Source organism: Zhongshania aquatica, assembly GCF_027257955.1.
Lineage (GTDB): Bacteria > Pseudomonadota > Gammaproteobacteria > Pseudomonadales > Spongiibacteraceae > Spongiibacter > Spongiibacter aquatica.
The window spans coordinates 1-57,671 of sequence record NZ_JANZNQ010000010.1; the positions used below are offsets into that span (position 1 = coordinate 1).

Annotated in this window: 55 protein-coding genes (1 of these 55 running past the window's edge); 32 read left to right on the plus strand and 23 right to left on the minus strand. The window is 47.7% G+C overall.

Annotation, left to right across the window (positions count from 1 at the left end; translation table 11 throughout):
- The first annotated feature begins 55 nt into the window (after positions 1-55).
- Both O9X78_RS11380 and O9X78_RS11385 read left to right on the plus strand, forming a co-directional pair.
- The gene (locus O9X78_RS11380; protein WP_269619809.1) at positions 56-307 is read left to right on the plus strand and encodes a YfiR family protein; all 252 of its coding nucleotides are present in this window, start codon (positions 56-58) and stop codon (positions 305-307) included.
- 20 nt (positions 308-327) lie between these two features.
- Positions 328-1,884 (plus strand): ATP-binding protein, encoded by a 1,557-nt coding sequence (locus tag O9X78_RS11385; protein WP_269619810.1) that lies wholly within the window; start codon positions 328-330, stop codon positions 1,882-1,884.
- Between the two features lie 13 nt (positions 1,885-1,897).
- Here O9X78_RS11385 and O9X78_RS11390 read toward each other — a convergent pair whose 3' ends face one another.
- The 3 genes from O9X78_RS11390 to O9X78_RS11400 form a co-directional block, all read right to left on the minus strand.
- Positions 1,898-4,675, minus strand: a complete 2,778-nt coding sequence (locus tag O9X78_RS11390) for a GGDEF domain-containing phosphodiesterase (RefSeq protein ID WP_269619811.1) — start codon at positions 4,673-4,675, stop codon at positions 1,898-1,900.
- Between the two features lie 62 nt (positions 4,676-4,737).
- The gene (locus O9X78_RS11395; protein ID WP_269619812.1) at positions 4,738-5,898 is read right to left on the minus strand and encodes a hypothetical protein; all 1,161 of its coding nucleotides are present in this window, start codon (positions 5,896-5,898) and stop codon (positions 4,738-4,740) included.
- On the minus strand, positions 5,895-6,425 hold the full coding sequence (locus tag O9X78_RS11400) for a type 2 periplasmic-binding domain-containing protein (RefSeq protein WP_269619813.1): 531 nt from the start codon (positions 6,423-6,425) through the stop codon (positions 5,895-5,897). Before O9X78_RS11400 ends, O9X78_RS11395 begins: the two co-directional genes overlap by 4 nt.
- 408 nt (positions 6,426-6,833) lie before the next feature.
- Between O9X78_RS11400 and O9X78_RS11405 the strand changes: the two genes are divergently transcribed.
- On the plus strand, positions 6,834-8,000 hold the full coding sequence (locus O9X78_RS11405) for an FAD-dependent oxidoreductase (RefSeq protein ID WP_269619814.1): 1,167 nt from the start codon (positions 6,834-6,836) through the stop codon (positions 7,998-8,000).
- A gap of 246 nt (positions 8,001-8,246) precedes the next feature.
- Here the strand turns inward: O9X78_RS11405 and O9X78_RS11410 are convergent, their stop codons facing one another.
- Positions 8,247-9,137, minus strand: coding sequence for a TIGR01777 family oxidoreductase (locus tag O9X78_RS11410; protein ID WP_269619815.1), 891 nt, complete (start codon positions 9,135-9,137; stop codon positions 8,247-8,249).
- Positions 9,138-9,164: 27 nt separating this feature from the next.
- Positions 9,165-10,034, minus strand: a complete 870-nt coding sequence (locus tag O9X78_RS11415) for a MerR family transcriptional regulator (RefSeq protein ID WP_269619816.1) — start codon at positions 10,032-10,034, stop codon at positions 9,165-9,167.
- A 123-nt stretch (positions 10,035-10,157) separates the two neighbouring features.
- Here O9X78_RS11415 and O9X78_RS11420 point away from each other — a divergent pair, with 123 nt between their 5' ends.
- Positions 10,158-11,168: an NAD(P)/FAD-dependent oxidoreductase gene (locus O9X78_RS11420; RefSeq protein WP_269619817.1), complete on the plus strand. Its 1,011-nt coding sequence runs from the start codon at positions 10,158-10,160 to the stop codon at positions 11,166-11,168.
- 115 nt (positions 11,169-11,283) lie between these two features.
- On the opposite strand, the gene O9X78_RS11425 is transcribed toward O9X78_RS11420, so the two are convergent.
- Positions 11,284-11,823, minus strand: coding sequence for a PepSY-associated TM helix domain-containing protein (locus O9X78_RS11425; protein WP_269619818.1), 540 nt, complete (start codon positions 11,821-11,823; stop codon positions 11,284-11,286).
- Between the two features lie 86 nt (positions 11,824-11,909).
- Positions 11,910-12,938: a transporter family protein gene (locus tag O9X78_RS11430; protein WP_269619819.1), complete on the minus strand. Its 1,029-nt coding sequence runs from the start codon at positions 12,936-12,938 to the stop codon at positions 11,910-11,912.
- Positions 12,939-13,094: 156 nt separating this feature from the next.
- Here O9X78_RS11430 and O9X78_RS11435 point away from each other — a divergent pair, with 156 nt between their 5' ends.
- Together O9X78_RS11435 and O9X78_RS11440 are read left to right on the plus strand one after the other, a co-directional pair.
- Positions 13,095-14,369, plus strand: a complete 1,275-nt coding sequence (locus tag O9X78_RS11435; RefSeq protein WP_269619820.1) for an ATP-binding protein — start codon at positions 13,095-13,097, stop codon at positions 14,367-14,369.
- On the plus strand, positions 14,366-14,908 hold the full coding sequence (locus O9X78_RS11440) for a response regulator transcription factor (protein ID WP_269619821.1): 543 nt from the start codon (positions 14,366-14,368) through the stop codon (positions 14,906-14,908). Before O9X78_RS11435 ends, O9X78_RS11440 begins: the two co-directional genes overlap by 4 nt.
- Before the next feature lie 77 nt (positions 14,909-14,985).
- On the opposite strand, the gene O9X78_RS11445 is transcribed toward O9X78_RS11440, so the two are convergent.
- Both O9X78_RS11445 and O9X78_RS11450 read right to left on the minus strand, forming a co-directional pair.
- Complete coding sequence (locus O9X78_RS11445; protein WP_269619822.1) at positions 14,986-17,934, minus strand: choice-of-anchor I family protein; 2,949 nt, start codon at positions 17,932-17,934, stop codon at positions 14,986-14,988.
- A 144-nt stretch (positions 17,935-18,078) separates the two neighbouring features.
- Positions 18,079-19,302: an argininosuccinate synthase gene (locus O9X78_RS11450; RefSeq protein WP_269619823.1), complete on the minus strand. Its 1,224-nt coding sequence runs from the start codon at positions 19,300-19,302 to the stop codon at positions 18,079-18,081.
- 216 nt (positions 19,303-19,518) lie between these two features.
- Here O9X78_RS11450 and O9X78_RS11455 point away from each other — a divergent pair, with 216 nt between their 5' ends.
- The 8 genes from O9X78_RS11455 to O9X78_RS11490 all read left to right on the plus strand — a co-directional run bounded on the left by O9X78_RS11455 (position 19,519) and on the right by O9X78_RS11490 (position 26,316).
- Positions 19,519-20,601: an ABC transporter ATP-binding protein gene (locus tag O9X78_RS11455; RefSeq protein ID WP_269619824.1), complete on the plus strand. Its 1,083-nt coding sequence runs from the start codon at positions 19,519-19,521 to the stop codon at positions 20,599-20,601.
- A gap of 3 nt (positions 20,602-20,604) precedes the next feature.
- Positions 20,605-21,531, plus strand: a complete 927-nt coding sequence (locus O9X78_RS11460; RefSeq protein ID WP_269619825.1) for an ABC transporter permease — start codon at positions 20,605-20,607, stop codon at positions 21,529-21,531.
- Positions 21,518-22,300, plus strand: a complete 783-nt coding sequence (locus O9X78_RS11465; RefSeq protein WP_269619826.1) for an ABC transporter permease — start codon at positions 21,518-21,520, stop codon at positions 22,298-22,300. The genes O9X78_RS11460 and O9X78_RS11465 overlap by 14 nt, the downstream gene beginning before the upstream one ends.
- Before the next feature lie 42 nt (positions 22,301-22,342).
- On the plus strand, positions 22,343-23,401 hold the full coding sequence (locus O9X78_RS11470) for a polyamine ABC transporter substrate-binding protein (RefSeq protein ID WP_269619827.1): 1,059 nt from the start codon (positions 22,343-22,345) through the stop codon (positions 23,399-23,401).
- Positions 23,402-23,523: 122 nt separating this feature from the next.
- Positions 23,524-23,799, plus strand: a complete 276-nt coding sequence (locus O9X78_RS11475; RefSeq protein WP_269619828.1) for a ComEA family DNA-binding protein — start codon at positions 23,524-23,526, stop codon at positions 23,797-23,799.
- 148 nt (positions 23,800-23,947) lie between these two features.
- Entirely contained in the window at positions 23,948-24,982 is a 1,035-nt protein-coding gene (pyrC, locus tag O9X78_RS11480) for a dihydroorotase (protein WP_269619829.1), read from the plus strand.
- A gap of 7 nt (positions 24,983-24,989) precedes the next feature.
- Positions 24,990-25,622 (plus strand): ribonuclease T, encoded by a 633-nt coding sequence (rnt, locus tag O9X78_RS11485; protein ID WP_269619830.1) that lies wholly within the window; start codon positions 24,990-24,992, stop codon positions 25,620-25,622.
- A gap of 112 nt (positions 25,623-25,734) precedes the next feature.
- Positions 25,735-26,316: a superoxide dismutase gene (locus O9X78_RS11490; protein ID WP_269619831.1), complete on the plus strand. Its 582-nt coding sequence runs from the start codon at positions 25,735-25,737 to the stop codon at positions 26,314-26,316.
- Between the two features lie 157 nt (positions 26,317-26,473).
- Here the strand turns inward: O9X78_RS11490 and O9X78_RS11495 are convergent, their stop codons facing one another.
- Positions 26,474-27,076, minus strand: a complete 603-nt coding sequence (locus O9X78_RS11495; RefSeq protein ID WP_269619832.1) for a peroxiredoxin — start codon at positions 27,074-27,076, stop codon at positions 26,474-26,476.
- 243 nt (positions 27,077-27,319) lie between these two features.
- Between O9X78_RS11495 and O9X78_RS11500 the strand changes: the two genes are divergently transcribed.
- Together O9X78_RS11500 and bfr are read left to right on the plus strand one after the other, a co-directional pair.
- Positions 27,320-27,517 (plus strand): bacterioferritin-associated ferredoxin, encoded by a 198-nt coding sequence (locus tag O9X78_RS11500; protein ID WP_269619833.1) that lies wholly within the window; start codon positions 27,320-27,322, stop codon positions 27,515-27,517.
- A gap of 128 nt (positions 27,518-27,645) precedes the next feature.
- On the plus strand, positions 27,646-28,125 hold the full coding sequence (bfr, locus tag O9X78_RS11505; protein ID WP_269619834.1) for a bacterioferritin: 480 nt from the start codon (positions 27,646-27,648) through the stop codon (positions 28,123-28,125).
- A 36-nt stretch (positions 28,126-28,161) separates the two neighbouring features.
- On the opposite strand, the gene O9X78_RS11510 is transcribed toward bfr, so the two are convergent.
- The 4 genes from O9X78_RS11510 to pomA form a co-directional block, all read right to left on the minus strand.
- Positions 28,162-28,500 (minus strand): HopJ type III effector protein, encoded by a 339-nt coding sequence (locus O9X78_RS11510; protein ID WP_269619835.1) that lies wholly within the window; start codon positions 28,498-28,500, stop codon positions 28,162-28,164.
- 143 nt (positions 28,501-28,643) lie between these two features.
- Positions 28,644-29,213: a hypothetical protein gene (locus O9X78_RS11515; protein WP_269619836.1), complete on the minus strand. Its 570-nt coding sequence runs from the start codon at positions 29,211-29,213 to the stop codon at positions 28,644-28,646.
- A 105-nt stretch (positions 29,214-29,318) separates the two neighbouring features.
- A complete protein-coding gene (locus O9X78_RS11520; protein WP_269619837.1) occupies positions 29,319-30,161 on the minus strand; it encodes a flagellar motor protein MotB in 843 nt (280 codons plus the stop codon).
- Positions 30,162-30,932 carry a flagellar motor protein PomA gene (gene pomA, locus O9X78_RS11525; protein ID WP_269619838.1) on the minus strand — a complete coding sequence of 257 codons (771 nt, stop codon included), beginning with the start codon at positions 30,930-30,932 and terminating at the stop codon, positions 30,162-30,164.
- Positions 30,933-31,184: 252 nt separating this feature from the next.
- Here pomA and O9X78_RS11530 point away from each other — a divergent pair, with 252 nt between their 5' ends.
- Positions 31,185-32,090 (plus strand): alpha/beta fold hydrolase, encoded by a 906-nt coding sequence (locus O9X78_RS11530; protein WP_269619839.1) that lies wholly within the window; start codon positions 31,185-31,187, stop codon positions 32,088-32,090.
- 83 nt (positions 32,091-32,173) lie between these two features.
- Entirely contained in the window at positions 32,174-33,607 is a 1,434-nt protein-coding gene (locus O9X78_RS11535) for a transglutaminase-like domain-containing protein (protein WP_269619840.1), read from the plus strand.
- Between the two features lie 54 nt (positions 33,608-33,661).
- Here the strand turns inward: O9X78_RS11535 and O9X78_RS11540 are convergent, their stop codons facing one another.
- Complete coding sequence (locus O9X78_RS11540; RefSeq protein ID WP_269619841.1) at positions 33,662-33,868, minus strand: hypothetical protein; 207 nt, start codon at positions 33,866-33,868, stop codon at positions 33,662-33,664.
- Positions 33,869-34,207: 339 nt separating this feature from the next.
- On the opposite strand from O9X78_RS11540, the gene O9X78_RS11545 reads away from it, so the two are divergent.
- Positions 34,208-34,588: a nuclear transport factor 2 family protein gene (locus O9X78_RS11545; RefSeq protein ID WP_269619842.1), complete on the plus strand. Its 381-nt coding sequence runs from the start codon at positions 34,208-34,210 to the stop codon at positions 34,586-34,588.
- Between the two features lie 93 nt (positions 34,589-34,681).
- On the opposite strand, the gene O9X78_RS11550 is transcribed toward O9X78_RS11545, so the two are convergent.
- On the minus strand, positions 34,682-35,593 hold the full coding sequence (locus O9X78_RS11550) for a LysR substrate-binding domain-containing protein (RefSeq protein WP_269619843.1): 912 nt from the start codon (positions 35,591-35,593) through the stop codon (positions 34,682-34,684).
- Between the two features lie 86 nt (positions 35,594-35,679).
- On the opposite strand from O9X78_RS11550, the gene O9X78_RS11555 reads away from it, so the two are divergent.
- On the plus strand, positions 35,680-36,804 hold the full coding sequence (locus O9X78_RS11555; protein WP_269619844.1) for an S-(hydroxymethyl)glutathione dehydrogenase/class III alcohol dehydrogenase: 1,125 nt from the start codon (positions 35,680-35,682) through the stop codon (positions 36,802-36,804).
- Between the two features lie 48 nt (positions 36,805-36,852).
- Positions 36,853-37,692, plus strand: coding sequence for an S-formylglutathione hydrolase (fghA, locus tag O9X78_RS11560; RefSeq protein ID WP_269619845.1), 840 nt, complete (start codon positions 36,853-36,855; stop codon positions 37,690-37,692).
- A gap of 56 nt (positions 37,693-37,748) precedes the next feature.
- Here the strand turns inward: fghA and O9X78_RS11565 are convergent, their stop codons facing one another.
- On the minus strand, positions 37,749-38,840 hold the full coding sequence (locus O9X78_RS11565) for an SMP-30/gluconolactonase/LRE family protein (protein WP_269619846.1): 1,092 nt from the start codon (positions 38,838-38,840) through the stop codon (positions 37,749-37,751).
- A gap of 163 nt (positions 38,841-39,003) precedes the next feature.
- Here O9X78_RS11565 and O9X78_RS11570 point away from each other — a divergent pair, with 163 nt between their 5' ends.
- The 3 genes from O9X78_RS11570 to O9X78_RS11580 all read left to right on the plus strand — a co-directional run bounded on the left by O9X78_RS11570 (position 39,004) and on the right by O9X78_RS11580 (position 43,576).
- Entirely contained in the window at positions 39,004-40,029 is a 1,026-nt protein-coding gene (locus O9X78_RS11570; protein WP_269619847.1) for an AraC family transcriptional regulator, read from the plus strand.
- 191 nt (positions 40,030-40,220) lie between these two features.
- Entirely contained in the window at positions 40,221-42,656 is a 2,436-nt protein-coding gene (locus O9X78_RS11575) for a TonB-dependent receptor (protein ID WP_269619848.1), read from the plus strand.
- A gap of 209 nt (positions 42,657-42,865) precedes the next feature.
- The gene (locus O9X78_RS11580; RefSeq protein WP_269619849.1) at positions 42,866-43,576 is read left to right on the plus strand and encodes a cyclic di-GMP-binding domain-containing protein, MshE-related; all 711 of its coding nucleotides are present in this window, start codon (positions 42,866-42,868) and stop codon (positions 43,574-43,576) included.
- 47 nt (positions 43,577-43,623) lie between these two features.
- Here the strand turns inward: O9X78_RS11580 and O9X78_RS11585 are convergent, their stop codons facing one another.
- The 4 genes from O9X78_RS11585 to O9X78_RS11600 all read right to left on the minus strand — a co-directional run bounded on the left by O9X78_RS11585 (position 43,624) and on the right by O9X78_RS11600 (position 47,943).
- Entirely contained in the window at positions 43,624-44,481 is an 858-nt protein-coding gene (locus O9X78_RS11585) for a PA4780 family RIO1-like protein kinase (RefSeq protein ID WP_269619850.1), read from the minus strand.
- 421 nt (positions 44,482-44,902) lie between these two features.
- Positions 44,903-45,283: a bactofilin family protein gene (locus O9X78_RS11590; RefSeq protein WP_269619851.1), complete on the minus strand. Its 381-nt coding sequence runs from the start codon at positions 45,281-45,283 to the stop codon at positions 44,903-44,905.
- Positions 45,241-46,191 (minus strand): M23 family metallopeptidase, encoded by a 951-nt coding sequence (locus O9X78_RS11595; RefSeq protein WP_269619852.1) that lies wholly within the window; start codon positions 46,189-46,191, stop codon positions 45,241-45,243. The genes O9X78_RS11590 and O9X78_RS11595 overlap by 43 nt, the downstream gene beginning before the upstream one ends.
- 399 nt (positions 46,192-46,590) lie before the next feature.
- A complete protein-coding gene (locus tag O9X78_RS11600; protein ID WP_269619853.1) occupies positions 46,591-47,943 on the minus strand; it encodes a hypothetical protein in 1,353 nt (450 codons plus the stop codon).
- A gap of 335 nt (positions 47,944-48,278) precedes the next feature.
- On the opposite strand from O9X78_RS11600, the gene O9X78_RS11605 reads away from it, so the two are divergent.
- From O9X78_RS11605 to O9X78_RS11640, 8 genes are all read left to right on the plus strand, one after another.
- On the plus strand, positions 48,279-48,734 hold the full coding sequence (locus O9X78_RS11605; protein ID WP_269619854.1) for an acyl-CoA thioesterase: 456 nt from the start codon (positions 48,279-48,281) through the stop codon (positions 48,732-48,734).
- Positions 48,735-48,808: 74 nt separating this feature from the next.
- Positions 48,809-49,189, plus strand: coding sequence for a PH domain-containing protein (locus O9X78_RS11610; protein WP_269619855.1), 381 nt, complete (start codon positions 48,809-48,811; stop codon positions 49,187-49,189).
- A gap of 12 nt (positions 49,190-49,201) precedes the next feature.
- A complete protein-coding gene (locus O9X78_RS11615; protein WP_269619856.1) occupies positions 49,202-49,513 on the plus strand; it encodes a hypothetical protein in 312 nt (103 codons plus the stop codon).
- Positions 49,514-49,554: 41 nt separating this feature from the next.
- Positions 49,555-49,887 (plus strand): DUF3301 domain-containing protein, encoded by a 333-nt coding sequence (locus O9X78_RS11620; RefSeq protein WP_269619857.1) that lies wholly within the window; start codon positions 49,555-49,557, stop codon positions 49,885-49,887.
- A 65-nt stretch (positions 49,888-49,952) separates the two neighbouring features.
- On the plus strand, positions 49,953-51,746 hold the full coding sequence (locus O9X78_RS11625; RefSeq protein ID WP_269619858.1) for an ABCB family ABC transporter ATP-binding protein/permease: 1,794 nt from the start codon (positions 49,953-49,955) through the stop codon (positions 51,744-51,746).
- 92 nt (positions 51,747-51,838) lie between these two features.
- Positions 51,839-53,311, plus strand: coding sequence for a WS/DGAT/MGAT family O-acyltransferase (locus O9X78_RS11630; RefSeq protein ID WP_269619859.1), 1,473 nt, complete (start codon positions 51,839-51,841; stop codon positions 53,309-53,311).
- A gap of 86 nt (positions 53,312-53,397) precedes the next feature.
- Complete coding sequence (locus O9X78_RS11635; protein WP_269619860.1) at positions 53,398-54,867, plus strand: AAA family ATPase; 1,470 nt, start codon at positions 53,398-53,400, stop codon at positions 54,865-54,867.
- A 75-nt stretch (positions 54,868-54,942) separates the two neighbouring features.
- Positions 54,943-55,803 (plus strand): putative RNA methyltransferase, encoded by an 861-nt coding sequence (locus O9X78_RS11640; RefSeq protein ID WP_269619861.1) that lies wholly within the window; start codon positions 54,943-54,945, stop codon positions 55,801-55,803.
- A 151-nt stretch (positions 55,804-55,954) separates the two neighbouring features.
- Here the strand turns inward: O9X78_RS11640 and O9X78_RS11645 are convergent, their stop codons facing one another.
- Positions 55,955-57,100, minus strand: a complete 1,146-nt coding sequence (locus O9X78_RS11645; protein ID WP_269619862.1) for an acyl-CoA dehydrogenase family protein — start codon at positions 57,098-57,100, stop codon at positions 55,955-55,957.
- A gap of 83 nt (positions 57,101-57,183) precedes the next feature.
- Positions 57,184-57,671 carry the 3' end of an acetyl-CoA C-acetyltransferase gene (locus O9X78_RS11650; RefSeq protein ID WP_269619863.1) on the minus strand. It continues 745 nt past the right edge of the window, so the window shows 488 of its 1,233 coding nt (coding positions 746-1,233); its start codon lies beyond the right edge, outside the window; it ends in the stop codon at positions 57,184-57,186.

Genomic DNA, 57,671 nt, shown 5'->3' on the forward strand with positions numbered 1-57,671 from the left:
CTCAGCTTGCTTAAGAATGGCCATAATCTGGCTATCTGAATAACGGGGTACTTTCATGCAGAATCTCCTTCAAACTATTATGAGAAAATTCTACTTATCGCTCCAGCTATTTATCGGGGTGATTACCCTATCAGATCGCGCAATTCTAACTGTGAGCGACAATGACAACTTTATTAAGCTCGGTGGTATGATTCAACTTCTTATCGACAACGGAAAAATTCGATTTGACATTAATCGATCTGCAACCGACCGCGCCGATCTTAAAGTAAGCTCTAAACTACTGGGTTTGGCACGCAATGTTAACTAGCACTCTTTCGACTAGTACTCATGCTTCGACTTACTAACATTCCAATACGACTAAAGGTCTTGGTAGCAATTGTTGGAACAACCTCGATATGCCTGCTTATCACCGCCCTAGTATTCGTAGTTTATAACTGGTTTAGTGTTCGCGAAACCTTGAACGACAATCTCTCTGCCGTTGCCGAGGTATTCTCACTGAATACTACAGCCGCACTCAGCTTTAATGATGCCACTGCTGCAAGTGAAATGCTGTCATCACTGCAAGCCAAGCACGAAGTTCTTCAGGCGTGCTTATACAAACATGACGGCACCGGCCAGCATTTATTTTCTCGCTATGCCCGTGACAATGGCAGCGCGTTGCGATGCCCAGACACCCCGCCAAGCAAGAACACATATTCCTACAACTACCTCGAAGTGGTTAATCCAGTAATATTAGGCAATGAACGCATCGGCAGCATCTATATAGCGCGCGGATTAAGTGATCTATGGGCATCTACTCGCGTAGAAAGTACGGTTGTAGGCATAATGGTTTTAGCCAGCATCGCCATGGCATCAATTCTTTCTTTATTCTTGCAACGCTTTCTGTCTAATCCAATAGTGGCATTACTAGGCACCATTAAAAAAGTATCTACCGCAGGCGACTATTCACATCGCGCGACACCAACAGGCAACGACGAAATTGGCGAGCTAATTGTTAACTTCAATAATATGCTAAGCCAAATTGAAAGCAAGGATATTGCACTTGAGGCGGCGCGCGCAGAACTGGAATTACGCATAGAGCAATCCAATAAGGTGAATTTTGAGCTAGAACGTGCACTGAAACGCTTAAAAGAAACCCAAGAACAACTAGTAAATAATGAAAAAATGGCATCTTTAGGCGGATTAGTCGCGGGGGTCGCTCACGAGATAAACACCCCCGTGGGCATTGGCGTTACTGCGGCTAGCACGTTAAGGGAGGATACTAAATCAGCATTTAAACTATATGATGAAGGTGAATTAACCAACTCTTCGCTAAGGCGCTATTTTGGAATCTGCATGCAAGCTACAGAAATCATACTGGGAAACCTCCAAAGAGCCGCTGATTTAATACATAGCTTTAAGCAGGTCGCAGTGGATCAAAGTAGCAGCGAATATCGAGTATATGAATTAAAAAAATATATAGACGAAACGTTCTTGAGCCTCAAACCTAAGCTCCGCAGCACAAATCTTAATGTAGAGATTAATTGCGACCCTAGCTTAACAATTAATTCAGTACCCGGCGCAATGTCACAAATTATTACCAACTTAGTCATGAATTCAGTCCATCACGCTTATGAGGAAGGGCAAAAGGGCTGTTTACGTATCGTAGTTGAAAGCCTGCCGGAGAATATCCTTATTCACTATAGCGACGACGGAAAAGGTATGCCGCCTGAGGTGGTAGCCAAAGTATTTGACCCCTTTTTCACCACTCGCCGAGGCGCCGGCGGCAGTGGTTTAGGTATGCATATTGTTTATAATTTAGTCACCCAACAACTAAAAGGCACGGTAAAAATTCGCAGCATATTAGGACAAGGAAGCTCGGTTCACATCGTCATTCCAACGTAAATACCGAGCCATATCAAAAATCACTTACTTTAAGAGACAAATCCAAGGCACTAATCGGCATTGGTCTACAAACATAGTAGCCCTGTACATACTCAACACCGATATCGCGCACGATCTCAAATGCAGCTCTATTTTCAACGCCCTCAACAATGACTTTCTTACCTAAGTTATGACACATTTCCACCATAGACTTAACAAGTACCTGATCACTTTCACGCTCATGTATAAAGCGAATAAAAGACTGATCGATCTTAATATAATCTACCGGCAATTCCCGCACGTACTCAAAGGATGTGAATCCAATTCCAAAATCGTCTAATGCTACCTTTGCGCCGACATTCTTAAAGTTATTAAGCAATCTGCGCGCGCTGCCCAAGTCTTCTAACGCATCCGTTTCAACTACTTCAAAAATTATACGAGCTGGATTAGCGTCAGTTCTATCAATCATATCAGCAAGACGTGTTTCAAAATCTGACTGCTCTAAAGTAGACGCCGTTATATTAATGCTTAAGCCAATATGTATTCCTGACTCCTCCCACATTTTCTGCTGTTTCAGCGCCTTTTCCATAACCGTAAAATCAAGCTTTGGCATTAAGCCTGATTCTGCGGCGATACCAAGAAAATGCACTGGCGAAATAAATTGCCCCTCGTCATCTAACATTCGCACAAGGCATTCACAATGGCTGATACTATTGGTACTCAAATCAAGAATTGGTTGATAAAAAATCACTAAGCGATTAGCAGTCAATGCTGATTGCAACTGCTCTCTCATATGATATTTTTCTTGTCTCGAAACACGGCCAGAATCTTCAGAATCTGTAGCGTAATACACACTACCCCTAGCTTTACTCTTCACTTTACTCATCATAGATGTGGTATTAGAGATCAACTCGTCGATACCACTTAACTCATTATCGTAACGGTCAACCACAACAGAAATAGACACTTCATATTGAACATCGTCTTTAGAGAATACGTAGCGTACTAATTTTTCTAGACCAAAATCTTTAACACGTTGTTTTAAACTTAACTGATGACGAATCAAAGCGCAAAACTCACCCGAACCGGTACGAGCAAGTAAGCAACCATCGGGTAGCAATCTTACAAAGTTCGCGGCAATTTCATTTAACAAGCGATCACCTGAATCGAATCCAAAGCGATCATTAAAAATAGCGAATTCATCGATATCAAACATAACCAGTTCGATGAGCTCAGTGTCTCGATACTGCACTATCACCTCGCTGGCGAGCTCGGTGAAACTGCTGCGATTAAGCAGACCTGTAATCCGGTCATGCTGCCCTAACCAATAGAGGCTTTCCGCCGCCTCCATACGCTCTGTCACATCTATTCCCATAGAGAGTATATGCGCTTCGTCGTTAACATATAGACACGTGTGCGTCCAAAGAAAATATAATTTTTGACCGTCTTCGGTAAAAAAGGGCATTTGTCCTTGGTATTTTTTCCCGATCTTATCAGTTATATGTAACAACGACGCAGACAGGGACTTACTCTGATTCTCGTTTCTTACCCAATTATTAATATTTGCGTTCGTGGGCGACTTAGTGGCGAGTCCAGTTAGCTCTCTACCTAATTTGTTAATATTACGAACTTCACCAACACGATCATGGATAATGACAACGAGAGGCGACGCATCGAGTATTAGCTCATTAAACAATTTGGCTTCAGTGATGGCGCTAATCTTTGCTTTAAGCTCATGTCGATGTTCATCAACACTCGCATTCATTATCTCTAAGGATTGAACAACCTCACCGAGTGTATATTGAAGAGTATCTATCTCATCAATATACTTTTTATCAGAGACATCATTTTTGAGAAGCTTCTTCGCCTCTGTCAGCCTACCGCTTGGCAGCATCGGTAAAATTTTTGCCAGTTTCATTAACCGATCAAGCGATGGCTTTAAAATAAAGCTGATAAGAAGAAGAATCAGCGCCAACGTAATCAAGGTCGACAAGAAAATATCTTTTACAGTTTGTAACAGTAAGGCTCTAACATGACGCTGATCCTGGATAACTGCAGCATAGGAAATAACACCATCATTTTGACTCAACGGAAAAAATCGAGCACTGTAATAGCCGCCTGCGGTGATACCGAAGAAATCATGACTGCCTCGTGAACTATATTTATTCGCCCTCAATATGTTAGCGAGGATGTTACCCGATTTAGCCCCGTTACTAGCTGCATATATCCGCTCAACCGTCAGATTCTGACTTGATTGATTTATTTCAAACAAGGCTATATCAACATCAGTAATTTCATAAAAGTCTTGAATGAGCAGCGTCGCCGAGCGATTAATATTAATAATTAACTCACGACCATCGTCAGTAATAATAGGAACAAACACGCTTTGAAAGCACTGAAGCACACAATTCAGCACCGCAACAGGCCGCTCAAGCTGATTAAGCAATCCGAGCGCATTGGCAACTTGCACTTTACTAGGCCCGAGACTAGATCCGTCCTGCGCGGCACTTGCTAAAACAAGCCCATTTCTATCTAAGTAATAAATTGAATCTATACCTGAAATCAGCGAAGGTGCCACCACGCCACCACTACTGATTTCGTCTTCACTCGGGATAGAACGCTGATCAGCTAAGCGAAAAAGCTCCTTACTAGACCGATCATTTAAGCCTCGAAATGTGTCCTCTAACCTACTTAAATTTTCTTTAATCCTTTCCTGCTGCAAACTGACCGTTTTTACAAAGCTTAAATAACCACGCCCCCCCATCACCATGGTCACTGCTAAAAATAAAACAACGCTTAACTTACGCTGCAAGCCAAGATTGACGACTGGCCCATAGGAATCAGGCGCTACATTATTTTCTTCATTCGACGCTTTCAGAATCTGTACCCTAACATAACGGCGAATATTTCTGTGCGCTGGCTAAGTGGCACATTATCGATATTATCAACACCAGGTATTCCAGATACGCCTCTAATACCATAGGCATTTACATCTAGTATCCAATTAGGCTTAGGTGCCCAGCGCACACCAACAACAATGTGCTCACTGTCTGTTTCATTTCGATGATCTCGATCAGTAACAATATATTCATAACGACTGGTCAGCGTAATATCCGGCTTCAGTCTGTATTGTGCTTGTAAATAGGCCGATTCAAGTTCCTGATTTTGCGAACCCTGCGCCGTCCTAAAATCAGTAGTTATGAAACTGTACTCTGTTGTAAACGTCCAAGAAGGCAAATTTTTCTGCGCAGAAACAACGTAACCAACGGTATCTAGCGTCACGTCCGCCATGTTTGCGAAACTAGGATGCAAATCAAGATGAATGTTGAACATTGAGAATCCAAACTTACTATCCCCGCCATTTCTAGAATGCTGTAGTTGCGCAAAGACCGGATTTTTAAGCTCGCCCTTATGAATAATAGAGGCTTCTGGTCCGAAGAGATTCCTTAGAATACCTGCAGAGAGACTCTTACTTCGCCCTAAAGTGAAATTGAAGGTAGTAGAGTTTTCATCAGCATCCCAATAACTGTAGAGCTGCGCGCCGTCACTAGCAAAGAGCAACTCACGGAAACCATTCCCCTCAAAATAAACCGCTTGTGGCATTAAAATTGTCTGCCTAGTGAACAACACATCTCGGGTATCATTATAGAAACCGAAAGCGTTTCGAACGCGACCCAACCTAAATCCTAAGCCAGACATTTCATTTTCTAATGATTTAATATCCGCGAATAAAAAATCGACTTTCAAATCACCATTATCGGTACTTCCAGCATCACGACTTAGTAATTGCCCAGAAATATTTAATGTTGAAGTCACTCTCCAGCTCGCGTTAACACCAGCCTCAGTATATTCCGTACTACCACGCAAACTATTGCCATAAAAATTATTGCCATCACTGAGTAGATACGCTTGAGACAAAAATCCATGGACACGTACACTGTCGTCTGTATTGCCAAGGCTAACACTGGCACTACTTAGGGCGAGCAAACCAAACAGTAGACGACGTAAAATTGATTTATAAGCATAATCCATCATTTATTACTCGTAGCGGGTTCGGAAAGCGAGCTTTTCGGCTGGGGATTTTTAGAATTTAGAGGAGTTGCTACTGCATCGGCGGTCACGTAACCAATGGCACCGGGCGTTGCGCTTACAATGGCCAATAAATCCTTCTCTGTGTTTACAATGGTCGGCGGTATACCGGTGCCGCTAAATAGTAATCGATCCCATTGTTCGCGAAGTACATAGGGATAAACTTTAAGGACTGATTTACAAAAAAGTTGATGAATTACGTTATTGTCTGGAAGAACAAACACTTTAATTGGTAATTTACTCTCCCAACTCTTTTTACGAACGGCGAATATCGCCCGTAAGCTACCTAAATCTAACTCACTTTTTTTAACGTCCGAATTTGTGATGACGACAATGCCATTGTCATTGAGTGTCGTAATGAGTACATCTGCGTGGGTGGAATAGCAAAATAAAATTGGCAGGAACAAAGCTAGGATGCTGGCTTTCAATGCATTTAGAGGTTTGACATATTTTGAGATAGTAGGGTTACTCAACACCTTTTTTCTCGCAGAGTAGCTAATTCTGTCATTTCCATATGAATACCCTGATAACTGTCAAGACGAGGCGTTACTAAACCAAATAAATATTTACCTTACTAAATATTATGAAAATAGATAAGAGACTACTTACACACCCAGATGAGACCCTTCAGAATAGACACACTTTTCTTATAAAATCATGAATCGTAATTTCCCAGATATAAAGCTGGTTTTCACCTATCGCGACGCTGCGTTATTCTCACAACTGACTAAGAGTATAATAGAACATCTCGACTATTTAGCTAGGAAATCTACTTATAAATTTTAAACTCTATATGCCTGTACGTTTATCTTCGAAAGCTCAAGGCCTATGCAATAAACCACCAAATAGGTTTACACTTGTTTAGTATCAACAACTCAACAATGTATAGACCAAATAATAAGGCGGCAGTAATCAATACTCAACAATACGTCATCTTAGTCGGTGGCGGTCACGCACATGTACAAGTAATCAAGCAGTGGGGCTTACACCCCATCGCTGGCGTTACGCTGACCCTAATTTCACCACAATCCCAAACACCCTATTCCGGTATGCTCCCGGGCCTTGTCGCAGGTCACTACACGGCAAATAACGCGCATATTGATTTGTTGGCACTCTGCCAGTTTGCAGGCGTGATATTCATCCAGGACGAAGTTGCCGGGATCAATATAACCAGTAAGGAATTACATCTACGTGGAACCGATCATCCTATTCGATTCGATGTTTTATCTATTAACAGTGGTATCACTCCTAACTTAGTCATTCCCGGGGCAGCGCAATTTGTCACACCGGTTAAACCTATCAGCGAGTTTTATCCAAGATGGCAGGAGACACTCAAGGTTCTCAGCACTTCAATCACCCCACAATCGATCGCCGTAGTCGGCGGCGGAGCGGCTGGGGTAGAGTTAATTCTGGCAATGCGGCACGCCATATCTCAGTGCACCAAGATCGACATCCCGGTCACACTTCAGCTAGTCTATCGCGGTGACGAGCCTCTCATGGATTTTCCAGCTCGCATTAAGAAACTGATCAATACCGCACTCGTAGAAGCGGGCATTCAGCTCTACAAGAATCGTGATGTTTATGAATTAAGCCTCAACACAATTCACTGCAAACAAAATCCAGACATTCACAGCGACCATATTTTTTGGTGCACCAATGCAAAGGCACCAGAATGGCCGCAGGAATCGGGTCTAGATATAGATAAAAATGGCTTTATTAGTGTGAAGGATACGCTTCAGTCAAGCAGCCATGACTTCATATTCGCTGCGGGTGATGTTGCGCAACAATACAATCATCCACGGCCACATGCCGGCGTCTTCGCTGTAAGACAGGGACCAATTCTTTTTACGAACCTACAGAGGAAATTAAAGGGGCAGTCATTAATAGAGCACCGCCCACAGAAGCACTTTCTAAGCATTCTTGCTATCGGCGGAAAAAGGGCAATCGCTTATCGGCGTTTTTGGCCCGCCCTACAGGGTAAGTGGGTATGGCACTGGAAGAACTCTATCGACAAGCGATTTATGATGATGTTTGTTGATTTAGATTAGGCGCACCAGAAAAAGCCGTTATTTTTTAACTTTAAAGCCAGCCAATTTCATACTCGCTATTTTATCAGAGTCGGTCTTTCCCCCTAGTCGCCAAAGCTTTCCCTCACAAATAGCAATATTCCTGCAGTTCTGCAAACATCCTCTACACGGTAATCTCGCTCTCATAGTTCCCATATTCGCTCCCATAACTGCGCTAAAATTTTGTAATTTCTTGACGACACAAACCAGACGGTTACATCTACGTAATTAATTAAGTAAATCGATCAAGGCGGACTTTAATTTACTAAATTCAAAACTAAACCCTCTGTTCGATAACGTCTGAGGTATTACTTTCTGGCTATCTAATAACAAACTAGATGACTCACCGAGCAAAGCCTGTAAAACAAACCTTGGCACAGGAAAAATAGCTATACGACGTAGTGATTTCGCAAGCGCCTGTGTAAACTCCCTATTTTTCTCGGCAGTTGGGGCTACCAAATTTACTGGACCGGAAATGGTTTTCTCCCTTAACAGGAAGCGCATCGCACTAATATGATCACGATAGTGAATCCACGCCATATATTGCTGGCCACTACCTATACGGCCACCAAGACACAGTTTAAATGGCAATAGCATTTTGGCTAGCGCGCCACCTTGCTTAGCTAAAACAATACCGGTCCTCAATAACACTACCCGCGTATAGGGCTCAGCTTGGCGCGCAATACTTTCCCACCGCATACACAGGCGTGTTGGGAAATCTCGTTCCGACACCGACGATTTTTCTGTTAGGGATTCATCTCCGCGGTCGCCATATACACCAATTGCCGAGCCGCTTAAAAACACCGACGGTGGCATGGCACTTTTGGCAAACAAATCTACTAGTTGCTGAGTTATCTCCCAACGACTCTGACAGATAATATTTTTTTGCTCATCACTCCATCGCTTATCAATAATCGGCTCCCCCGCGAGGTTGATTACCGCATCAAATTCATCAAGATGCGCAAGCGCCGACAAGGACTCAATGCATGTAACTGAGGAGGGCAATGTCGGTTTTGATTTCGCAATCGACCTAGTGAGCACAGTGAACCGGCAATCCTCGGCACTTTCAATAAACGCCAAACCGATTAAGCCTGTGCCGCCTGTTATCAATATATTCATCACACATCTCGGTTAATAGACAAAGAACTACCGCTGTTTAAGCATACTCTTAAAGCAGCTCTCCAAATTGGCGAACACACGACGATCGTCGCTTAAATTGGCGAGAACCGCAGCCGTGCCGCAGACAAAAAGCCGCGTATTTTCTAACAGCGCACCGTCGATCAAACCATTCTCTTTATTCTTCCAAATACCGTCCTCATAGAAAACGACATGGGATTCACTAAACTTATTCGCGAGCTCAACCGCTGCCGCAACGCTATACCGCTGACTAAATAGATAGGTCGAAAAATCGGCGTCAGTCAATTCCAAGGCGGTTAATGCCAAACGCCACAGAGGCGCATACTGACCTGCAATTAACGTCACCGAAAATGGGTCTTTTTTTGAAGCAGCCTTGGTATTCGTTCGGCCTAGGGCATATCGAATGATCTCATTCTCTACAAAGCCAGATGCTGCTCCATGGTCATCTCGCAAGACCAGTGCAGATAAAAGCGGCTCGATCAAACGATCTCGACAAATAGGTACCGGATAATTTGCAAATGTTTCTTGAATTATATGGGCAAGCTTAGAAACTGAGAACGCATCTATAGCTAAAAGCACGTCGGTTAATAAGCCCTGCCAACTCTCCGTCTCATCAAACTGTGACGATGATGAAGCCCCGTCATTGAGCAAACGCCTAACCTTACCGAGGGGAACTCCTCTGGCGACGAATCCTAGAATATTACCAACCGTGACAACATCATCGTCGGAATATAGTCGGTGCCCTTTTGGTGTTCTCTGCGGTTTTAATAAGCCATACCGACGTTCCCACGCCCTAAGCGTGACCGTGTGAACCTGAGTGCGCGCGCTCAATTCACGAATAGGAAACCGTATATTTGCCTTTGACTCATCATTTTTCATTACCGTATTTTCACCACACCCTACTGTCTATTTCGCTCGACAATACTTATACAAAAAGTAGATCTGTACAAGAAAATTCATATACATTATGATTTTTTGTACAAGTATTTAAATGAGCAAAGCATGATACCTACCACGAGAGATATTGCCATCATTGGCGCAGGTACAGCAGGCTGCTTCACTGCCCGCACACTCACCGACGCCGGTTTTAATTGCTGCCTGATCGAAAAAAGTCGAGGCCTCGGTGGGCGCTGTAGCCGCAGAAGAGTTGATGATGATTACGGTATCGATTTGGGCGCACCAGAATTATCGGTAGGTCATATCACCAATCCAGCCCTTCGCGAGCAAGTTAGTAAGTGGTTGAACGACGGACTGCTATCCAAGTGGATTCGGCGAACAGCTACATTTGCTAATCCCGCAAAGACTGAGCCAGTCGAGTCATTCTGCGCCGTTCCATCAATGAACGCATGGCACAAAGACGTCGCCAAAGATATTGCTTGCTTCACAGGACAACGAGCGCACACATTAAAGAGGCTGGGCCACCATTGGCACATATTCGACGAAAACAGACAACTAATCTGCAAAGCCAGCAAACTTGTTGTCGCGACGCCAGCAGAACAAGCATTCACCTTACTAGCTGGGATTAATGACCTAGGCTTTAATCCGTCTAGATTCGGCAACAACTTGCCCCAGTATGTCTGTGCCTTAGCATTTCCAGAATCGCTCCAGCTAGGGGCAGATATGTTCCGCGGCGAGCACGACGCACTGGATACCGCAGTCCGGGAAGACAGCAAACCCAGTCGCATACGCCTTAGTGAACAACACGAAGTGTGGGTGCTCCAAAGCACCCACACATGGGCACAACAACAGGCACACCGAGAACATCAACATGCAGGAATCGACTTAGCAATCGAATTTTGCGAGCATTTTAATATTAGCGCACCGCCAAGAATTCTAACGTCGCACTACTGGCGATTAGCCAGACATAAAGTATCCAATGTAAAAGCATCATCTTTTTTATGGAACGACGTATTGCAAATAGGGTGCTGTGGAGATTGGCTAGACGGCGGTGACATTCAAGGTGCTATCACTAGCAGCCTAGGCTTGGCTAAAAAAATAATCATGCAAAACTGATCACTGAACTACTCATTCGAACCACCCCGCCTTAGTGAAGAAAAGGCAAACTGATCAACATTGAAAAGTACCTCACGCCACCACCGGGGTTTACGACACGTTTTTTGCAATACAATTAGAAAAGCATAAACGACAAGAACACTAACAACCCTGCACCACTGATGAACAGGGTTTTGCGTCTATACATCGGCGACATCCAGCCAAGATATAAGCCACTCAGCATAATCAGCACCAAGCCCAGGGCAAATATTTTTTCTAACACCACATACAATTTTGGGCCGTGCCCCTTATGAAGCTCCATCAGGGTGGCTTGTAAGTTGGGGTCTACCTCTTCGACATCTACGCCTGATTCGGTTTGTCTCAATGTGTAATTAAGGCGGCTTGAAGGGCGTGTATAAAAATTATCACCGCGTACTTTAACCTCTTCAACTCGGGTGTCGATATTCAATGACGTCAATAACGAAGACACATCCGCAGACAAATTCGGGCTTTTGGCATCTAGGCGCGCACCATCAATATGACCGACCACCGTTCGCGAAGTCTCCCCCTCATAATCAAGCAAATACAAACCGCCAGACACTGCCATGATCATAACAAAAGGAGAAAAAAAGGCGGCTAGATAAAGATGGATAGAGACGAATAACTTGCGCGACATAAGAAACTCTCTTTGAAATAAACAGGAACTGAATTATCACCGCTTACGCTGCGAGATGCATTAGTTTCAACTATCTAAATTCAGACTCAAAATGCGTACTGCCAGCCGAGATTCAAGCTTGATTTTGTTTCCATTTGCGGGCCATCCAGCTCTTGGTAAAACGGCACGCTATACTCAAGCGCAAGCCGCTGACCCTTGAGGCTGCCAGCAATAAACAGGTAATTTGCGCCGATGGCGATATCACTGCGCTCACCGCCTTGCGCCTTGGGATCTGCGGTCGGCACCATCATCGGATTCAATTCAGAGTTAAAACCATCGATATTATCCCAGCTGCTGTGTTGAATTCGCAGCGAGCTACTAAAAGATTGCGACCAGCTGCGAGCCACCCAAGCACTGAGTTCATATCTATCGCCGAGGGTGTATTCATTGTCGTTTTCAGAAATACGATGCGTTGCCAGGAATTGCGCGCCCCAATTGAATAGCGTGGAATAGCCTTGATAGGTAATACCGGGCAACAAATCGTAAGTACCAGAACCTAACTGCATTGAATAGGGCAGCTTAGCATTCGCCATTGCCGGGGTGTCATCGCGCTCGTCGATAGACCCTGTTGGCAAACTTACGCCGAGATTCAGATGCACACGGTGACGCTGGTCAGCAGAACGGTAAATATTTAGCAACGCGCTAGCTTTTACATCACCGAGACCATCGGATTCGGTGCTAAAGTTAGCCCCCATTCGCGTCACGTGCGACATCTCTTTTTTGATTAGCGGAAGCATCAGCATGACGGTCACGTCATCATTTGGCGCATACATAGCCCCAAACATATGCATATCCATGGTCATCTTGCGCGGCGCTACCATATAGGCGCCAGGACTCATCATCGTGCCAGTAATATCACTCGCCGAGCGCGATTGCGTACCATCTAGATTTCCGTCCATCTCCATCCGCATATAACGGTAGGACAACATCCACTCGCCTCTTTTGTGAGTGTGATCACCCATGACACCAATTGGCGCGTGGGATATTGCCCCCGATGCCGGTACAGAACTCACTGATTCATGGGCCAACAGGGGCGACGATGCCAGTAGTGCAGCCAAAAAATACGTCTTACGCATGTGGGCGCCATCCTTTGAAATAAATTGGGCCGGAAGTATAACAAGCGATGACTCAAAACAGGATGCGACAATGTGTCGCACGGCAAACTCGTCGCAGCAGTCACTAGACGCGTATACTTGTCATTTTACTACCAATAAACGCCAACCATGATCAACATGGCACTACCGTCTTCTAGATTGAACCCCAACACCGCGAATTTACGCGGCCTATGTATTATTAGAAGCTTGGTCATTGCAGGCCAATTTGCCGCCGTCTTGTACGCCGAAGCTCAGCTTGGCTGGCTGCTCCCCTATGTGATGTTAAAACTCCTACTCGGCGCTATTACGGTATTTGCACTATTTAGTTGGTGGCGCAGCTTTCGCACCTGGCCGGTCACCGACATCGAATTATTTATCCACCTCTGCATCGATATACTTGGCTTTAGCGCCGTATTGTATTTTTCTGGCGGTGCCAACAACCCCTTTATTTCCTACTTACTGGTACCACTCAGTATCGCTGCTGCAACGCTACCCTGGACCTATGCGTGGACATCAAGTGCCCTCGCCTGCGCCGCCTATAGCTTATTATTATTTTTCTACATTCCGCTGGATGCCGTCGCTCCCATGCACCACCAACACGGTATGTCACCTAACACCCATATCGTTGGCATGTGGGCGAGCTTTCTAGTGAGCGCCTTACTCATTAGCTACTTCGTCTTTAAAATGGCCCACCGCTTGCGACAACGGGAAAACGAGTTGGCGCGCAGCCGAGAACACCGGCTTCAAGATGAACAAATGCTGGCCGTTGCGACCCTAGCGGCAGGAACCGCCCATGAATTTGGCACTCCGCTGTCAACTATGAAGGTCATTCTCGAAGACTTGGCAGAGCAAAGTCACGGGGATGATGCCGATGATATTCGCTTGCTAGAGCAGCAACTTGATCATTGCAAAGGCATATTGAGTAAATTAGTGAGTACCGCTCGCGATCTTAGCGAGGGTGAATTTATTTCTGTGAATGCGGGACAATTTTTAGCAGAACTAACGGAGCGCTGGCAGGTATTGCGTCCTGGCTGCGAACTTCGAACCACCATTGATAGTGATACCAACAAAATACTGCTGCATCTTGACGGTACGGTTAGTCAGGCGATCTTAAACTTGCTTAACAATGCCGCCGATGTCAGCCCTAACGATATTGATCTGGCATTAAGTCAAGCCGACGGCGACCTAATCTTTGCTATTAGCGATCGTGGGCCGGGCCTGAATCCACAGCAGGTCGCTATGTTAAGTAAGGCCTTTGTCAGTACAAAAGGTAAAGGTCGCGGCTTGGGCTTATTCCTAAGTCATGCCACCGCGAATCGCTACGGTGGATCCTTACGTTGGCAGCAACGCAAGGACGGCGGCAGCCGTGTAGAATTGCGATTACCGCTGAATAAAGTGCGGGGGCAAGGATGAAGCAAAGCAAAGAAAAGTTCTTACTGGTTGACGATGACGTCACGTTCAGCACAACACTGTGCCGGTCGCTCGAACGGAGAGGCTATAGCGTGACAATTGCCCACAGCGTGGATGATGCACTGCTGCGTTGCAATGAGTTTACTCCCGATAAAGCAGTGATCGACTTAAAGCTAGACACCCGCTCCGGGCTAAGCCTTATTCCAGTGCTGCGCGAGCGTTTTCCCAAGTTGCGGATGATCGTACTGACCGGCTACTCCAGCATAGCCACCACTGTCGATGCCATAAAATTGGGAGCGGACAATTACCTACAAAAACCCGCTGGCACGCGGGAAATTCTCACCGCATTCGAGGACAATGCGCCCAACCCCGAGCCCGCCAGTATCAGCCTCAGCCCTCCCTCACTGGATCGTATAGAGTGGGAACATATTCAACGCGTACTGACTGAAAATGACGGCAACATTTCTGAAACGGCCCGGCAACTCGGCATGCATAGACGCACTCTGCAAAGGAAATTACAAAAGCGACCGGTGAAGACCTAAATCATCGAATAAATTTATTTGACGCGAAAAAAAACCGCCTTGGTGACAAGGCGGTTTACTAATTCAAAATAATAAATTTATTCACTTACGCCTGGGTCAATTTGAAGAACCTGAACATTACCCGTCGAGGCATTGGCAACGGCAATATAGCCATTGTCATCAATGAAAAACGCCGTGATACCATCAGCGCCAATATCCCCAACATCAGCAGACGGATTAAGACTGAAATTGCGATTGTTCACATACTGAATAAATTGCACACCCAGCGGCGAGGTAATATCGTAAACAGCTATACCTCCGGTGCGCTGCAAACTAATAAACGCGTATATGCGGCTTGAACTCGACAGCAAGGTAATACCCTTGGGCTTAGCACCGCTCTCGTCGCTACCTTGGTCGCGATCATTAAATCCACTATTCACTAAGGTTTTCGTAAAGTTAGCCAAATCAGAACCGGAGTCGTACATCAGCTCGCCCTGCTCACTCCATATAGAAAATGAACGCGCGCCAAAGGCAGAGATCTGGTCAATGTCACCGTCATTATCAGTATCACCAGACTTGGTACTGACAAACAGGCGACCCAGTTGACTACTGTCTTGCGCAGCAAGGGCGCTGGGGTTAGAAGAATCAACATCTGGGTTGCCAAACACCCCCAGATCTTGCGCTCGTACAGCCTCGGTAAAGACAGAATTTTCGCGAGCCTTACCTTCATTTGCCGTTACAAAATAATTTTTATTAGCAAATCGATACGATGCAATACCGTCTGGTTGATAGAGCCCATAGACACCATCCCAGTTGCGAATATTGATAGCATTGTCATCGTTAACATCTAGCTCATTGCCCGCAACACCAAAGTCCTTGCTGCCCAAGGCAACAATGCGATCAATACTAAGACCATCTAGATCAATAACCGCTACCGCATTATTTTCTTGCAGGGTGACAAAGGCCTTATTGTTATCCAATGATACCGTTATGTGTTCTGGCTCTAAATCTTGCGCAACCGTCGGATTATTCGCGCCAAATATACGCACGCCAGTAGGTAGTTCCGTACCGCGACTAGAGCCAACATTAAAGTCTGCAAACCCAATAGTCGTAACGGTAGCGCTATCAACACCATCGCCTATATCAATAACCGTCACAGAGCCAACCGGGTCAGACGCGTAGTCATCGCTAGGGACACCCTCATTCGCGACCAAGATCCGGCTCGATAGCAAATCAAACACCGCCATTTTAGGCGCTGCACCAACACTGAAGGTATCCACTAAACTGAGATCAGCCAGTGAATACAGCGCAACAATGCCATCCGCCTGCGGATTAACATTATTAATGGCTACCGCGGCATATTCACCACCAACGGCAACCCACTTCGGCGCACCAATAGTAATACCTGCATCTGTCGCTGCAGCGGCTAGGTTTAACTGACTATTGCTTGTCGGCGGCGCGAGGGGAGTAGAAATATCCCAGACATCCACCGCATTTGTTTCGTTATTAACTACAAACATTTGACCGTTGGTGCTGTCCGCCGCGACGGACGTAGCTGCGTTTGCGCCAAAACTCGTGCTAGCCAATTTATAAGACGCTGACGTGGTGGCATTGTTATAGGTCAACGACACCGCAACGGGTGCTGACGACTGCACAACAAAGGCGCCAATGGGTAGCACGGCGGCAATACTGGCGTCGCCATAAATGCCGTACTGGTTATCGTTTAGCAGCACGGCAAAATTAGAATCTAATAGCGCCATACCTTCTATGTTTTCAGGCAGTGGATCAATGGTACTGGGCAGCGGCATGGTCAGTGAATCAAAACCAAGCTGTTTAACCACAAACTTGGTATCCGAAAAGATGTCCTGCTGCTCCGCGCTGGGCACAGTGCCAACGGCGCCTGCGCCGGTGTTAAGAATATTGGTCGCATCCGCAAGATTGATTCGGAAATATTTGCTGACATTTCTAGCTTGTTCAACTACCACCAAATAGTCTTCAGCCAGCGCAACGGCCTCATTAATGGTGACTACATTCTGTGGCAGGAAATCGCCGTTACTATCTAGGTCGCCCTTGTTTGTTGACTTAATAGCAAAGTTTGACGGAGGGTCCAGTCGATAAAGATATTCACCCACCATGGCACTGGGTGTACCGTCGCTGTTGAGTGCAACTTTACCAATCCGCACAACCCGCGACGTGTCAGCGGTATCAGCGTCTGGATTTGCAAGAGGACCTTGCATAATAAAATATAAAAACGCGTTGTCGGGCGTTAGGGCTAAAGCCTCTATACCACGACCAGTCTTACGCCGTGAAAAAATAGCCGGTAAAATGGCGTCACTGACGGTGTAATTAGCCCCACCAACCTCATTGATTGTGCCGCTGGGAACTTGACGTTGCAAAATCCGACCGTCGGTATCAACAAGAACAAGACTGGGACTATTCTCTTCCGCAAGCCAATACTTACCATTGTCGAGCACCACCAATGCCTCGGGATCAATCCCGTTTGCCGTTGGCTGCAACTCAACTCCATCCGGCCCAAATGCTTTATCACTAGCTCGGTTAGGAAGGCCATTGACCTCAACACCATTACTGCCGCCCGTTAAGGGGAGAACACTAACTTGCTCTAGCTTTAATGCGGCGCCAATACCGCTAAGCTGCCATTTAACGATCTTGGGCGTGTAGCTTGGTATCGCGAAAATCGAACCACTACTTGCACCACAGAAATTAGCCACACCAATAGCGGCCTGACTGTCTGCACAGTCAATCGTGGGGCCGCGATCACTAATGGTGTAAAACACGTCATTCGACCCAGAGAACGGTCGAAATGCGCCACTGCCAAAAGACTCAGTGAGATTCAATGTCGAACCGCCAGCGAATGAGACCGTCGCCAAGCTCTCGTTAATCGTAAACTGACGAGAGTTAGGCTCGGTGCCAGTAGCTCTTGGGCCACTTCTGCCGTCGCCGCTACAGGCTGAAACCATCGCCACACCTAAAACAAGTGACAGCACTTTTAGGCTACGTGCGTAAATCTGCGGTTCAAAAAAAGTCATCAATAGCGTCCCATTTTGCAAATACAGCCAGCGCAAAAGGTGCACCGGAGCTTAAGCATAGTGGCCAGATAGTCCGGCCGTTATTGTTTCTTTATCGGCTAAAGCAAAAAAGGGGCTGAATCACCCCTTGGTACTAAAAAGCAATTACGACAGCTGAGAACGTCCCTTGTTTGCCGCGATCCGCAGGCGCAGGGCATTTAGCTTAATAAAGCCTTCTGCGTCTTTTTGGTTATATGCACCGGCGTCGTCTTCAAAGGTAGCAATCGCTTCATCAAACAAAGAGTTATCCGATTTACGACCCACTACGACCACATTCCCCTTATAGAGTTTCAAACGAACTACACCGTTGACGAATTCTTGCGACTCGTCAATTGCCGCCTGCAGCATACGACGTTCAGGGCTGAACCAATAACCGTTATAGATCAATTTTGCGTAACGCGGCATTAACTCATCTTTCAAATGCGCAGCTTCGCGATCTAAGGTGATTGATTCTATGGCGCGATGCGCGCGCAGCATGATGGTGCCACCTGGCGTTTCATAACAGCCACGTGACTTCATACCCACGTAGCGGTTTTCAACTAGATCTAAACGGCCAATACCATTGTCGCCACCCACTTTATTCAAGGCTTCGAGCATAGTCGCTGGACTAAGTGATTCACCGTTTAGCGTTACCGGATCACCATTTTGGTAGCCAATTTCGATATACGTCGGTGTATCTGGCGCCGCTTCAGGACTCACACTCCAGCGCCACATATCCTCTTCTGGCTCCCAATATGGGTCTTCCAAATTACCGCCTTCGTAGGAGATGTGCAGCAAGTTAGCATCCATGGAATAAGGCGATTTTTTCTTCTTGCCAGCGAAATCCACTGGAATATTGCGCTCCGCACAATAGGCCATCAAGGTCTCACGAGACGTTAAGTTCCACTCACGCCATGGTGCAATAACCTTTATACCGGGTTTAAGTGAATAGGCACCCAGCTCAAACCGAACCTGATCGTTACCTTTACCGGTCGCACCATGTGAAATCGCATCAGCACCGGTCTCATTAGCAATCTCGATTAGACGTTTGGCGATCAACGGGCGAGCAATCGACGTGCCCAATAAGTATTCGCCCTCGTATATGGCATTGGCGCGAAACATGGGGTAAACAAAATCACGTACATATTCTTCGCGAAGATCATCGATATAAATTTCTTGAACACCCAGCGCTTTCGCTTTCGCGCGAGCAGGTTCGACTTCTTCACCCTGACCTATATCGGCGGTAAACGTGACCACCTCGCACTTATAGGTATCCTGTAGCCACCTGACAATAACTGAGGTATCGAGGCCACCTGAATAAGCCAACACAACCTTGTTGATATCCGACATTACACACTCCGCTAGATCCCTACAAAACGCCATGTTTGCAGGATGAAAAAAAGACCGCCATTTTACCGGTCTTTACGCCGCCGCGCCATGCCGCATTGAAACACGACAAATATACCTAAAATCAATTGAAATACGGTGCATTAAAGCTATTGACGTGGGGGCCGGCAGCGGAAAAAATAGCGGCAATCGCAAATCGCCACGGAAGCCACCCAAGCAGTGTTAGAAATCATTGATGTTTCGCGCAGGTTTGGCGACTTCGTCGCTTTAGACAAAGTAAGTTTGCACATTCAAGCGGGCGAATTTTTTACCTTACTTGGCCCATCCGGCTGCGGTAAAACGACGCTACTTCGGCTTATTGCCGGATTTGACCATGTGGACGAGGGCGAAATTTTACTCGACGGCAAATCCCTGACAGCTCTGACACCAGAGCAACGTCCAGTGCACACTGTTTTCCAAAACTACGCCTTGTTTCCGCATATGACCGTGGCAGAAAATATCGCCTTTCCGCTGCGCATGGCCAAAACTGCCAAACCTGTCATCGATCTAATGGTGCGCGAGATCCTCGAAGACGTGCGCCTCCCCGACAAAGCAAACCATTACCCAAATGAGCTATCCGGTGGCCAAAAGCAGCGTATCGCCATCGCTCGGGCTTTGGTAAACAGGCCCAGACTGCTACTTTTAGATGAGCCACTGTCAGCCCTAGACGCGAAATTGCGCGAGCAAATGCAAATTGAGTTGATCAATCTGCAAAAGGAAGTTGGCATTACATTCGTCTACGTTACCCATGACCAAGGTGAAGCGCTGGCACTATCTCACCGGATCGCGGTGATGAATAAAGGAGAAATTAGCCAAATAGACGAGCCATCAGTGCTCTACAGCTGTCCCGACAACCGTTTTGTCGCGGACTTTATTGGCCAATGTAACTTACTCGACGCCACAGTCATCAGCGTCGGCGGTCGACATTTACGGATCGCCATTAACGGCCTTGGCGAACTAGACGTTTGCCCAAACCCTGAAATCGATTTCGCTGAAGGCGACTCCTGCGCACTTACCCTACGCCCGGAAAAAATTCGCCTGGCGGCCACATTGACCAAAGAAGATGACGAAGTCCTTTTTAGCGGTAAAGTGCATGACATGCTGTATTTAGGCGACGTCACGGTTTACATCATCGAACTTGCCAGCGGCGTTTTAATTGAGGCCATGCTCGCCAATGACGCACCCGGTCGCACACGCTTATTTGATACCGATGATGCAGTACAAATTGCATGGCGCACCGACGCCGGCCACTTGGTGCCGTAGCCAGTGAGCGCACTTAGCAAGAAAGCCCTTATCCGCGCTGAACGACTGAGCAGCCTGCTGCTATCACTCCCGCCCGGACTTTATCTTCTGCTGTTTTTTGCCGTCCCGAGCTTGATGATGCTGTTCGCCTCATTTCGCTACTCAGGTGAGTATGGTGGTTTAGCGCCGTGGTATTACATTGAGGATGGCGGCTTTACACTCGACCTAACCCTGGAGAACTGGCGGCGGCTATTCGAAACAGAGATTTACTTAAGCCTGCTAATTAAATCACTGACGTACGCACTACTAACCACCTTGATATGCGTACTGATGGCTTACCCACTTGCGCTGATGATTGCCCGGAGCAGCAAGCGCTATCGAGATTTATTGCTGCTATTGGTGATACTCCCTTTCTGGAGTAATTTCCTAGTACGGATTTACGCTTGGATGATCATATTCAGCCCTCAGGGCGCACTTACTGCAGCGTTGAACGTCGTTACCAGCGCCCTCGGGCTAGAACCGATTTCACTGATGTTCAGCAGCACAGCTGTCATTACCTGCCTTGTTTACGTGCACTTGCCCTTTATGATTTTGCCCTTGTATGCAAACCTTGAGAAGCACGATAACCGCTTACTTGACGCCGCCCAAGACCTCGGCGCCAATCGTTTCCAGTGCTTTTGGCTGATCACTTGGCCGCTATCCTTGCCCGGCATTTACGCCGGCGCGGTCTTAGTATTTATTCCCTCTCTGGGCATTTTCGCCATCCCCGACCTACTCGGCGGGACCAATGGCATCATGATTGGTAATGTAATCAAACAACAATTTGTCGAATCCCGCGATTGGCCGTTTGGCAGTGTGCTGTCATTAGTACTAACAGCAATAACACTGCTTTTAGTTCTTCTTGCCGCCAAACTTGGCCGCCCAGCAGGAGAAGACAATGGTAAAAAATAGCGCTTACCCCAGCAAGGCATTGATCAGCGCTGGCACATTAGTCTATTTATTTTTATACCTACCGTTGGTTGTGGTTGTGCTCTTTTCCTTTAACGATTCAAAGCTCAATGCCGAATGGGTAGGCTTTACGTGGAAGTGGTATGAAAAACTCTTCCAAAATGGCGAAATTCTTCACGCAGCGGCAAACTCGCTAATAATTGCCACCATTAGCGCCTTACTTGCCACCGTACTCGGCACCCTAGCCGGACTCGCTATCCACCGTTTCCGGCAAAAGTGGCTGTCTGCTCTGGTACTTGGCCCCATTGCAATGCCAGATATTTTGATCGGCGTTAGCCTGCTCCTTATGTTTATTCTTTTTAACGTCACTCTTGGCATGACATCAATTATTCTTGCCCATGTTAGTTTTTGTATCGGCTTTGTTGCCTTGGCGGTTCAGTCCAGACTTTCCGGCATGGATCAAAGCTTGGTGGAAGCCGCCCGCGACTTAGGGGCGTTACCAACGCAAGCCTTTCGCCTCGTCACTCTGCCGCTTTTAAAGCCCGGCATTATTGCTGGCGGCATGATGGCATTTACACTTTCTATTGACGATTTTGTAATTACGTTTTTTACTGCAGGCGTCGGCAGCTCGACGTTGCCACTGGAGATTTATTCCATGGTAAAAATTGCTGTTACGCCTGAAGTGAACGCGGTGTCGACCCTGCTTATGCTGGTCACATTAATTATCATCACCGCGCTGTCCCGAATCTCACCCATGGTGTTGAGACAATAAGCCGCTATAACCTTTACCCAACCCTTTACAAAGGATGCTACCGTGAAAAAGATACTGTGCTGTTTTGTGCTGTGCGTTTCGCAAATTGCTATGGCTGAGAAAGCATTACATTTATTCAACTGGAACGACTATATTGCCGAAGATACCGTCACGCGTTTTGAAGAACAATGTGGCTGTAAAGTAGTACAGGATTACTTCTCTGCCACCGAAGAAATGATGGCAAAACTACTCGCCGGTGCCGGCGACTACGATGTGGTGATACCAACTCAAAACGCAGTGGAGGCCTTAATCAAGCAAGACTTCTTACTACCACTAGACAAGAGCAAGCTAAGCAATCTGGGTAACACCGCGAAAGGCTTTTTAGACAAAGCTTACGATCCGGGTAATGTGTATTCACTGCCTTACGCCTTTACCACAACTTTAGTTGGTTACAACGAAGAAAAAATAGCAGAGTTGGGCATAAATCCAAGCGACTGGTCTATTATTTTCGATCCAACGGTATTGGCAAAGATCAAAGGCAAAGTCACCGTTATGGATGATTCAGAGGAGCTGTTCGGCGCTGCACTGAAATACCTCGGCTACTCCATAAACGATAACGATGAAAAACACCTAAAAGAAGCTCAGGCGGTCATCCTGAAAGCCAAACCTTACTGGGCAGCCTTCAATTCATCTAGCTATATCAAGGAACTCACCGTTGGTAATATATGGGTCGCACACGGCTACTCCAGCGATATGTTCCAAGCCCGCGCAGATGCAGCAGAAGCCGGTCGCGACTTTAGCGTCAACTTTGTACTACCTAAGCAAGGTGCCGTTTTGGCGTTAGACAATATGGTCATTCCGAAAAAAGCGCGCGATCCTGAGCTAGCCCTGCAATTCATCAACTTTATGATGGCGCCAGAAAATGCCGCCGAGCTGACCAATGTCGTTGGCACAGGCAATCCAAACGCGGCTGCAACACCCTTTATTGAACCTGAGATTTTGAAAATCTCCGCCATTTTCCCCAATGACGAGGTTCAAAAGAGCTTAGAAACCGTTAGTGCGCGCAACGCTAAACAACGCCGCCTAATTAACAAACTATGGACAGAAATCAAAGTTCGCTAAACAAGTAGGAAAGCCTACTTTGCATAATTGTTGACATGCTCTATGCTTGGAATGGGCGCACCAGAAGGTGCGCCCAGCTTAAAACTGCTTTTACACTCTTCATCTTGAAAAGGATTTTTACGATGAAATACTTTCTATTAGCACTGCTTTTATCCCTCCCCTTTATCAATGCTAGCTTCGCACTGGACGTCAACACCGCCACCGCCGAAGAACTGCAAACCTTAAAAGGGGTTGGCCCCAAACGCGCAGAAGCCATTATTCGCTACCGCGAAGAAAACGGCCCCATCGATTCCGCCGAAAAACTCATGAGCGTACCGGGCGTTGGTGCCAGTATCATTACCTCAAATAGCGAAGAATTAACATTTAGCGCCAGTAAAACGGCAAGCTCACCCAAGTAATCTTGCTAGACCGGTATAAACACCTGCCGCGCCATCGTGACAGGTGTTTATGCCCCCCTCAAATTCCTGTAGCATTCTCCGCCAGACATCACGCCTCCGAAACCGGCTCAAATAGGCCGCTCAGCGGACGCTAGCATTAAGGCGAAACATGCAAACCCTAGAAATAACCCGCCCCGACGACTGGCATATTCATTTACGAGACGGGGAGGTATTAACTCATACCGTCGCAGACGCCAGCCGCTATTTTGGCCGCGTCATTGTCATGCCCAACCTAACTCCGCCCGTGCGCAATCTCGCTGAAGCGAAAGATTACAAACAGCGCATTGAAGACGCGCTACCAATCGCAGGCCACAAGCTGCAGCCCTTAATGGTGCTGTATCTTACTGACAATACCCAGCCCGAAGATATTGCGGCAGCGGCAGCATCCGACGTAGTTTACGCAGCAAAACTCTATCCCGCCGGCGCAACCACTAATTCAGATTCAGGCGTCACAAGTATTAAAAAGCTCTACCCCGTGCTCGAAAGTATGGAAAAGCACGGCTTGCCGCTACTTGTTCACGGTGAGGTCACCGACTCTGATATTGATATTTTTGATCGCGAGGCCCGATTCATCGACCGCTACTTGCGTCAAATAAGTAAACAATTCCCGGCACTAAAGTTAGTGCTCGAACATATCACCACCTCAGATGCTGCGCAGTTTGTCACTGAGTCATCTGACAATATTGCAGCAACGATTACCGCGCATCACTTACTGTACAATCGCAATCACATGCTGGCAGGTGGTATTCGCCCACATTATTACTGCCTTCCGATCCTCAAGCGAAACACCCACCAGCAAGCACTTATCACCGCCGCAACATCGGGCAGCCCAAAGTTTTTCTTAGGCACCGACTCCGCGCCCCACGCGCGCCACCGCAAGGAAACCAGCTGCGGCTGTGCTGGCTGCTATACCGCGTACGCCGCCATTGAATTATATGCGGAAGCGTTTGAAACAGCAGGAAAGCTGGAGAAACTAGAGGCCTTTGCCAGCTTCTACGGCCCCGACTTTTATGGCCTGTCCAGAAACAAGGACACCATTATTTTACAGAAGAACAGCTGGACCGCACCGGAGCAACTTCCGCTTGGCCCAGACACAATTTACCCTCTGCGTGGCGGTGAGCAAGTACACTGGCAGGTAGCCTGAGACAACTATGGACTTAAGCGATGAAAAATCGATGATCGCACAACGCTTCCGAGGCTTCCTACCCGTCGTTATTGACGTTGAAACCGGTGGTTTTAACTGTCAGACAGACGCGGTACTGGAAATCGCAGCCACGTTTTTGCGCATGGATGACTCCGGCCAGCTAGAACCCGACGACACAATTAGTTACAACGTCGAACCCTTCGAGGGCGCAAATTTAGAACCCGCTGCTCTTGAATTTACAGGCATCGATCCCCATAACCCACTACGACAGGCACAAAAAGAAGTGACTGTTATGGGCGAGTTGATGAAGCGAATTCGCCAGCAAGTGAAGGCTAATGGGTGCACCCGAGCGGTGCTGGTGGGACATAATGCGCACTTTGATCTCGGCTTTGTTTTGGCCGCCATCGAGCGCAGCAACATTAAACGCAATCCTTTCCACCCCTTTTCGGTAATGGATACAGCCAGCCTTTCTGGGCTCGCCTATGGCCACACCGTGTTAGCTAGAGCTTGCCAATTAGCTGATATCGACTTCGACAACAGTGAGGCCCACAGCGCCGCTTACGATGCCTTTAAAACGGCCGAGTTGTTCTGCGAGATCGTCAATCGCTGGCAACAGCTAGGAGGCTGGCGTTGGCCCTGATTTTGCTGCGTTAATTCACGACGAACCGTGAAGATGTAAGCGAAACATCATACAAATCAGGTACAACACTGAACAACTTTACAACACAAAACCATACTCAGGAGAGAATCACATGGCTTTTGAACTACCCGCACTACCCTATGCAAAAGACGCGCTAGAACCACACATTTCTGCCGAAACACTCGATTTCCATCACGGCAAACACCACAACGCTTACGTGACCAAGCTCAACGAATTGGTACCTGGCAGCGAATTTGAAGGTAAATCACTCGAAGAAATAATCAAAACTTCTAGCGGTGTATTGTTCAATCAAGCAGCCCAAGTATGGAACCACACGTTCTACTGGAATAGCCTGAGCCCAAATGGCGGCGGCGCACCAAGTGGTGACTTGGCAGCAGCAATTGATAAAGCCTTTGGTTCTTTTGAAGAATTCAAAACTGCGTTTAATGGCAAAGCCGTTGGCAACTTCGGTTCTGGCTGGACATGGTTGGTTAAAAACACCGATGGTAGCCTAGAAATCGTCAACACCGACGACGCCGACACCCCAATCGCACGCGACGGTCAAACGCCGTTGTTTACTGCAGATGTTTGGGAACACGCGTATTACATCGACTACCGCAATGCTCGCCCAAAATACTTAGAAGGTTTTTGGAACCTAGTTAACTGGGAATTTGCAGCGGCAAACTTTGCATAATTTAGCAATTCGCTAAAATGTCGTTTAAAACCCCGCTGATGCGGGGTTTTTTTATGGATGCCGAAAACAATAACGCTAATGAAAAAACCTTTAAGTCAGCCATAAAAAAACCCGCGCCACCTTTCAGCAAGCGCGGGCCTTTTAGGATTGCTCTAACTTATAGCTTGTCAGAGTTCTCAGCTAGGTATGCAGCAACACCGTCTGGTGATGCGTTCATGCCTTTGTCGCCTTTATTCCAGCCAGCTGGGCAAACTTCGCCATGCTCTTCGTGGAACTGAAGTGCTTCAACCAAACGCACTAACTCATCAACGTTGCGGCCAAGTGGCAGATCGTTAACTAACTGCGAACGTACCAAACCTTCTTTATCAATTAAGAAAGCACCGCGGAAAGCAACGCCGCCTTCTGCTTCTACGTCGTAGGCACGGCAAATATCGTGACGAACGTCGGCAGCCATAGTGTAAGTAACAGGACCAATGCCGCCATCTTTAATAGCCGTGTTGCGCCACGCGTTGTGAGTGAATTGTGAGTCGATAGACACACTGATCACCTCAACACCCAGCTCACGGAATTTATCCATGCGGTGATCTAATGCGATCAGCTCTGAGGGGCAAACGAATGTGAAATCAAGCGGGTAGAAAAACAGCAATGCATACTTGCCTTTAGCCGCTTCGCTCAAAGTAAAGCTATCAACAATTTCGCCAGTACCCAGTACTGCCGCGCATGTGAAGTCTGGAGCTGGCTTGCCTACGAGAACGCCCATGTAATACACCTCTGATTAATGGTTAAAATAAGTTAAGTGAACGACAAAAAATGCCGTAAAAACATGATTCAGGACAGCAATCATACACGCCGTCCCCGCCCAATCCCATTGAATTTTATTATCGCCATCATAGCTACGCACTATTAAAGCAACATCGGAAAAATCACAAAACCCAATTGACACGCATTCTCATTTGCATTATCGTTGCCATTCAATTTCACACACACTGAGATTCAAAATAGCATGTACGTTTGTCTCTGCAAGGGTATCACCGATACGCATATCCGCGACGCGGTAGATGCTGGCGCTGGCAGCTTCCGCGAAGTCCGTCGTGCTCTTGAATTAGCCAGCCAATGCGGCAAGTGTGGCTCACTAGCTCGTGAAATTTACGATAGCTATCTCAATAGCTACGATGAAAACCTGTGTTATGCGGCGGCGTAACGCAACTGATAACGATTAGCTTTCTATTTATCTTAAACCTTGAAAATCAATCACTTACCTTGACTTTCCGTTAGTGGCGTGTGCACACTTAGGCTTCGCAAACTGCTAATCGCAAAAGGACAGCAAGCATGAAAGGTGACAGCAAGGTTATTGCCTACCTCAATAAAGCCCTCGGTAATGAACTCGTAGCGATTAACCAATACTTTCTCCATTCCCGCATGTTTAAAGACTGGGGCTTAAAGGAGTTGGCGGACTACGAGTATCACGAATCTATCGACGAGATGAAGCACGCCGATAAACTCATCGAACGCATTCTATTTTTGGAAGGCCTACCGAATCTGCAAGATCTCGGCAAATTACTCATCGGCGAGAACACCAAAGAGATGCTGGAATGTGACCTCAGTCTAGAGTTAAAGGCCGTTCCCGATCTTAAAGACGGCATCAAGTACTGCGAGTCGGTCAGCGACTACGTTAGCCGCGAACTACTGGAAGACATTCTAGAGTCAGAAGAAGAGCATATCGACTGGTTAGAAACCCAGCTTAGCCTTATAGACAAAGTGGGTATTCAGAATTACCAACAGTCGATGATGGGCAGCATAGGCAGTTAACGCTATCACTAGCGCCCCTTTACTGGGGCGCAGCACCTATTTGGGCTGTAAAGGCTCGCCCTCGAAATTTATTCCAGACCACCCCATGCGGATAAAATTGCGGATATTCGCGTGATCGCTACCCGTCGGGTTTTCTAATACATCCTTCGTATAAAAATCACCAAAGGCGTTTAAGGTCGCCTGCTCATTCAGCTGATGCAGTTGCCCGAAAGCAAAAATCTTACACGAACCATTATTACTGCCAGCGGCATTCCGCTGATCACCATTAGCGAATGCTGTGGGGGTAAAATCATACTCTGCATCAATCACTGCCATGACCTCTGCAAATGGCTGCGGCGCTTGCCTGAGTTTTTCAATGAGATCTGTCGTTGTCATAAGGCATCCTATTCATACCGATCTAAAAATCAGGCGACATTATAACGACAATCGCATCCTGCAATCTCCTCCCGTAGCGGACACAAATATCCGCACAAAAAAATACCGGAACATGTCCGGTATCATTAAGTATCGCAGTCGAATTAATGTCTTTCGCTGATTTTAACCCGTGTATTCCAATAGCTTTCATTATGCTTCTGGCGATCATTCAACTTGCCGCGATCTTGGCCTTGGTGATTGTTATTCCCTCGATCACGGTCATCACGCGCATATCGGTCTGAATGGCTGTCGTGCTTGCCGCCGTATGAATAATCTCTGCCCTTGTCATGCTTGTCTTTGTAGTACTTACCGTTTCCATAATTGTTGTGGCCGCGATTACCGTTGTAATAGCCAGTATGAACATTGGTATAAACTTGCTGATTACTATATCCACTGCGGTAATAGCTATTATGGTGACCAGAATCACGGTAACTCACCTGGTGACCGCAATGCCTGTCGTGTACGTGATGTTTACTGTAACGCCGATCGTCCTTGTAAGAGTCATGCGCTGCGTACAATACCGCAGCCCCTATTAATACCGCCGCCGCAGTCTCTACACCGTCAGCGTGTGCTTGTTTTGGTGTCACCGCAACAGCGATAATCAGCAGCACGGTTAACATTAAATTACGGATCAACGCGGGGCTTTCAAACTGTAGTGCTTTCGTATTTGTCATGATCGCTTCTCCTTAGTGTGCCTGTAATTTAGCAGGAGTTAACTGAATGCCAGCTTAAGCGATTCAACTAATTCACCACCACTACCTCGCGAGTAGTCACGCTCACTATTTTTCGACCCCCATTGTGGCACCAAATTCCCCAACGACATTTCCCATCACCGGCTCTTGGGTTGAACCCCTAAGCATGAAAATCTCTACTCTGCGGTTTCTGGCTCGACCTTCTGGACTACTGTTGTCATCTATTGGTCGAGTATCAGCATAGCCCGCCACACGGAATCTATTTGGCGACTGCCCGCTGCTTTCAACAATACTACGAATTACCGTTGCAGCTCGGGCAGACGAAAGATCCCAATTCGAATAGAACCTATCTGTGTGAATCGGAATATTGTCCGTATGTCCGGCAACAACTATTTGCCCAGAAATATCATTCAATACATTACCAAACTTAACGATAACCGCATCAAAACCAGGCGCTAGTTCGGCCTTACCGGAGGGGAATGAGCCTCTTTCTCTAATCCGAATAATAATGACTTGATTGCCATCATTCTCAACTTCAACCAAACCCTCGTCTATTTCCAGAGCAAGATGCGCTTTCACTTTCTCAAGGTCGTCCAGCATATCCTCGTCCGCTTCAACCGACACGAAATCGGTCATTTCTCGCACAGCTTCCTGACGCACCTCATTTTCAGCAGTGGGTCTTACCGTACCGGGTGTAAATTCACGCGCGATCATACTCGTACCTATTGGCGGTTTAAATGCAGGCACCTCGCGCTGCACACCAAAGGCGTCTTTCATCGAACCTGATAGTTCTTTAAATTTTTGTTTGTCCATTTCCGAGAACGAAAAAAGTAGTACGAAGAAAGCCAGTAATAGCGACATTAAATCGGCAAAGGTCAAAACCCAGGCGGGGGCACCAGCATCGGCTTTTTTAACGGGTGCATCTTCCACTTATGCCTCCTCGGCCTTTTGCTCTTGGTCGCGTTTATTATCAGGCAAATAAGTAGTGAGTAATGATTCAAGCACCCGCGGGTTAATGCCTTCTTGAATACCATCGACCGCCTCAAGAATAAGATGTCGATTACGGCGTTCTTCCGCTGTGCGGTAAGCCAGCTTTTCGGCTATCGGTAGGGCAATAACGTTGGCCAATACCGCGCCGTATAGAGTTGTCAGTAGCGCAACAGCCATCGCCGGACCAATGGCTTTCGGATCAGACATATTCGACATCATTTGCACCAAGCCAACCAAAGTACCGATCATTCCCATCGCCGGCGCCGATTCGCCAAAGCCCTTGAACACGGCCTCACCCATTTCATGGCGCTCAATGGCCAAATTAATCTCTTTGTTCAAAACTTTGCGCACGAATTCCGGGTCGTGGCCGTCGATAGCCATCTGCACGCCTTTATTTAAAAACTCATTACTAATTTCCAGAGACTCAAGGCCAAGTAAGCCCTCTTTACGGGCAACACCAGCCATTTCCATGCACTGAGTGATCAATGCTTGAGAGCTAGTAGTTTTATGCACAAATGCACGCGAGGCGACCTTAAAGGCGCCCAATGTCTGATCTAGTGGAAACTTCACCAAGTTCGCGAGCAAGCCGCCACCGACGACAATCAACAGGCTCGGCGCGTCAATGAAGCCACTGGCACTGCCTCCAATTAAAATAGCCACGACTATTACGCCAAGCGCGCCCAACATGCCTAATAGAGTTGCGATATCCAAAGCGTTCTCCAATACGTTGCTTACCTACACGGGTATAATGGTCCTGAAATTCATTAAACACCGTTGACTATTCCCCTCATCCGTAACCCTGTTAACGGCCGCTGTCGCAGTCTCTGTATAAGAGAATACCCTGATAGCGCTAAGAAAATTCGCCGGTCCATGCCATCATAAATACACGCCTCAACTAGATGCACACACTGATTTTTCACGTGCTATGCTTCCGCCAAACAACAACGGCTTTAGACTTACACCATGTTTACAACGCAACAGCAGGACTTCGGTCGCGGCACAGCGACTTGGATACAAAACGACGCTGAAGGAGACACCCTTCACTTTGCAGCCGCCAATGGCTTCCCTGTTGGCAGTTATGACTTTTTTCTCAACCATTTCAAGCATGAATTCAATGTTGTGGGACTGGAAAACAGGGGCGCTTGGGACGACAAACCACCGCAACGCAGATTTTCATGGCACCACCACGCAGACGACCTCATTGCCTTTCTCGACTACCGCAGAAAGACATATCACTGCCGGCCGGTAATCGCGATGGGGCACTCCATTGGCGGCACGGTAAGCGCGCTCGCTGCGGCAAAGCGACCGGATTTATTTAAAGCGTTAATCATGTTTGACCCCGCCACCACTCCGGGCCGACTCTTTTCGACAATTACTGCAATTGCGCCCGCTGCTTCCTTTACACTTTTGGCAAAAACAAACTTAGTAAAACGAACTCGCGGAAGAACGCCGCTCTGGGAAAGCAGAGAAGCTTTTATCAACTATCATCGTAAAAAGGCTACCTATCGGAATTTTTCTGAAGTCGCCTTTGATAATTACGCCCAGGCTGGCCTCGTTGCCCAAAGTAACGGTCAATTCAGTTTGCGGTACAGCCGCGAGTGGGAGGCCCATAATTTCCAGCACACCTTTTCACCATGGCAGGCGTTGCGCAGTATAGAAATTCCAACACTCGTATTACGTGCGGAACACTCCTACTTGCATAAGAAAGCAGATTTTAAGCGTAATATGAGGCGGATGCCTCCGCTCATTAGCCACGGCGTGATACGGGGCGCAGGCCACATGGCCCTGCAAGAAGATTGCGAGCAGGTCGTTCAGATTAGCTATGACTGGCTACGCAAAAATGGACTACTTAGCGCGAGCCCCTCATGAACACGGCAGGTATACGTAATATAGCTAAACAAAACCCGCAAACAAGAGCTCGGTCCATCTTCCGAGCGAGGCTTTTAATACTAATGACTATTGCGGCCTTCACACTATACGGCTGCACAAATAATTCAGCCTTGAGCACGCAAAACACAAACAATGTGATCAAAGAGCAGTGGCAAACCCTTAGCTTTGGTGATCACAAAATGGGGTATCGTCACCTTCTCAGCGAACGTCAAGGTACCATCATCAACACTCGCGATACGCTGTCGCTTACCTTGAGCCAACCCGGCTCACATGACAGAGAAATCAAGACAACGTTGGCGTACCGAGAGTCACTCTCAGGTGAACCCATTGCCCTCTCTAAAACCGTAGTATCAGACGCCACCAACCACCACATGAGCGCAGCTATTAACGGGAAAACTTTGAGATTAAGCATCAAAAAAGGCGCTCCTGTAGAGAACTACACTATTCCACAGCCCTTTTATTTACCGGAAGGCTTACGCCTAGCACTACTGAAACAGCAGGGCACAGTTAAAGAACTTAACTACTACAGCTGGAATTTCAGTTCGCGGAGTTTCGATAAAATTCATTTAGCCATTAGCGCATATAGCAGTCCAGATAACCTTGACTATGCGTGGCATATTCAACGCAGCACGTCCGCTGATGGCAGCGAGAAATACAGTGATATTTTTGCCGATAAGGATTTTTACTATTTAAGCGAGCAAAGCCACTCAAATGGTGAAGAGGTGCTTATCTCTAGCTGCGACCAAACTTGCGCCCTTGCAAGCTTTGTACCGAACACCCATGTGTATCGGCAACTCATACAATCGCCCTACAAAATCACCGACAGCGCCCTGCGCGGCAAAATTCGCTATCAGTTGAGCGGTAATTTCTCGCTAACCTTGCCCGACACGTTTGAGCAGCGCACTAGCGCCTCCTCCAATGGCGTTGAAGTCGTCATCTGCCAAAACTGTGGCAGTGAAGCGCCACCCAGTGAGACCGACTTGAAAGAAGCACTAGCATCGACCTATTGGCTGCCCGCACAAAACCCAATATTCAAAAATGAAGTTGCTAAAATTCTACCTGACATGGACAGCAGCGTTCGCGGACGCATGCAGCGGTTAACGCGATTTGTAACTAGGCACATGAGCGATGAACCCAGTTATTCTGGCTACGCCACCGCCTTAGAAGCCTACAATAGCAAGCAGGGAGACTGCACCGAGCACGCTTTACTACTGGCGACATTAGCCAGAGCTTCGCAAATTCCCACTAGGGTGGTATTCGGCCTCGCTTACAGCAATGAGCGCTTTCTAGGACGCAAATATGTGTTTGTGCCGCACGCTTGGGTACAAGCGTGGACAGGGGAAAGATGGGAAAGTTATGACAGCGGCTTGGGTGATTTCACCGCCGGATACATCGCACTGGGGCTGAGCAACGGCGATCAGAGCGATATATTAAAAATTAACGAGCAACTTCAAAAGATAAAAATCACATCTGCAATACAAATCAGGAGCCGCTAAACGCGTCAGCGGCTCCTGAAAGAAACAGTAAAACAAACCTGTTTAAATATCGATTTACTCGTAAGCAACCGGCATTTCTTGCAGCACTTCATCGCTAGCAACGTCGATATCAGCAACGTCCACTGCACCGCCGCGAACAGCACCAACAACGGTAACTTCTTCAATCAACTGAACGGCGTCGTCCGCCAATACACTCACCGGTGCAGCAAGAACCGCAACCGCCGCAAACAACATGACACGCACAACACTATTTACACTCATATCTACTCCGTCGCCCTTAGGCAGCTAATCTAAAATGCGGCAACCTTCGCACACTGCACAGGGGCCTTTAACGGAATAATTATCGTGGTTATTTGTTACATTCGTATTAATGTATTATGACAAAACACAAAATAGTTAAAAAAATGGGGACTTTAATCACACGCCTCGGCACCAAACCGCGGTTTAGTTTACCAAACTACCCATTTTGCAGAGCAAAAATCCACAACATGGCGTAGCGCCACTTTAAACAAGCGACCCGGCACCCCTTCTAACCATAACGGAAATGCGGCACAAAACTCTGCTATGCTTGCATAATAATAATCTAACAGAGAAGCCTAAATGAGCAATCAACTCGCCGACTGGCACCACATCATCACCGCGCGCGATTTAAACAAACTCGATGCCATTCTCGCCGACAATGCCACATTTCATTCCCCCGTGGTGCACACGCCACAAGTCGGCAAAGACATCACCAAAATGTACCTCAGTGCCGCATTCCACGTTCTTCTCAATGACAGCTTTCACTACGTGCGTGAGGTCGCCGATGACAAAAATGCGGTTTTAGAATTTATGGTCGAAGTTGACGGTGTGCAGGTCAATGGAGTGGACATGATCCGCTGGGATCACGACGGCAAAATTGCCGACTTTAAGGTAATGCTTCGTCCATACAAGGCAATCAACTTAATTAAAGACAAGATGCGTGCGATTCTTGAGGCTTGATAACACACGGCCTAAATAGTGCATCCATCCACATCAACAAGCAGATAAATATATTTAGAGAATCACAGCGGAAGTGGACCGCTCACAACAAGGTCAAGTTCCGCCCATGCCCTCAGCCAAATAGGCGACCAAACTTTTTATTTTTGGCGACAGTTGTCGATTGAAAGGGTAAAGAACCCAAATACCTTCCTCAGGTTCGCAGTAAGAGTCTAGCGCCGTCAATAGACGCCCCTGCGCAATATGCTCTTGAACATAGTAATCTGGCACCTGAATCAGCCCTAACCCCTTTAATGCCGCATCAACTAGGGCATACGCGCTATTGCACTGAATCCGACCCGACACTTTAATACTTCGCGCCTTCCCATTTTCCGAGAAACGCCAATAACCAGCGCCCCCCACTAAGCAGTCGTGCTGATCCAACTCCGACACTGTGTGGGGCAGACCAAAGCGGCCAATATAGTCCGGTGCGGCACAAACGTATCGCCGACGTACCGATAATTTTCGCGCGATCATACTGGAGTCTTGCAGATGACCTAAGCGAATTGCCAGATCGTAACCATCAGCCAAGATGTCCACCAACTGATTTGACAATAGACATTCAATCTCTAACTGGGGATGCAAGACCATGAAATCATTGATCAGCGGCATAATCCGCTCTTCGCCAAAGGTAATTGGCGCAGTCAGCTTTATCTTGCCCTGAGGGGTGGCCTGAAGATCGGATACTGCCCTCTCTGCATCGCCAAGCCCCTCCAGGGCATGACTACAGTGACGAAAGTAGACGGCGCCCGCTTCGGTTAGCGAAACCTTGCGGGTTGTGCGGTAGAGAAGCTTTACCTTAAGTCGCGCCTCTAGCGCCGAAACTTGTCTGCTAATCTGCGCAACAGAAAGACGAAGTCGCTTCGCCGCCGCCGTAAAACTTGCAGTTTCTGCTACCGCAACAAACTCACTAACCCCGTCCCATTCCGCCATTATTACCAGCTCGTAAAAGTCTTTTACAGATACCACACATTATTCTCATTGAAGAAACAATTACAATAGCCACAACACACACAAATATCGCCAAACACCCATACATTTAGTGGAGCGACACCATGTCAGACCAGTTTATTAAATCCAAAGCCGCGGTTGCCTGGGGTCCAGGCCAGCCACTAAAAATAGAAGAAGTTGACGTCATGCTGCCAAAAGCAGGCGAGGTACTTGTCCGTATCGTGGCGAGTGGTGTCTGTCACACCGACGCCTTTACTTTATCTGGCGATGATCCAGAGGGTATTTTCCCCGCGATTCTTGGCCACGAGGGCGGGGGCATTGTTGAACAGATAGGCGAAGGCGTCACCAGTGTTTCAGTGGGCGACCATGTCATTCCGCTTTACACCCCTGAATGTGGCGAATGTAAATTCTGCCTATCTGGCAAAACCAACCTCTGTCAAAAAATCCGCGAAACCCAAGGCAAAGGCCTGATGCCCGATGGCACCACGCGATTTTATAAAGATGGCCAGCCTATTTTTCACTATATGGGCTGCTCTACTTTTTCCGAATATACGGTTCTACCCGAGATCTCACTCGCTAAGGTTAATCCGAGCGCGCCCCTAGAAGAAGTCTGCCTGCTTGGCTGCGGCGTCACTACCGGCATGGGCGCCGTAATGAATACTGCCAAAGTAAAAGAAGGTGATACCGTCGCCATATTTGGCTTAGGCGGCATAGGTCTGTCAGCGGTTATCGGCGCAGTCATGGCCAAGGCCAGCCGTATTATCGCCATAGACATAAATGAATCTAAATTTGAATTGGCGAAAAAATTAGGCGCCACCGACTGTGTTAATCCTAAACATTTCGACAAACCCATACAGGAAGTCATCGTAGCGATGACCGATGGCGGCGTAGATTTTTCCTTTGAATGTATCGGCAACGTCAACACCATGCGCTCGGCTTTAGAATGCTGCCACAAGGGCTGGGGCGAGTCTGTCATTATTGGTGTTGCAGGTGCAGGGCAAGAGATTTCGACCCGCCCTTTTCAGTTAGTAACTGGTAGGGTGTGGCGCGGCACCGCCTTTGGTGGCGTACGAGGTCGCTCAGAGTTACCTAATTACGTGGAACGCTATTTAGCGGGGGAATTCAAACTCAGCGACTTCATCACCCACACCATGCCGCTAGAGGAAATAAACGACGCCTTTGACCTGATGCATGAAGGTAAAAGTATTCGCTCTGTTATCCACTACTAAAACCACCAGAACCAGAGGACATTGCCCCATAGGGCAATGTAAGACCTTATGAGCATAGAAAACATCAGCAGCAACAAATGCTTTGGCGGCTGGCACAAGCAATACACACACCGCTCCACGGTACTGAATTGCGACATGCGTTTTGCGATTTATTTACCGCCGCAGGCCTCAGCTGGTGAAACTGTACCGGCCTTATATTGGCTCTCGGGCCTAACCTGTAGCGATGAAAATGTCATGCAAAAAAGCGGCGTGCAGCGCATCGCCGCTGAACTCGGCATCGCCATCATCGCACCTGACACCAGCCCCAGAGGCGAAGATGTTGCAGATAGCGACTCATATGACTTAGGTAAGGGAGCTGGATTTTACGTCAACGCTACACAGGCGCCATGGAATCGTCATTACCAAATGTACGATTATATTGTGGACGAACTGCCTGCTCTAATTGAAGCGAGTTTTCCAGTTTCCGGTATGCGCTCAATTTCAGGTCACTCTATGGGCGGCCACGGCGCCCTGACAATTGCACTTAAAAACCCGCTGCGCTACCAATCTGTATCCGCATTCAGCCCCATCAGCAATCCGATAAATTGTCCTTGGGGTCAAAAAGCCTTTACAGCGTATTTGGGCGAGGACAAAACCCAGTGGCTAGAACACGATGCCAGTGAACTCATCCGCAGCACAAAGCAATTTGTACCCGCCCGAGTGGAGCAAGGCAACGCAGATCAGTTTTTAGAGGAGCAATTGAAACCTGAAACCCTCACTGCCGCCGCCCACGCCAGTGGCTACCCACTTGAACTACATAGTCACGACGGCTATGACCATAGCTACTATTTCATCGCCAGCTTCATTGAGGAGCACCTGCGCTTTCACGCAGTACATCTTAAACGTTAAGCTTGATAAAGTTTGAGTTTGGAATGTGCCGGCACAAGGCCGGCACTATTAGAATGTCAATGAACTACTGCAGCAGGTAAAACAGCGACCGACGGCATTGCCAAGCTCCCCAGCCATAAATAACCATCGTACTCATTGACGCTTGTAATCGTATGATAAACACCACTTGTAGACTGTAAGTTAGACGTCACTGCGCCATCTAAGCCAAGACCAATAACAAAACCTAATTTACTAGCCGGAACCAGCCATTCAGCAGGCAAACCTCCGAGCAACTTACGAACAAAAGGGTAAGACGCGAGGGCGTCAATCTCCTTGCTACGCAACGCAGGCATGGCGAGCCAAAATGTATCACTGCCGTTAAAGCTAATGTTGTCTGGCATGCCCGGCAAGCCGTCAACGAAGACATCGGTACGTCCCGCTTTTGGGCCCTTAAGCCACAAACGCGTTACCCGCGACGCACCCGTTTCATTGACCAACACCCAGCTATCATCTGGCCCAATCGCCACGCCGTTAGCAAAGTACAAGCCACTTACATGCACTTGAACCTGTCCGCTGGACGGTGTAAAGCTCAATAGACGACCTGTCGCGGAGCCCTCTATTAAATCGTAGATATATTCATGTAAACCAAATCGGCTCGAAACATCGCTGAACCAAATAGTGCCATCGCCCGCGATATCAACGTCATCAATAAAACGAAGCGACGGGTGAGCCGCATAATCAACTAAGGTTGAAATCTCACCACTCGATGACACTGACAACAAACCTTTAAAGGCATCGGCAACAATTAAATTTCCCTGGCCATCAAACTGCATTCCCAAAGGCCGGCCACCGGTATTAACAAACTCCTGGATACTAGCCTCAACGAAACGTCCATGACTTACCTTAAAACGCACAATGCGACCATCAATATAGCCGGTATAAAAATAGCCATCAGGGCCTTTCACAATATCTTCTGGGCCAACACCCACATCTTGCAGGTAGATACTTGAAGCCGCTAAACGCTCGTTAGCCGAGAAACTAACATCGAGTCCATTACTATAAGGAGGCACAAACACCACAGGCATAAGTGGAGAGCGAGCGTATAAAGACATCACTCCGATACCCAGCAGCAGAATGACGATCATAAAAAAACGCAGAAAACCCACCATGAGATACTCACTTATTGTTATATTTTATCGACCAACTACCGCGCGATTCACACAGCCTCAATCTATAAAAATCTTTGCAAATACTGGCAGCATCGAAGCGATACCGCTATGCTAAAAGTTAGCATTTGACGACAACATGCTAGCTATTTTTTGGACATAAACTATGCGCCCCTTGGTACGCACATCTGCACTCAGTGGATACAAAGAGCTCGTTCATGAGCTAAATGCCGACCCAGAACCATTACTACGGAAATTCAATATTGACCCAGAACGTATCGATGATCTGGATTACCTTATTTTCTTTCACAGTTTAATGCAGTTGCTCGAAGCCTCTGCCAACCAATTGCAGTGCCCCGACTTTGGCTTACGCCTGTCTAAAAAGCAAAACATGGATACTCTTGGCCCAATAGCGATTATGGCCCGCACATCGAGCACTGTCGGCGACGCGCTATTTTGCATTGCGCGCTATATTGCCCATCATAGCCCCGCAATAACACTGGCCCTAGACGACACCTCGGCACCTCAGTTTCCACGCATTATGTTAGACATAAATGTCGCTGATTTCCCCTACCGCCATCAAACGACAGAGATGTCGATTGGCCTTATGGCAAACGTACATGCCATGCTAACGGAAAATCGTAAGAAACCCGAAACGGTGCTATTCAAACACAGCAGAGCCCTAGATCTAAAGGCATATAAACGCCACTTCGGCTGCCCTGTACTCTTCAACCAAGACTGTAATGCCATAGTATTGACGCCCGAACAGTTTGATTTCCCAATTCGCACCGCTGATTCATTTCAGCGTGACGTCATAGCAAACTATGTCATTAAAAAAAGTGGCGGCTCGCCACTTACTTTTATAGAGCAAACAAAATTTATTATTAGCCGATTGTTGCCCACGCAATGCTGCAATATCAAAACCGTAGCGAACGAACTGTTTATGCATCAACGAACCTTGCAAAGGCGCTTAAAAGAAGAGGGTCATATCTTTGAAGAGATGGTAGACAACATTCGCAAGCAAGATGCTCAGAATTTCCTCGCCGAAAAACGAATGCCGATGGCGCAAATAGCAGGCTTACTCGGCTATCAAGAACAGAGTTCTTTCAACCGCGCAGTAAAGCGTTGGTTTGGTGTCACACCAAATAATTACCGTAAATCCCTGCTTTGCATAGTAAATCAAGAAATTTAAGCTACGCTTTAAACAACAATCGGTACTGCATCACAAAAAAGAAAAATGTGAATAGTAGCAATACCGCTTGTCGTCAAATGATAATAAATAGTCGCCAAATGACAATTTTAGTCATTAGACTTTCGGCATTCTCCACCCTCATAGATTTGTGATCTCAGATCAACCCAGTTATCGCTTGGAAGGAACTACGAATGCAGCAACATCACTTTTCCGCACCCCCGAGCCGCCGGCATTTTTTACGTGCGAGCATTTGTTTGGCCATCGCCAGTACTATGAACAGCGCCATTGCCGCACCTATGCTTGAGGAAGTATTAGTTACTGCGCAAAAGCGCAGCCAGAGCACCCAGGACATCCCCGTTGCAGTCACTGGTTTAACAGGCACACAGCTAGACAAGTATGGCTTCGAAAATGCCAGCGATATCGCAGCGCAAGTCCCTAATATGCAAGTAAGCGGCCCCTACGGCGACATTCAACCCATTTTTGCCATCCGTGGTGTCAGCATGTCTGACTACAGTTCTAACCAAGCAAGCCCAATCGGCGTGTATGTCGACGAAACATACTTGGCCCCGGTATACAGTCATGGCGCCAACTTTTTTGATGTTGAGCGATTAGAAGTGCTGCGTGGCCCACAAGGCACGCTGTACGGAAAAAATACCACCGGCGGCGCAATTAATATTATTACCCGCACGCCGCAATTTGGTGATGAGCCCAATAACTACGTCAAACTAGGTGTGGGCAACTACAATGCTAGCAGTGCCGAAGCTGGCGCAGAAACAGAACTTATTGAAGGTATTTTGGCTGCCCGGGGCGCGCTAAGTTTTAAGCGCGACGACGGCTACGTTAATATCATTGGTCGCGGTGAGAATGGTGCCCAAACCGATTTCCAAGGTGGTCGCTTAGCCCTTCACTTTGCACCTAGCGACGCATGGGATGTGGTATTTAAATACACCGTGTCTGGTAACGACGCCCTAAGCACACCAGCACGCAACGAAGGCCGCACCGATCTAATCGGCGCACCTAATTCAGACTACAACGGTTACTCGCGTCAAAGTCGTAATTTAGATTTCCATGAGACCGAGGCCAATGATGTTGGCCCCCTTATTACCAACACCGACATCGCCGGACTAACCGTCACCTTCGCAGGAGATAACTACTCGATTACATCGGTGACCTCATACTACGACGCCGACTACTACCAATTGGCCGACACCGATGGTTCGCCCAACGACTTACTGACAATCACCTGGTCATCAGACACTATCGGCTACAGCCAAGATCTGCGTTTCTCATCCGAATTCGAAGGTATGTTCAATATCATCGCAGGCTTCTACTACGGCTACGAAGATCAGTATATGAACAATGTCTACGATATTTTTAACACACCACCAGATGTTCGCGTTGGCGTTGCAAAACCTGATACCGCACAGCAGTACCCATTTTTACTGGACTACGGCATGCTTGATCAGCGCATGGAAACCAAAAAAACCAGCCTGGCTGCCTACTCGCAAATGCGCTTTGATTTCACCGATCGCTTTGGCATGGATCTCGGCCTACGTTATACAAAAGACGGCAACAGGCAAACTTACTTTAATATTTCGCGCATAGGGTATGACGGCAGTCCTAGAGGCACCTATGTACCGGGAAACAACACCGGCGTAGACGATGCCTACATCTCCCTGCCTCTGTCTCAGTCACAGCTAATCGACATTCTCGGCGACCCAACGTTATTGGCAAATTTGCTGAACATCGGTTACACACATGGCCCCTACACGCTTGACTCAGCCCCCGAATTAGAAGCCAATGAAGCGGAATGGACCGGTAAACTCGGACTTGATTACCGAATCAACGACGACGTAATGGTTTACGTTAGCGCTAGCCACGGCTACCGTAGCGGTAGCTTCAATGGCGGCGCTTACTATTTAGCTCGCCCCATAGAAACCGCCTACGCGTCACCGGAGTATATCGACGCGTTTGAAGTCGGCTTCAAAGCAGATCTACTAGACAACAGCGTGCGCTTAAACGCGGCTCTATTTTCCTATGACTATACCGACCAGCAATTTATAAACGTAGTAGGCTTTTCTAACTTTCTGGAAAATGCGGGTAGCTCTAAAATTGCGGGTGCAGAGGCAGAGTTGTGGGCTCGTTTAACAGAAAAACTGACCCTGCAAATTGGTTTTGGTTATTTGCAAACAGAGTTCTCTGAACTCACCTTAGCAAACACCGAAACTATCGCAGATGCAGACGACCGTGTTGACCTGAGCGGCAATGAACTTATTTCTGCACCTAAGTTTAACTATAGCATCTCGCTAGATTACGACATCTGGGTAACCGAATCAGGCTACCTAACAACCAATGTTAATGGCAACTTTCAAGACGACCAGTGGTATAGCGCTTACAATGACCAATACGGTTACGGCAACATACGCCAAGACGCGTACTGGCTATTTAATGCCCGAACTAGCTGGCACGCCAGCGACGACAGCTACTCAGTTTCTCTTTGGGTTAAAAACCTAATGGACAAGGAGTACGACGGTTATGCAATCAACCTGCAAGCGGGGTTCGGTCACGACAGCTACCTAGCTGGACCTCCACGCAGCTATGGCGCAGAGGTTACTTACCGCTTCTAATTTTTAGCGCCAATATACTGGTGCTACCCCATCTCAAAAGCAGGTCATGCACGGATGCGGCCTGCCTACTAATTAATGTCACAGCAATAAAAAACACCGCAAGTAAGCTGCGCAATCTACGTATTGAAAGCAGCACGCCAACATAGGCACTATTGAAGCATGTGAAATCATCCATTCCGCAGCATTGGCGGGATAGGAGCAGCAAGTCAATGAGCCACGCAAAACATAGCGCCACCCAGCCGAACCCAATTCAACTTGGACAATTGCTCTTGGCTGGCGGCTTTATTACCCCTGCTATATTGCAGCATGCCCTAAGTAAACAACAATGGAGTAAGTGTAAACTCGGCGATGTCCTTGTTCAACGTCACGAACTCAACAGCATCGACAAGCAGGCAATACTGAGGCTTCAGGAAAAACTTGCCAAGCACACACCAGCACTTAAACCTGACGGAAGCATGACCCAAGCGTTACAGCTTTCCTTAGGTCAGTTATTACTAGAGAGCGGCGAAATTAGCCCGCAACAACTTGATGCAGCCCTAGCGGAACACAGCCGCCAAAATCGTCGCCTTGGTGAAGTATTAGTTGAACAGCAAATATTAACGCCAATTCGATTAGCCAGATGGTTGCAACTACAGAAAAAATTGATCAGCGCCGCCGCCGTAGCCACATGGATGATGGCAGGCAGCTGCAATGCAGCAGCGGATGAGAACCAACAAAATCTCTGGCAAAAATTTATTTCAGGAAAATTGACTCATGAAAAAACTATTCAGCCGCAGCCTGCCTGGGGACAAGTCAGTGCAACAAACCTAGCCAAATTAAACATCCGCAATCGCGACCTAAGCGAATTACGCCGCAGCCGCGATGGAACCGTCACTCTCAGGTTTGGCGAGAAGGGATTAAATATCATGAAGCGATTTTAGTTTTACCTAAAACCGAAGACCGTCATAGCTACGCAAGACATAAAAGCTTAATCGTCTTCATTCGCCTCTCGAATTCGCTCCCGACGCTCAGCTTCTTCTTCCATCACCGCTTTAATTTCTAACAGCACAGAATCTACATCAGCAGCTTCTCCACTGTCTTCAAATTGACCAGTTAGCTCGCTATCTTCGGTTAACTCGCCCTCTTCATACAAAGCCCACATTTCGTCGGCATAACGCGTGTCTAATAGCTCTGGAGCAAATTGGCCATAGTATTCGGTCATATTATTGATATCGCGATGCAGCATACTTTTAGCGTTATTATTCCCCGCAGCATCAACGGCTTGAGGTAAATCGATGATAACAGGGCCGTACTCATCAACTAAAACATTAAACTCAGAAAGATCGCCGTGAACCAAACCCGCCACTAACATCAGTTTAACGTAGTGCATAACAAGGGCATGATCTTCACACGCTTGCTCTGCAGACATTGACACATCATTCAAACGCGGCGCAACGCCGCCTTCTTCATCAGTAACCAACTCCATCAGCAGTACACCGTCAAAACAACCAAAGGGCTGCGGTACTCGAACCCCCGCTTTCGCCAGACGATATAGTGCATCAACCTCGGCGTTATGCCATGCATCTTCTTGCTGCTTACGGCCAAATTTAGAGCCTTTTTCCATGGCTCGGGCGCGACGGCTGTTACGTACTTTGCGGCCTTCTTGGTACAACACCGCTTGCTTAAAACTGCGCTGAGCCGCCTCTTTGTAGACTTTCGCACAACGAATCTCGTCACCGCAACGAACCACATACACAGATGCTTCTTTTCCACTCATCAATGGCCGAAGTACTTCATCGACAATGCCATCATCAATTAGCGGTTGTATGCGTTTTGGGGTCTTCATTATGTCCTTCGCGTTATGCCGACAAATGCCAGCTTAAATCAATACTTCAACAATGACTGCATTCATTGTAATGCTTGGCCTGCATTTAGGCGACCTCGGCATACCAAGCGCCTCACTAGCAATCACTAACAACCAAACTAATGAGCAGCCGTGCGACACCGTATTCTAATTAGATTCCTTAACCTAGGCGCTAATTATCACTATCCGGATACCATTAACACGCCCTTCTATATGTTCAGGATTATTGATCAAGGAGATACCGCACCGCAGTTTCGCTGCTTTGCAATGAAACCGATGCATTTTAAAGCTTAAGGACGGCAGAAACGACTCCAAACCCGAAGATAAGGAAAAAACATTAAGAAATACGAGGAGTTTTAAAAAGGCACTGCCCAAACGCAATGCCAAAAACCGGAATAATCTATCAGACTGCCTGATTCTCCGCCGACGTAGTATCACTTTCGCTACCAGCAGTCTCATTAACGAAGGACAAAAGCGGGGTATCATGTTTTTTAACTTGGCTAGCACCAACAAATTGGCCGCCAGACTCTATTACTAACTCTCGAACTTTAATTTCACCACTCACTTGACCCGATGCCACAATCTCAAGACGATCCGCATCAATTTTACCGTGCAATATACCGCTCACTAAAACCCGTTTGGCTTTCACGTCACCGGTAAAACGACCACTGGTACTAACAATTAAGTCATTCTTCGAAATCAAATTACCCGTCATCACGCCATCAAGATGAAAATCATCATTTAGCTCGACGTCGCCGGTAAGACTGGTGCCAGCTGCGACCACTGTCGTTCTGGTACCGCTGTCTGTTTTCTTAGAGTTTTTGCCAGGGAATCCCATTTTATTTGCTCCTCGCGAGTAAAAAGTACGTCGTAATTTTCCCAAGACCACTCCATAAATGGGCCCGGAGCTAAGCGTCGGTGTAAATGTCGTACTTCGTAGTGCAGATGTGGCGCACTGGATAATCCTGTATTGCCCGTGTAACCGATTAAATCACCTTGCCGAACATAATCACCAACAGCGACAGAGGTCTTACTCAAATGCCCAAATACCGTGACAAAACCAAAGTTATGATTCAGCTTAATCATTTCGCCAAAACCACCAGTAGACTTACCAGACAGCTCAACAACACCGTCCGCCGTCGCATAAACTGGTGTACCTATAGCCGCACGCAAATCCGCACCGCCGTGCAAAGCCATTTTGCCCAGCACCGGATGATTACGCATACCATACCGACTCGTTACGTAAGCATCTGAAAGGGGATATCCACTAGGGATCGCGCTGAGCATATAATGCTTTTCTGACGCCGTTTGGCTGGCAGTGTCTAAACGCTGGTAAAGCGCCACGTCAGGATCAGGTGTTAGCCCAATCATGCTTTCAATAGACCCAAGCTCGTCACTCATCATCGACAGTGCCGCCACTTTTTCTTCAACCGATGTCTTTAATTGTTTCTGCTCAATCAACAGCGCCTCATTTTCAGACTTAATTGTCGCCTGATAATGCTGCAAATCACTCACTTCGGCATTTAAGGTGCTCAAGCGGCTACTTAAGAACAAAATAGCTAAGAACCCGCCCAGAAAGCAGGTGCCAAGAAATATACCGATGCCCGCCATATAGCGCCGCATTAATTGGGTGACCGTATAGTGCTGTGCACCACTGTAATTGGTTATCGTTATTCTGTAGTGATCACGCATTTAAATTCTCTAGGTGCCGACTTAGCACAAAACCTAAGCCCAACCCTTAAGGGCAAATTAAAACAAATAATGCTCCCCTACTGTCATCAGAAAGACCCAACTTTCAAACGCTTAGGAGACATCATCATTACATTTAACGGCCCGATTATGGTATTACTGCGCAAAAGATGCAAATTGTGTCGCACTTTCTTACATTAATACTGTCTCGCCACACCCCATATAAGATGTCGCTACAAAGATCACTTGGCAAAATTATCCCTAACAAAACATAAAAAATAGCTATAACGGCAGAGTGCATGGATAAGAGAATTTTCAACTCATATAAGTGCGGGGGAAATTTTCTGGGCAAAAAAAAGCGGCCAAATGGCCGCTTAACGTGTAACTAATAAGAAATAAAAACTAGCGCTGAGCTAGGCCAGTCAGTAGCCCAGGCAAGCCTGTCAACACAGCCAACAAGTCGGCACCATTATCAAGTGCCAAGGCATCTGCAAAGGATGTTGGAATCGCACAAAGTGCCGACAGAGGGGTTGCTGCCAGTGGGCAGGCGCCCGCACCACCATCAAAGACCGTCACAAGTGGCGCAATCAAGACATCCAAGGGCGTACCAGTCAGTCCCGCGTCACCCGAACCACCACCTTGTGAAAGTAACGCTTGTAACGGAGCAAGAGCTTCTAGTAGCGCATCAAAGCCAACCGCGTTAGAGCCACCACCACCAGCTAAACCGCCAGCCAATGCACTTTGCAAACCCGTTAGGAACGTGTCGCTCAATGGACCAAACAATGCTTCAGCTGGGTTTTCAAAACCACCACTAGGCAGGCCGCCAAAGTCACCACCCAACAAGCCAGCTATAGACGCAACGGCTGCCTTAATCTGAGTACTGATAATCGCACCCTGACCAGCTTGATCTTCGATGAATCCGATGGGAACAACATCAATCAACAGACCATTCAATAAGTTCTCCACTGTCACACTAACCGCTGCTGATGTTGCAGTTGTATCCATATCCTCAAGCGCGACCGCGGTCAAAGCTAAGTCACTCAATGCTGTATCAAGCGTAGTCAATAAGCCACCCAGCACCGGCGCGCCACTAATTTGACCAGAAGGATCTTGGGCAAGAATAGTTTGCCGACCTTCGCTAAATGCAGCGCTTAACTGCGCCAACAAAACTGATGGCGTTGGCGGTTCGCCGCTGCCACCACCACTAGCCATTGCCAATACTGGGGCTAGTGCTTCGGCTAAAGGGGCTAAAGGTGTACCAGCCAACGCAGCCAATGGGTCAGATGAACCACCGCCGCCACCTGTGCAACTCTCACCAGCCAGCGACGCCAAGGCTACCGGTAGATCCGCCACCAACTCGCTTACTGTAGCTTGGAAGTTTGCAGCCGAATCGGTAAATAAAGCCGTTGGGTCACTTTGCAGTGTTGCAGGGTCTACATTAACTAATACCGAATCTAAAATATCTAGAACATCGGTAACGACAAATGAACTTACGCAACTAACAGGCCCTTCCAATGGCGTGCCCGCTGCACCAGCTATAATCGGTGCCAAAACCTGCTCAGACAGCGGTTGCTGCACTGCATCTAACGGTCCGTCAACTTCAGAAAAGCTTGTGGTCATTGGCTCGTTGTTAGTATTGCCATTGCCTGCAGAACTACTACCGCCGCCGCTACTGCCACCGCCGCAACCCGCTAACGCCAAACTGGCGCTAAAGGTCAGGGCTAAGAACCCCTTATTTGATAATATCTTATTCATACTAAATACTCCGTTAATTAGCGCTTAATTTCGCCGATACATCCACCCAAACCGCACGTTTGGCGACACGGTAAAAAAAACTCACCAATAAAATCCACCTGTGTGCGTGCTGGGGACAGTAGAACAAAAATGAGAATTAGTTTAAGTAAGGGAAAACCGAGAAGTACATAGTTAGACTGCCCCCAAAAAGGCGAACCACATCACAATCTTCGTAAATTAGGTGTAATCCCCCCCTTTTTCCTTAGCTAATTTGGCTGAGCTCTATCTGTGTCACGACGATAAATCGCGATTTATAGATGAATAGTTAATAATGACTTATTTTCAGGCTCAGCAATATGCACCACGCTTCCTTAACTTGGGATCTTGCGCTCCCATTCACCGTCGACTTCAGCGTTAAAGCCGAGCACATCGATTTCATTGGCCACGTGAATAATGCGGTCTACGTTGACTGGTGTCAGCAAGCTGGATGGCAGCATTCCCTAAAACTCGGTCTTGGCTTTGACGAATATAAACGCTTAGATGCCGCCATGGTGATTCGACGTGCCGACTACGATTACGTCCTATCAGCTTACGTGGGCGAAGAGTGCATCATGGGTACTTGGCTAACTGCGAACGACCACAAGCTCACTATGGAGCGTCAGTTCCAACTACTGCGCAAGTCTGATGGCAAAACCCTTTTACGCGGCCACTGGCAGCTGGTATGCATTCGCATGAGTAGCGGCAGACCGCGTCGCATGCCAATAGAGTTTGACGAGGGTTATGGCGCCGCGGTGGTGACGACAGCCGTATAAATAAGCTGCCAAGTGCACGGCAACGCAATCCGTGTAGAATACGGTACTAAATCAGACGAAGAGAGAGTGAAACGGTGACTAGCCAATACGCTGAACACCCCGCGATGTTTAGGAATAATCCTTTAGGATTCATCCTAGCCGTGATTTTGGTGCCTGTTGCCATCGGCATTTTGATACTGATGTTCTGGTATTTAAAATGTAAATCGACCCGCCTAGAGATCAATGACAACGAGATCATTCTTGAGCAGGGACTCCTCAGCAAAGAACGCACGGAGCTAAATATTTCAGGCATCCGTTCCGTAAAAATCAAGCAATCACTGTTTAATCGACTATTCGGTGTCGGTACCCTATCAATTTATACGGCGGGAGATAGCCCAGAAATTCAAGCTCATGGAATGCCAAGACCAGAAGTATTCCGCGATTTAGTGAAAGCACATCAGTCAGACCCCGCCTGAGATTATGAAACGATGGCTAGCTCACCCGGAAAAAATGACAATCAAACCCTAAAAATTGCGTTAATCTCCGCCGCGCTCATCGGTCTGATTGGGCTTGGCGTCATGCTATTCATCCCAATGGTATCTTCGTTTATCGACCAGTACTTTAGCCCGGGCATGGGGCTGAAAGACGCCGCGGTTGTCGCCTTTTTTGTCACGGTGATTACCCTAGTTATTTTTGCCGTTGCCGCCGGTGACGGCTTACTAGGTGAGCTGCAATTCATGCTCAGCGGTTTCTTTGGCTTCTTCTTAGTCTTGTGGCTATTAATTGCATGGATATTCTAAACAACCACATATGGTAACCATCGCTATCGGACATTTTAAGCATGCTTGATCTTGCGGACGTCGCGGCGCTCTTTGGCTTTTTAGCGCTGCTCGCTTATTTTTGGCGCGCACAAGGTACCCGAGAAATTGCATTACGCGCCACCCGTATACACTTGCAACAGCAGCAACTTTCACTACTCGATGATCACGTTGCCCTGCGAGCCGTGTGGTTTAAACGTAATCGCAAAGGCGAATTCAATCTATGGCGCCGCTATGTCTTTGAATTCACTGCAACCGGTCATGAACGCTATAAGGGAATAGTTATCACCCTTGGCAATCACATCGAAAGTTTCGATTTAGAACCACACCGCTTCCCGGACGACCTTCTCCACTAATCTGCAGCGGCAGCTAACTAACAACATCGCCAACAAGCCCACTCCTAATTAAGCGAAACCCTGATATGCGCCACGGTACAAGCCACGCCCAAAACCAAGACGTCAGCTGGGCAACATTGCGCGAGCTAATTCCCTACTTGATGGCATTTCGATCTCGAATCGGCTTAGCCATGCTTTGTTTGATCGCAGCAAAAGTCGCCAGCGTGGGTCTCCCGTTTATTCTCAAGAACATAGTCGATCAACTCGACAAGAACGATCAACCAGCCATCTTAATTTTACCCGTCGCCTTACTTTTAGCTTACGGCGTACTGCGCTTTGCCAACGTTTTATTTGGCGAATTACGCGACACTATTTTCGGCCGCGTTACCGAGCGCGCAATGCGCCAAGTCGGGCTTACTGTATTCAAGCACCTTCACGCGCTGGATCTAGAGTTCCACCTCAATAGACGCACCGGCGGATTATCAAGAGATATAGAGAGGGGCACCAACGGCATTAATTTTTTGCTTCGTTTTATGGTATTCAATATTGTGCCTACATTTATCGAAATCGGCTTAGTCATTGGCTTACTAGGCTGGCGCTACAGTATGTGGTTCGCGGTCATCGTATTCGTCGCGGTTATTACTTACATCGCCTTTTCGATCTTTGCAACAGAGTGGCGAACCGGCTATATACGCCGCGCAAATGAGGCGGAATCGCGAAGCAGCACACGCGCGGTAGATAGCCTATTGAATTTTGAAACCGTTAAATACTTCGGCAATGAAAATTACGAAGCCCACCGCTATGACGAAGAACTCGAAAGCTGGGAAGTGGCGCGCCGTCAAAATCGCCTCAGCCTATTTGCACTCAACGCGGGCCAAGCGCTAATTATTGCCGCGGCGATGACCGCGGCCATGGTATTGGCAGCCAGCGAAGTGGTTGATAAAAACATGACCCTTGGTGATTTCGTGCTGATCAACGCCTTTATGATGCAGATTTTTATGCCCCTCAACTTCCTTGGTTTTGTGTACAGAGAAATGAAGGGCTCGATGGCGAACATAGAAGCGATGTTTGCTTTGCTACGCCAAAAAGCGGCAATTACAGATATGGAGAACGCGCCAGCTTTACAGCTCAGCGAGGGTCGCATCGAGGTCGAAAACCTCAGTTTCCGCTACCAAAGCGAACGACCAATTTTAAATAACATTAGTTTTAAAGTCGCCGCCAAGCAAAAAGTCGCCATCGTCGGCAGCAGTGGCGCAGGCAAATCTACACTACTTAAGTTGTTGTTCAGATTTTACGATGCCAGCGAGGGGCGCATTCTTATCGACGGCCAAGACATTAAAACCGTCGATCAATCTTCCCTTCGTCGTGCGTTGGGTATCGTCCCGCAAGACACCGTCCTATTTAATCAATCCATTCTCGAAAACATCCGCTACGGTAGAATTGACGCTAGCGACGAGGATGTACTGAAAGCAATCCGTATGGCTCATCTCAGCGATTTTATCGAACGCCTTCCTAAGGGTGTCGACACCTTGGTTGGCGAGCGCGGTCTAAAATTGTCCGGCGGCGAAAAACAGCGTGTTGCCATTGCTCGAGCGCTTTTAAAGCAGTCCCCCATTATGGTGTTTGACGAGGCCACGTCATCACTCGACTCGGCCTCTGAACGCCTTATTCTAGAGGCAATCCGCGATATTGCCCGAGAACATACGATGCTCGTCATCGCTCATCGCCTATCAACCATCGTCGATGCCGACCACATCTTAGTTTTAGAGCAGGGCGAAATTGTGGAACAAGGCACCCATGCTAACCTGCTAGAACAAGATGGCCAGTACGCCCACTTGTGGTCGCTACAGCAGCGAGAGCGGGCGCTAAGCGCGCAATAATTGCATATTGCGAATTACTGACCTTAACTGTAATTGCCAGCCCCCGCAGACTCTTATAGTCTCGGGGCAGTAATTACCAATAAGGATAAAATATGCAGCAGCTATCTGGTCAGGACGCCATGTTCGTCCATACCGAAAACATGGGCATCCCCCAACACATCGGTATATTAAGCATTTACGACCAATCCACGGCGCCCGAAGGGCTGGTGCGTTTTAAACAGATTCTACAGTTACTAGAAAACCGCTCTCATTTGTCACCCATTTTTAATCGTAGGCTCCGTAAAGTTCCCTTGAGTCTGGATCAGCCGTACTGGGAAGACGTAGAGCACGCCGACATAGAAACCCACGTACATCACATTGCGCTCCCCAAACCGGGCGATTGGCGACAACTCTGCATTCTGGCCTCCCGCATACATGCTCGCCCGCTCGATATGAGTAAACCCCTGTGGGAGATGTATGTCATAGAGGGCTTAGATAGTGTTCGCGAGCTGCCCAAGGGCTGTTTTGCGGTTATGACCAAAGTGCACCACGCGGCAATGGACGGCGCCACCGGGGCACGCTTTATACCCTTGCTTCACGATCTTAGTCCAGATATCGCCATTGCAGCAGAAGCGCCAACGAAAGTTGTGCAAAAGTACAACGACGGCCATATGCTCAGTAATGCACTTTTCAACAACCTTAAAAAGCCGGGCCAATTTTTGAACTTAATCGGCAGTGCGATTCCCACTTGGCGACGCATTCGTCGCGGTAAAAAAGAACAGGATTTCTCTACCCTAGAAGACAAGCAGAAAACCGTCTTTCAAGGGAAAATATCGCCCTACCGGGTCTGCGACGCCGTCCCCTTTCCCTTTGAAGATATTCGCGCCATTAAAAATACCGTCGCAGGCGCCACCATTAACGACGCCATGTTATGCATTGTGTCCGGCGGCCTGCGCAAATACCTCACCGCTAAGAATGCGCTCCCAGAGAAAACACTCGTCACCGGCTGCCCCATCGATGTACGCAGCAATGACGAGCAGAGCAGCGGCGGTAATATGGTCGGCTTTATGACCGTGTCTTTGCACTCCAATATAGAAGACCCCAAGGAACGCCTGACAGCAATTCACGCTGCCTCGATGAGCAGCAAGGCCTACGCTGATGCGCTGGGCCCCCGTATGGCGGTAGATGTTACCAATGTACTACCCGGCGGCATGCTATCGCTAGCGCTACGCGCCGCCTCAGCAACCGGCCTAACCGAAGCCGCCGTTATCTTTAACACCGTGGTCACCAATGTGCCGGGGCCTACTCAGCAGCTGTATTTCTGTGGCGCCAAAATGGTAGACGGAATGAACTTTGGACCGCTGCTCCCCAATGTCGGTTTGTTCCAAATTGTCTACAGCTCTGTTTTAAACAAGGTCGGCACTATCTCAATTTCTTTCACTGCCTGCCGCAAAATGCTACCCGATCCCGAGTTATATTCAGCCTGCTTGGTGGAATCCTACAATGAGCTAAAAGCCGCGTGCCTTGGCGCAAACGAAGAAAAATCTAAAACACGAGCCAAGCAAACAGCAAAATCAGCGCATTAAAAACACGCTTGCGGCGAAGCATAAGCCTGAATAAGCTAGCGAGGGCTTACCAACGTTAACCCACTAGGGGAGGCACATCGCCGCCAATGAATGACAGCCACGACCTGCGTCTGATTATTGAGTCGCGAATTCCCGTCATCGTTATTGAAACGTGGGAAGAAAAACGCGCATTAACATTGCTGTCAAAGTTAGGCATACAACTCGGAATGCCCGTATTCGCGTGGTCCATTACCGATGGTTTACGACGCAGTGATTACGATCAGGCCTCAAGCCAAGCACTCACCTCCGAACCCGAAGCCGCACTCAAACACATTCGCAGCAGCAAGCTCGCCGGCATTTATGCGCTATGTGATATCCATCCATTTCTAAACGACGAACCACGTATTGTGCGGCTCATCAAAGATATTGCCTTGAATGCCGGTGAAACCGGGCAATGCGTGATACTCATCAGCCACGCCATAGACATTCCCAGCGAGTTCAAACGTCACAGCGCGCGTTTTAGCTTGTCCATGCCAGAAGACCACAAACTGCGGGCGGCCATCTACAAAGAAGCTCAGGATTTCAGCAGCGCTAAAGGTCGCAAAGTGAAGACGGATCGCGATGCCCTAGAAAAACTCGTCAGTAATCTTCGTGGCCTGCCCTTGGAAGACGCTCGTAAACTGGCAAGAGGCGCTATTTTTCAAGACGGCGCCATCACCCATTCAGACATCGCCACGGTTAACAAAGCCAAATTTGAATTGCTCGATATGGAGGGCGTCTTAAGCTTTGAATATGACACTGCCAATTTCGCGCAGGTCGGCGGCCTATCTAAATTAAAGGACTGGCTGAGCAAGCGCGAGCAGGCATTTAACCAACACGGCGACGACGCGCCCAAAGGCATTATGCTGGTTGGCGTGCAAGGTGGTGGCAAGAGCTTGTCGGCAAAGGCGGTCGCTGGCCTATGGGGTTTACCGCTGCTGCGCATGGATATGGGCGCGCTCTACAATAAGTTTTTTGGCGAATCAGAACGCAATGTTCGCGAAGCCTTAGCGCTGGCAGAAACCATGTCGCCCTGTGTGCTCTGGATTGATGAGATTGAAAAAGGCATTGGCAGTGACACCCACGACGGCGGCACCTCCCGCCGCATACTCGCCACCCTACTAACCTGGATGGCAGAACGCAAACAGTCGGTATTTGTGGTCGCCACCGCCAACGACATTCAGCGCCTGCCGCCGGAGTTAATTCGCAAAGGACGACTCGACGAAATATTTTTTGTGGATCTGCCATCAGAAAAAGTCCGTCAGGACATTTTTGCCATCCATCTCAAAAAACGCAATTTTGAACTTAAAGATTTTCGCTGCGCAGAACTCAGCGCCGCCAGCGACGGGTTTACCGGCGCAGAAATTGAACAGGCCATCGTCGCCGCACGTTACTCTGCCAGTGCCCGCAATGAAAACTTAACTACCGCACACATCCTTCACGAAATCAGCAGCACTGTGCCACTGTCAGTAACAATGAGCGAGAATATCGATGCGCTGCGCCATTGGTGTCAGAGTCGAGCGGTGGCGAGTGACTAATACAGAACCGAGCCTTAACTCCTGAATTGCGGCATACTAGCGCCCTCAAAAATTCATTAAACTCACGGAATACCCATGCCATTATTACCCCTCACCCAACTGCTCTGCCCAATCGACAAGAGCGAGTTGCAGCAAGACGGTAATACTTGGCGCTGCCAGAACAACCACTGCTTCGACATTGCCAAGCAAGGCTATGTAAACCTGCTGCCCGTGCAGAACAAGAAGTCGCTCGACCCTGGTGACAGCAAAGAAATGATCGCGGCACGCCGCGATTATTTAAACAGCGGCGCCTACCAAACTCTGGCTATTACGCTAGCTGACACCGTGAATAATTTATGCTCAGGCCTCAGTGATGTTGGGATATTAGATGCAGGTTGCGGCGAGGGTTACTACCTCAATGCCGTATGCGAAAAAATTCTGGAAACCGATATAAACCTTACGGCAACCGGATTGGATATTTCAAAATGGGCAGTGCGCAGTTGCAAAAGTCGGAACCCAAAACTCAATGGACTGGTCGCAAGCAACCGCGAGATACCGCTACCCGACCAAAGCCAAGACATCGTTTTATGTACCTTTGGTTTCCCGGTATTTGACGAGTTTAAAAGGGTGCTAAAACCTAACGGCCACATTGTCATGGCAGACCCCGGCCCCGAACATTTAATTGAATTGCGCAGCGCCATCTATGACACCGTTCGCCGCAACCCGCCCGCAGATATTAGTGCAGCACTCACCCAGGGCTGGCAACTCAGCAACAGTATAAACGTGTCATTTACAACGCCTGTGCTTGCCTCAGCGCAGCTCGAACAATTACTGACCATGACACCTCATCTCTACCGCGCTAGTCGCGAGGGTCGAGAGCGAGCCGCTCAATTGCGGGATCTTGCTATTACCGCCGATGTCGTTATTCGCGTCATTAGTCAAAGCGACAATCTTTGATTGCTTAAGAATATAAGACAGAGAGAAACCAGGATTTTACTAGCGAGACTCTGAGAAAAAATTTCATTTTTAATTATAAAAGATTTGAAGCGCAGTCAACTGTTAAACCCCTACAAGGGCAATCAACACCTGACTGAGCAAAAGAACAGATTTACAGAACACTCCGCGCAATAATCATACGCTGAATTTCACTGGTGCCTTCGTAAATACTCGTGATACGCACATCACGCGCTAAGCGCTCCAGCGGGTATTCGCGGTTATATCCGTTGCCACCCAAAATCTGCAAACCCGTGTAGCAGGCGCGGTTAGCTGACTCAGTGGCAAACAATTTCGCCATCGATGCCTGTTTACCAAAATCACCACCGCTCTCTTTGGTAAACGCCGCCTGCATCAATAACAAGCGTGCTGCCTCCATTTCGGTGTAGGCGTCAGCAAGCATCCACTGCAAGCCTTGAAAATTAGAAATAACCTGACCGAATTGCTGACGTTCCTTTGCATAATCGCGGGCATAATCTAAAGCTGCTTCGCCGATGCCTAAGGCCAGCGAACCAACGCCAATACGACCGCCTGCCAGCTCACCTAGTGCAACTTGGTAGCCTCGATGCAATGTACCCATCAATGCTGACGCAGGTATACGGCAATCGTCAAAATAGACCGGATTGGTCGCAGAACCCTTCTGACCCATTTTTTCTTCAGCGGGCCCAACGGTCAAACCAGCCGTTTCGCGCTCAACCAAAAAGCAGGAAATGCCTTTGCCACGCGGCGCGTCTTTATCTGTCACCGCCCAGACCACAAACACACCGGCATACTCAGCACTGGTGATATAGGCTTTAGAGCCATTTAATATCCAGCTATCGCCGTCACGCACTGCCGTCGTTTTCATGCCAGATGGATCTGAGCCTGCACCCGATTCTGTTAAGCAAAAGCCAGCTGCCAAATATTCACCGGAGCATATTTTAGGTAGATACGTCGCCTTCTGATCTTCGCTAGCCACCGATTGAATCACTTCCGCAACCATATTGGTCACCGACACGGTGACCGCTGTTGATGCACAGCCTCTCGCTAATCCAGTAATAGCAAGGCTAAACGCAACTGTACCCGCTTCTGTGCCGCCGTAATCAGCGCCCACGTTCAAGCCCATAAAGCCGAGGTCGGCTAGCTTTTTAAGATTAGCTAAAAATTCCTCTTTGCCTTTACCTTCATCCAATTTAGCAGCGTTTGGCACTAGTTCTTTGGCCGCAAAATCCGCTGCCGTTTGCTGAATGAACTGCTGCTCTTCTGTGAGATTTAAATTCATTACACCTAGCCCTGCCATATAAAATTTAAAGAAAAATAATAAAATCAGGAGACGCCCAGCGCCTCCTTGTTTCAACCATTGAATTACATGCGTTCAATGATAATTGCTGGCGCCATACCACCCGCAGTACACATGGTAATTAAGCCGCGTTTTAAATTACGACGCTCTAATTCATCCAAAACGGTACCGATTAGGATAGAACCGGTAGCTCCAATAGGATGACCCAACGCCATAGAGCCGCCGTTAACGTTTATCTTGTCACGGTCAATATTTAACTTGCGGATAAAGCGCTCAAGTACCACAGCAAAGGCTTCGTTAACTTCAAACAAGTCGATATCATCAACGGTTAAACCCGCTTTTTTAAGTACTTTTTCAGCAGCGGCAACAGGTGCATTTAACATTAGAGTTGGACAATCACCCATATTCGCCATGGCCAATACTTTCGCACGCGGCTTCCAGCCTTGCTTAGTCGCGTACTCCGGTGAAGCGAGTAAAATTGCCGCCGCACCATCAACCACCCCAGATGAATTACCCGCATGGTGAACGTGATTTATTTCAATACCTGGATATT

Excerpts from the sequence above, each read along its gene's own strand:
- O9X78_RS11380 (WP_269619809.1), top strand. The coding sequence starts at position 56 with ATGCAGAATCTCCTTCAAACTATTATGAGAAAATTCTACTTATCGCTC.
- O9X78_RS11385 (WP_269619810.1), top strand. The coding sequence starts at position 328 with ATGCTTCGACTTACTAACATTCCAATACGACTAAAGGTCTTGGTAGCA.
- O9X78_RS11395 (WP_269619812.1), bottom strand. The coding sequence starts at position 5,898 with ATGATGGATTATGCTTATAAATCAATTTTACGTCGTCTACTGTTTGGT.
- O9X78_RS11405 (WP_269619814.1), top strand. The coding sequence starts at position 6,834 with ATGTATAGACCAAATAATAAGGCGGCAGTAATCAATACTCAACAATAC.
- O9X78_RS11410 (WP_269619815.1), bottom strand. The coding sequence starts at position 9,137 with ATGAATATATTGATAACAGGCGGCACAGGCTTAATCGGTTTGGCGTTT.
- O9X78_RS11415 (WP_269619816.1), bottom strand. The coding sequence starts at position 10,034 with ATGAAAAATGATGAGTCAAAGGCAAATATACGGTTTCCTATTCGTGAA.
- O9X78_RS11420 (WP_269619817.1), top strand. The coding sequence starts at position 10,158 with ATGATACCTACCACGAGAGATATTGCCATCATTGGCGCAGGTACAGCA.
- O9X78_RS11425 (WP_269619818.1), bottom strand. The coding sequence starts at position 11,823 with ATGTCGCGCAAGTTATTCGTCTCTATCCATCTTTATCTAGCCGCCTTT.
- O9X78_RS11430 (WP_269619819.1), bottom strand. The coding sequence starts at position 12,938 with ATGCGTAAGACGTATTTTTTGGCTGCACTACTGGCATCGTCGCCCCTG.
- O9X78_RS11435 (WP_269619820.1), top strand. The coding sequence starts at position 13,095 with ATGGCACTACCGTCTTCTAGATTGAACCCCAACACCGCGAATTTACGC.
- O9X78_RS11440 (WP_269619821.1), top strand. The coding sequence starts at position 14,366 with ATGAAGCAAAGCAAAGAAAAGTTCTTACTGGTTGACGATGACGTCACG.
- O9X78_RS11445 (WP_269619822.1), bottom strand. The coding sequence starts at position 17,934 with ATGACTTTTTTTGAACCGCAGATTTACGCACGTAGCCTAAAAGTGCTG.
- O9X78_RS11450 (WP_269619823.1), bottom strand. The coding sequence starts at position 19,302 with ATGTCGGATATCAACAAGGTTGTGTTGGCTTATTCAGGTGGCCTCGAT.
- O9X78_RS11465 (WP_269619826.1), top strand. The coding sequence starts at position 21,518 with ATGGTAAAAAATAGCGCTTACCCCAGCAAGGCATTGATCAGCGCTGGC.
- O9X78_RS11475 (WP_269619828.1), top strand. The coding sequence starts at position 23,524 with ATGAAATACTTTCTATTAGCACTGCTTTTATCCCTCCCCTTTATCAAT.
- pyrC (WP_269619829.1), top strand. The coding sequence starts at position 23,948 with ATGCAAACCCTAGAAATAACCCGCCCCGACGACTGGCATATTCATTTA.
- rnt (WP_269619830.1), top strand. The coding sequence starts at position 24,990 with ATGGACTTAAGCGATGAAAAATCGATGATCGCACAACGCTTCCGAGGC.
- O9X78_RS11490 (WP_269619831.1), top strand. The coding sequence starts at position 25,735 with ATGGCTTTTGAACTACCCGCACTACCCTATGCAAAAGACGCGCTAGAA.
- O9X78_RS11495 (WP_269619832.1), bottom strand. The coding sequence starts at position 27,076 with ATGGGCGTTCTCGTAGGCAAGCCAGCTCCAGACTTCACATGCGCGGCA.
- O9X78_RS11500 (WP_269619833.1), top strand. The coding sequence starts at position 27,320 with ATGTACGTTTGTCTCTGCAAGGGTATCACCGATACGCATATCCGCGAC.
- bfr (WP_269619834.1), top strand. The coding sequence starts at position 27,646 with ATGAAAGGTGACAGCAAGGTTATTGCCTACCTCAATAAAGCCCTCGGT.
- O9X78_RS11510 (WP_269619835.1), bottom strand. The coding sequence starts at position 28,500 with ATGACAACGACAGATCTCATTGAAAAACTCAGGCAAGCGCCGCAGCCA.
- O9X78_RS11515 (WP_269619836.1), bottom strand. The coding sequence starts at position 29,213 with ATGACAAATACGAAAGCACTACAGTTTGAAAGCCCCGCGTTGATCCGT.
- O9X78_RS11530 (WP_269619839.1), top strand. The coding sequence starts at position 31,185 with ATGTTTACAACGCAACAGCAGGACTTCGGTCGCGGCACAGCGACTTGG.
- O9X78_RS11535 (WP_269619840.1), top strand. The coding sequence starts at position 32,174 with ATGACTATTGCGGCCTTCACACTATACGGCTGCACAAATAATTCAGCC.
- O9X78_RS11540 (WP_269619841.1), bottom strand. The coding sequence starts at position 33,868 with ATGAGTGTAAATAGTGTTGTGCGTGTCATGTTGTTTGCGGCGGTTGCG.
- O9X78_RS11545 (WP_269619842.1), top strand. The coding sequence starts at position 34,208 with ATGAGCAATCAACTCGCCGACTGGCACCACATCATCACCGCGCGCGAT.
- O9X78_RS11555 (WP_269619844.1), top strand. The coding sequence starts at position 35,680 with ATGTCAGACCAGTTTATTAAATCCAAAGCCGCGGTTGCCTGGGGTCCA.
- fghA (WP_269619845.1), top strand. The coding sequence starts at position 36,853 with ATGAGCATAGAAAACATCAGCAGCAACAAATGCTTTGGCGGCTGGCAC.
- O9X78_RS11565 (WP_269619846.1), bottom strand. The coding sequence starts at position 38,840 with ATGGTGGGTTTTCTGCGTTTTTTTATGATCGTCATTCTGCTGCTGGGT.
- O9X78_RS11570 (WP_269619847.1), top strand. The coding sequence starts at position 39,004 with ATGCGCCCCTTGGTACGCACATCTGCACTCAGTGGATACAAAGAGCTC.
- O9X78_RS11575 (WP_269619848.1), top strand. The coding sequence starts at position 40,221 with ATGCAGCAACATCACTTTTCCGCACCCCCGAGCCGCCGGCATTTTTTA.
- O9X78_RS11580 (WP_269619849.1), top strand. The coding sequence starts at position 42,866 with ATGAGCCACGCAAAACATAGCGCCACCCAGCCGAACCCAATTCAACTT.
- O9X78_RS11585 (WP_269619850.1), bottom strand. The coding sequence starts at position 44,481 with ATGAAGACCCCAAAACGCATACAACCGCTAATTGATGATGGCATTGTC.
- O9X78_RS11595 (WP_269619852.1), bottom strand. The coding sequence starts at position 46,191 with ATGCGTGATCACTACAGAATAACGATAACCAATTACAGTGGTGCACAG.
- O9X78_RS11600 (WP_269619853.1), bottom strand. The coding sequence starts at position 47,943 with ATGAATAAGATATTATCAAATAAGGGGTTCTTAGCCCTGACCTTTAGC.
- O9X78_RS11605 (WP_269619854.1), top strand. The coding sequence starts at position 48,279 with ATGCACCACGCTTCCTTAACTTGGGATCTTGCGCTCCCATTCACCGTC.
- O9X78_RS11615 (WP_269619856.1), top strand. The coding sequence starts at position 49,202 with ATGGCTAGCTCACCCGGAAAAAATGACAATCAAACCCTAAAAATTGCG.
- O9X78_RS11620 (WP_269619857.1), top strand. The coding sequence starts at position 49,555 with ATGCTTGATCTTGCGGACGTCGCGGCGCTCTTTGGCTTTTTAGCGCTG.
- O9X78_RS11625 (WP_269619858.1), top strand. The coding sequence starts at position 49,953 with ATGCGCCACGGTACAAGCCACGCCCAAAACCAAGACGTCAGCTGGGCA.
- O9X78_RS11630 (WP_269619859.1), top strand. The coding sequence starts at position 51,839 with ATGCAGCAGCTATCTGGTCAGGACGCCATGTTCGTCCATACCGAAAAC.
- O9X78_RS11635 (WP_269619860.1), top strand. The coding sequence starts at position 53,398 with ATGAATGACAGCCACGACCTGCGTCTGATTATTGAGTCGCGAATTCCC.
- O9X78_RS11640 (WP_269619861.1), top strand. The coding sequence starts at position 54,943 with ATGCCATTATTACCCCTCACCCAACTGCTCTGCCCAATCGACAAGAGC.
- O9X78_RS11645 (WP_269619862.1), bottom strand. The coding sequence starts at position 57,100 with ATGAATTTAAATCTCACAGAAGAGCAGCAGTTCATTCAGCAAACGGCA.